The sequence below is a fragment of the Citrobacter sp. wls619 genome (assembly GCF_005281345.1).
Classification (GTDB): domain Bacteria; phylum Pseudomonadota; class Gammaproteobacteria; order Enterobacterales; family Enterobacteriaceae; genus Citrobacter.
This window is the reverse complement of sequence record NZ_SZXJ01000101.1, coordinates 158714-215244: the sequence shown is the minus strand read 5'-3', so window position 1 is coordinate 215244 and position 56531 is coordinate 158714. Positions and strand designations below refer to the sequence as shown.

Sequence of the window (56531 nt, the reverse complement as noted above, 5' to 3'; positions counted from 1 at the left end):
CGGGATGCGTCTGGCGCAGGCGTTAACGAAAGCGATGTCGGAAATCGGCCACTGTGCCGATTGCCGCACCTTCACGGAGCAAGACGTCTGCAACATCTGCTCGAACCCGCGTCGCCAGGAAAATGGTCAGATTTGCGTGGTGGAGAGTCCGGCGGACATCTACGCCATTGAGCAAACCGGGCAGTTTTCCGGACGTTACTTTGTGCTGATGGGACACCTGTCGCCGCTGGATGGCATCGGACCTGATGATATCGGACTCGATCGCCTGGAGCAGCGACTGGCGTCTGAACACATCAACGAACTGATCCTGGCGACCAATCCCACGGTCGAAGGAGAGGCAACCGCCAACTATATTGCTGAGCTTTGTATGCAATATGGCGTTGAAGCCAGCCGTATCGCTCATGGCGTACCGGTAGGCGGCGAGCTGGAAATGGTTGACGGTACGACACTGTCGCACTCTCTGGCAGGACGGCACAAGATTAAATTCTGAACAAACGGAGGCCGCGACGGCGGCTTCCGCTTGAAATCCTACCCGCTTGTCCCCATTTCACCCTCAACGTGTTTTTACCATTAAAAATGGCATTGTTGAGGTAGATCTACATGAAAGGACAAGAAACTCGTGGTTTTCAGTCAGAAGTAAAACAGCTTCTGCACCTGATGATCCATTCTCTGTATTCCAATAAAGAAATCTTCCTGCGTGAGCTTATCTCTAACGCCTCGGATGCGGCAGACAAGCTGCGTTTCCGCGCCCTGTCTAATCCGGACCTGTATGAAGGTGATGGTGAGCTGCGTGTACGTGTTTCCTTCGATAAAGATAAGCGTACGTTGACCATTGCTGATAACGGCGTGGGGATGAACCGTGATGACGTTATCGATCATCTGGGGACCATTGCGAAATCCGGTACCAAATCTTTCCTCGAATCCATGGGCTCCGATCAGGCGAAAGACAGCCAGTTGATCGGCCAGTTCGGGGTAGGCTTCTACTCCGCATTTATTGTGGCGGATAAAGTCACTGTGCGTACCCGTGCGGCGGGTGATAAGCCTGAAAACGGTGTGTTCTGGGAATCTGCGGGCGAAGGTGAATACACCGTTGCCGACATTACCAAAGAGGATCGTGGTACCGAAATTACTCTGCATCTGCGCGAAGGCGAAGACGAGTTCCTGGATGACTGGCGCGTGCGTTCCATCATCAGCAAATATTCCGACCATATTGCGCTGCCGGTAGAGATCGAAAAATCCGAAGAGAAAGACGGCGAGACCGTGGTTTCCTGGGAGAAAATCAACAAGGCACAGGCGCTGTGGACGCGTAACAAGTCAGAAATCAAAGACGACGAATACAACGAATTCTACAAGCATATCGCGCACGACTTCACCGATCCGCTGACCTGGAGCCACAACCGTGTGGAAGGTAAGCAGGAATACACCAGCCTGCTGTACATCCCGTCCCAGGCCCCGTGGGATATGTGGAACCGCGATCACAAGCATGGCCTGAAACTGTACGTCCAGCGTGTGTTCATCATGGACGACGCCGAGCAGTTCATGCCGAACTACCTGCGCTTTGTGCGCGGTCTGATAGATTCCAACGATCTGCCGCTGAACGTGTCTCGTGAGATCCTGCAGGACAGCACCGTCACCCGTAACCTGCGCAGCGCGCTGACCAAACGCGTATTGCAGATGCTGGAAAAACTGGCGAAAGATGACGCTGAAAAATACCAGACCTTCTGGAAACAGTTTGGCCTGGTGCTGAAAGAAGGGCCGGCGGAAGATCACGCTAACCAGGAAACCATCGCTAAGCTGATGCGCTTCGCGTCTACGCACACAGATTCTTCCGCACAGACCGTGTCGCTGGAAGACTATGTCTCACGGATGAAAGAAGGGCAGGAGAAGATCTACTACATTACTGCAGACAGCTATGCGGCGGCGAAGAGCAGCCCACACCTCGAACTGCTGCGTAAGAAAGGCATCGAAGTGCTGCTGCTTTCTGACCGCATCGATGAGTGGATGATGAACTACCTGACCGAGTTCGACGGTAAGGCATTCCAGTCTGTAGCCAAAGCTGACGAGTCTATCGACAAGCTGGCAGATGACGTTGATGACTCGGCAAAAGAAGCGGAAAAAGCGCTGACGCCGTTCGTTGAGCGCGTGAAAACCCTGCTGGGCGACCGCGTAAAAGAAGTGCGTCTGACGCACCGTCTGACCGATACGCCAGCGATTGTCACCACTGACGCAGACGAAATGAGCACCCAGATGGCGAAGCTGTTTGCCGCTGCGGGCCAGGCTGTGCCGGAAGTGAAATACATCTTTGAACTGAACCCGGACCACGTGTTGGTAAAACGCACGGCGGATACCCAGGACGAAGCGCAGTTTAAAGAGTGGGTTGAGCTGCTGCTGGATCAGGCGCTGTTTGCCGAGCGCGGCACGCTGGAAGATCCGAACCAGTTCATCCGTCGTATGAACCAGTTGCTGGTATCCTGATAGCGGTTGCGTTACGTGATGCCGGATGGCGCTAACGCTTATCCGGCCCACAAAATCTCGTATACCGTAGGCCGGATAAGGTGTTTACACCGCTATCCGGCATTTTCTCTTCTTATTTTCAATTTTCCCACCGTTAACCGTTTCAGCGTCAGGCGTCTTTCTTGAGCCAATTGCGTGATGGTGGTATCGTTTAGCGCTTTTTAAAAAATATCGACAACCTTTAAGGGGATTTTCGTAATGCGTATCATTCTGCTTGGCGCTCCGGGCGCGGGTAAAGGAACTCAGGCTCAGTTCATCATGGAGAAATATGGTATTCCGCAAATCTCCACCGGTGATATGCTGCGTGCCGCCGTGAAATCTGGCTCCGAGCTGGGCAAACAAGCGAAAGACATCATGGACGCCGGCAAGCTGGTGACTGATGAGCTGGTGATCGCGCTGGTAAAAGAGCGTATTGCTCAGGAAGACTGCCGCAATGGTTTCCTGCTGGACGGCTTCCCGCGTACTATCCCGCAGGCTGATGCCATGAAAGAAGCGGGCATCAATGTTGACTATGTTCTGGAGTTTGACGTTCCGGATGAGCTGATCGTTGATCGTATCGTTGGTCGTCGCGTACACGCTGCTTCTGGCCGCGTTTACCACATCAAATTCAATCCGCCTAAGGTGGAAGGTAAAGACGACGTGACCGGCGAAGAGCTGACCACCCGTAAAGACGATCAGGAAGAGACCGTACGTAAGCGCCTGGTGGAATACCATCAGATGACTGCTCCGCTGATCGGTTACTACTCTAAAGAAGCGCAGGCGGGTAACACCAAATATGCGAAAGTTGACGGCACTCAGGCCGTGGCTGACGTTCGCGCAGCGCTGGAAAAAATCCTCGGCTAATTTTTTCGCGTAATAAATCTCTTATCAGGCCTGTCATTATCTCGTAGGCCTGATAAGCGTAGCGCCATCAGGCATATTCTTACTTTACCTCTCACAGCAATTAGTTCTTCTTCCCCGCTTTTCCGCTACAATTATCAACAATTTGAATCGATAAGAGGCGGTAATGCGTCAGACGAAAACCGGTATCCTGCTGGCAAACCTCGGCACTCCCGATGCCCCAACCCCCGAAGCTGTTAAACGTTACCTGCGCCAGTTTTTAAGCGATACCCGCGTAGTTGATACGTCCCGTCTACTGTGGTGGCCGTTGCTGCGTGGTGTGATTTTACCGTTGCGTGCGCCGCGTGTGGCAAAGCTGTACCAGTCAATCTGGATGGAGGAGGGTTCTCCACTGATGGTTTACAGTCGTGCACAGCAGCAGGCACTGGCGGAGCGTTTACCCGATACGCCCGTCGCACTGGGAATGAGTTACGGTTCACCTTCGCTGGAAAGCGCGGTTGATGAATTGCTGGCAAGCGGTGTTGACCACATTGTGGTGTTAACGCTGTACCCGCAATACTCCTGTTCGACGGTAGCGGCAGTCTGGGACGAGCTGGCGCGTATCCTGGCGCGTAAGCGCGGTATTCCTGGGGTTTCCTTTATCCGTGATTACGCGGACGACAACAGCTATATTGATGCGCTGGCCAAAAGCGCCCGCGATTCATTTGCTCAACATGGTGAACCCGATTTACTGCTGCTCTCCTACCACGGCATTCCGCAGCGCTACGCCGATGAAGGCGATGACTACCCGCAGCGCTGTCGTGATACGACTCGTGAGCTGGTTTCAGCGCTTGGTCTGCCGCCGGAAAAAGTGATGATGACCTTTCAGTCACGCTTTGGTCGTGAGCCGTGGCTGACGCCATATACTGACGAAACGTTAAAAATGCTGGCGGAGAAAGGGACCGGACATATCCAGGTGATGTGCCCAGGCTTTGCGGCAGATTGCCTCGAAACGCTGGAAGAGATTGCGGTGCAAAACCGGGAGATTTTCCTCGAGGCTGGCGGTAAGCAATATGAGTATATTCCGGCGCTGAATGCCGCGCCGGAGCATATCGAAATGATGGTGAAACTGACCGAAGCCTACCGCTAAAGCTGTTGCTTAAAGAAACGAGCGCCATCCTGCAGAGCCTCATCGGCGGTTTTCATCATCCGCGAATAATGCAGGAAGGCGTGCAGCATGCCGGGGTACATTTGATACAGGCAGGTCTGCTGATGCGCCTGCAGCGTCTGGAAAAGTAACCGGCTGTCATCAATCAACGGATCGAACTCGGCGCTGGCGATAAAGCAGGGCGGCACATCGTGTGTAAGATCGTTATTAAACAGGCAATAATACGGCGACTCACGATCGTCGGCGCTAGGCAGATAGGCGTTTTCGTACATCTGCAGATCCTCTCGTCCTAAGCCATCCCACGCTCCGCCCATCAGTCGGCGGCTAAGCGAATCCTGCAGACCGTACAGCCCGTACCATAACAGTACGCCAATGACCTTGCCGCAGGGGAGCTGTTTATCACGCAACCACAACGCACTGGCGAGCGCCAGCATGGCGCCTGCAGAATCGCCGGCAAAACCAATATGTTTCACATTGAGAGAATAGTCGTCGGCGTGGTGATGAAAATACTGGCAGACGGCGACAGTCTCTTCGATGGCCTGCGGGAAGCGCGCTTCTGGCGACAGCGAGTAGTCGATGCCAATAACTGTGCACTGCGTGTAGTGCGCCAGTAGACGCATAATGCGATCGTGGGTATCCAGATTACCGAGAATAAAGCCGCCGCCGTGTAAATAATATAGCGTGGCCTGGCTGTGGGGCTGCGGTGAATAAATACGTGTGTTAACAGAGCCATAGCGGGTGGAAACCGCGCACGCATGAGTACTCATTTGCGGTGCATCAGCATTCCAGAATTGCCGTTCATGTATGTAGTACTTTCGTTGGGCCACGATATCATCGGCAGCGGGCCAGGGTGGTAGGTCATCGCGATGAAAATTCACCACGCTTTTCATTTCATCCGAAATTCTGTCGAGTACGGGGATCTTGTTATCCGGCTTCATAAAACGCTCCTTGTGGACGATGATTTATTGTAGAAACTGAGACCGGATAAACTGCGATCCCGCCGTCCGATATTGAAACTTAGCGCCGCATCGCATGCATATCAGGTAATGTGCTACCATGCATCGCTCAGTTAACCACCCATATAATCGACCATGAAATTTCCCGGTAAACGTAAATCCAAACACTATTTCCCCGTCAGCGCGCGCGATCCGTTGCTGCAACAAATTCAGCCTGAAAATGAGACCAGCGCGGCCTGGGTCGTCGGTATCGACCAGACGCTGGTGGATATTGAAGCCAAAGTGGATGATGATTTTGTAAAACGTTATGGATTAAGCGCCGGGCACTCACTGGTGATTGAAGATGATGTTGCGGAAGCGCTCTACCAGGAGCTGGTACGCGAAAACCTGATCACCCATCAGTTTGCAGGTGGCACTATCGGTAACACCATGCATAACTACTCCGTGCTGGCTGATGACCGCTCGGTACTGTTGGGTGTGATGTGCAGCAATATCGAAATTGGTAGCTACGCGTATCGCTATTTATGTAACACCTCCAGCCGCACCGATTTGAACTATCTACAGGGTGTAGATGGCCCGATTGGCCGCTGCTTTACGCTGATTGGTGAATCCGGCGAGCGCACATTTGCCATCAGCCCCGGTCACATGAACCAGTTGCGTGCAGAGAGCATCCCTGAATCGGTGATTGCCGGGGCTTCCGCGCTGGTGCTGACCTCCTATCTGGTACGCTGTAAGCCGGGCGAACCGATGCCGGAAGCGACCATGAAGGCGATTGAATTTGCCAAAAAGCACAACGTGCCGGTGGTACTGACTCTGGGGACCAAATTCGTTATTGCGGATAACCCTCAGTGGTGGCAGGAATTTCTGAAAGAGAATGTCTCTATTCTGGCGATGAACGAAGAAGAAGCTGAAGCGCTGACCGGTGAAAACGATCCGCTGCTGGCGTCAGACAAAGCGCTGGATTGGGTGGATTTAGTCTTGTGTACTGCCGGGCCGGTGGGGCTGTATATGGCCGGCTTTACTGAAGAAGAGGCGAAACGCAAAACTCAGCATCCGCTGCTGCCAGGCGCTATTGCTGAATTCAACCAGTACGAATTCAGCCGCGCAATGCGCCATAAAGACTGTACCAATCCGCTGCGTGTGTATTCACATATCGCGCCATATATGGGCGGGCCGGAAAAAATCATGAACACCAACGGTGCGGGTGACGGCGCATTGGCTGCATTGCTGCATGATATTACCGCCAACAGCTATCACCGCGGCAATGTGCCCAACTCCAGTAAGCACAAATATACCTGGCTGACTTATTCATCTTTAGCCCAGGTGTGTAAATATGCCAACCGCGTGAGTTATCAGGTGCTGAACCAGCATTCACCGCGCCTGACGCGCGGTTTGCCGGAGCGTGAAGACAGTCTCGAGGAGTCGTACTGGGACCGTTAAATCTTGCACATGCCGGATAAGCAGCGATAGCGCTATCCGGCTGTAACATTAGCTGGCAGTAGCAACGTCACCTGCAGGCGGCGTTTCAATCAGCTCCAGCATAGTCCGGGCAATTTCACGTTCACCCATCACCACCTGATTGGCACCACGTTCAGTGATGTACTCAACCTCATCGTCATAATGGGCGCGGGCGATAATCTCAATCGACGGGCACTTCTGACGCGCACAAGCGACAATCTCACCGGCTTCGTAACCATTTGGAATGGTCAGCAGCAGCCAGCGTGCGCAATCCAGATGCGCCAGATTCATAATTTCTTCGTTAGCCGCATTACCGAGTACGGCACGGATCCCGCGCTCACGCAGTTCATCCACGCGGGTACGCGATGTTTCAATAACGACCAGCGGGATACCCGCCGCCATCAGCTTTTCACCCAACAGGCTGCCGACACGACCAAAACCGACCAGCAGTGCATGATTACAAATATCAACCGGGATCTGCTTCTCTTCTTCGATGGCCTCTTCCAGCGTCTGCTCTTCCAGCGTTTCGGTTTTGGCGAGGTATTTCTCTAATACAGCAAACAGTACCGGGTTGAGCATAATGGAGAGAATCGCACCTGCCAGCACCAGGTTTTGCCCGGCTTGAGGTAACAGGTTCAGCGCCATTCCCAGACCCGCCAGGATAAAGGCAAATTCACCAATCTGCGCCAGGCTGGTAGCAATGGTGAGCGCCGTACGCTGAGAGTGCCCAAACAGGCGTACCAGGAAGTAGGCGGCGACGGATTTACCGAAGATAATAATCGCCAGCGTGCCCAGCACGGCCAGCGGCTGCTGGATCAGGACTAACGGATCAAACAGCATCCCGACGGAAACAAAGAACAGCACGGCGAAAGCATCGCGTAGCGGTAGGGTATCGTGCGCCGCACGGTGGCTCAATTCTGATTCATTCAGCACCATACCGGCAAAGAACGCGCCCAGTGCAAAGGAGACATCGAACAGCTCTACTGCGCCAAAAGCGATACCTAATGCGAGGGCGAGGACTGACAGGGTAAACAGCTCGCGGGAACCTGTTGCGGCGCTGCGGGCCATAATCCACGGCACCAGCCGGCGACCCACCAGCATCATAATAGCGATAAATGCTACGACCTTGCCGATGGTAATGCCCATATCGACGGCCAGCGAAGTAAAGCCGACGTTTTCTTTTTCCAGCATTCCGGCGACAGCAGGCAGGAGAACCAGCGTCAGCACCATCATCAAATCTTCGACAATCAGCCAGCCAATCGCGATTTGCCCGCGCTGGCTATCAATGAGCTGCCGTTCTTCAAGCGCACGTAACAGCACCACGGTACTGGCGGTTGAAAGACACAGCCCAAAGACGATACCGACCATCAGCGACCAGCCCATCACCGCTGAAAGCGCCATACCCAGGAGCGTCGCCACGGCGATTTGGGCGATAGCGCCGGGAATGGCGATGGACTTTACCGCCATTAAATCCTTCAAGGAGAAGTGCAGCCCCACGCCGAACATCAGCAGGATAACGCCAAGCTCCGCCAGTTCAGGGGCAAGCTTGGTATCAGCAACAAAACCAGGTGTAAATGGACCGGCCAGAACGCCCGCTAACAGATATCCCACCAGAGGAGAAATACGTAGTTTATTGGCAATCATGCCTAATATAAAAGCGAGCACAAGGCCGCCGACAATGGTGGTGATAAGCGGGGTGGCGTGATGCATTCCGTCTCCTTTGGTTGCTGTGTTGATCCTGAAAACCCAAATTCCGAGTAATAGTTTATGACAATTTTAATGTTTATGTTTATGAATAATTATTGAATTTTGATGAAAATAGGATTTTAAGCGTAAAAAAGCACGGATCGGAAAAGTACGGGGGGATGTATGAGGCAAAGGCTGATGGACACTGTAAGTGATGACGGCCAAAGTTTACTTTTGGCCGTCAGAAAATCAGGCTTTATGTCGGTTATCAGGTAAGAATATGGTCAGTATCCCCAGAAGAGGCAGGAAAGCACATATTTTATAGACCAAATCGATACTGGTATGGTCGGCAATCAGCCCTAATACCGCGGCACCCAAGCCGCCCATGCCGAAGGCAAAACCGAAAAATAGCCCAGAAACCATACCGATACGGCCCGGAAGCAGCTCCTGCGCGTAGACCAGAATGGCAGAAAAGGCCGATGCAAGGATAAAACCAATAATCACGGTTAAAATCCCAGTCCATTCAAGGGTTGCATAGGGCAAAATGAGGGTAAACGGCGCTACGCCGAGGATAGAGCCCCAAATAACGTATTTTCTGCCAATCTTATCACCTAATGGCCCACCAATTACCGTCCCGGCCGCAACGGCAAACAGGAAGGCAAACAGGTGGAACTGAGCATTTTGTACCGATAATCCGAATTTTTGCATCAGATAAAAGGTGTAATAGCTACTGATGCTCGCCATATAGAAGTATTTGGAGAAAATCAGCACCAGCAGAATCCCCACCGCCAGTACCACTTTATTTCGTGGTAGCGGATTGACGATGGCGACCTTTGGTTTCCCTTTACTCATCCGATGTTGTGCGGCGTACCAACGGCTAATCTGTGCCAGTACCACAATCGCCAGCAGGGCCGCCAGTACGAACCAGGCCACATTACCCTTACCGTATGGCGCGATGATGACAGCGGCCAGTAGTGGCCCCAGAGAACTACCGAAGTTACCACCGACCTGGAAAATAGATTGAGCCAGCCCATGACGGCCACCGGAGGCCATACGCGCCACGCGAGAGGATTCCGGATGGAATACTGAAGACCCGGTACCGACCAGCGCTGCGGCGAGCAAGACCATATGGAAACTGCCTGCCATCGCCAGTAGCACAAGCCCACTCAGCGTGAAGCACATTCCAATCGGTAGCGACCATGGCATTGGGTATTTGTCCGTCCAGTAGCCGACAACCGGTTGCAGCAGCGAAGAGGCGAGCTGGAAGGTTAGCGTAATCATCCCGATCTGCATAAACGTCAGTGAAAACTCTGACTGTAAAAGCGGATAAATCGCCAGAATCAGCGATTGGATCATATCGTTTAGCAGATGAGAGAGGCTGATCGCCCCTAAAATGCCAAATGAGGTGCGTGCTTTAGCAACCGACGCTGACGCGCCAGCCACTGGCTGGGTTGGTTCACTTATTGCCATAGAAAGTCACTTCTGTTTGGGTTGCGATTATGAGGGTAATCTAATTTGTTATTATTACTTGCCTAACATACCTGCGGAAGGTGTTTGAAGGAAGTCTCATTTCTGAAAACATTTTCGACTATTATTTTATATCATTGTAATTTCAGTCGTTGATTTTGGCTCAGGGAGAGAAATATGAAGTTTTTGAAACGGGGCGTGGCGCTGGCGCTATTAGCCGCATTTACGCTGGCAGGCCAGCCTGCACAAGCGTACGAAAAAGATAAAACCTACAAAATTACCATTCTGCATACCAACGATCATCACGGTCACTTCTGGCGCAGTGAATACGGGGAATATGGACTGGCGGCGCAAAAAACGCTGGTGGACGGTATTCGTAAAGAGGTGGCTGAGGAGGGCGGCAGTGTACTGCTGCTTTCCGGTGGCGACATTAATACCGGCGTACCAGAATCCGATCTCCAGGATGCGGAACCTGATTTTCGCGGGATGAACCTGATTGGCTACGACGCGATGGCGGTCGGAAACCACGAGTTTGATAATCCCATGACCGTCTTGCGCCAGCAGGAAAAATGGTCGAAATTCCCGTTTCTCTCAGCCAATATCTATCAGAAAAGCACTGGCGAACGCTTGTTTAAGCCGTGGGCTATCTTTAAGCGCCAGGATTTAAAAATCGCGGTTCTGGGTTTAACAACCGATGATACGGCGAAAATTGGCAACCCGGAGTTCTTCACCGATATTGAGTTTCGCCAACCTGCGGAAGAAGCAAAGCTGGTTATCCAGGAACTCAATATGAATGAAAAGCCAGACATCATTATCGCGACCACGCATATGGGGCATTATGACAACGGCAATCACGGCTCGAACGCCCCTGGCGATGTCGAAATGGCGCGTAGCCTGCCGGCGGGATCGCTGGCGATGATTGTCGGTGGTCACTCGCAGGATCCGGTGTGCATGGCATCGGAAAACAAAAAGCAGGTTGATTACGTACCGGGTACGCCATGTGCGCCAGATAAGCAAAACGGTATCTGGATTGTGCAGGCGCATGAGTGGGGTAAATACGTTGGCCGGGCGGACTTTGAATTCCGCAATGGCGAAATGAAAATGGTCAACTACCAACTCATTCCGGTAAACCTGAAGAAAAAAGTGACCTGGGATAACGGTAAAAGTGAGCGCGTACTCTACACCCCGGAAATCGCTGAAAATCAGCAAATGCTGTCGTTACTGACGCCATTCCAGAATAAAGGCAAAGCGCAGTTGGATGTCAAAATTGGCAGTGTCAATGCGCGTCTGGAAGGTGACCGTAGCAAGGTGCGCTTTGTGCAGACCAACATGGGGCATCTGCTGCTCGCTGCGCAAATGGCACGCACCGGCGCTGATTTTGGCGTGATGAGCGGCGGCGGTATCCGTGATTCCATCGAAGCCGGCGATATCACCTATAAGAGTGTGCTGAAGGTACAACCGTTCGGCAACATCGTAGTGTATGCCGATATGAGCGGGAAGGAAGTCATTGACTATCTGACCGCCGTGGCGCAGATGAAGCCAGACTCGGGGGCGTACCCACAGTTTGCCAACGTCAGCTTTGTGGCGAAAGACGGCAAACTCAACGATTTGAAAATCAAAGGCGAAGCTGTTGACCCGGCTAAAACGTATCGCATGGCAACGCTGAGCTTCAACGCGACCGGCGGCGATGGCTATCCGCGAATTGATAACAAGCCAGGCTATGTGAATACCGGGTTTATTGATGCGGAAGTGCTGAAAGAGTACGTGCAGAAAAACTCACCGCTGGATGCCAGTGTGTATGAGCCGAAGGGCGAGGTGAGCTGGCAGTAACAGGGCTATTTTGTTCGCCATTTTGAACGCGGGCAGTGCTCGGACAAAACTCACAGAGTTTTGAACGCCCATCAGGGCGGCCCGGAGGGGGAGCGTAGCGAATAATCCTCACGTACTACATGTACGCTCCGGTTCCTACGCGCTGGCCGCGTCCAAACTGCCTTCACCAATAACGCCCTGTTGAGTATTCGATTTGTAGGCCTTAAAGCTGCGCGCCATCAGGCAATCTTCCATACCTGCTTAATCGCGGCGTGCGATGTCGGCAAATTTCGCATCCAGAATTTTCGCCAGATCGTTCGCCGCCAGTTCAATATCCAGCCCGCGTTTGCCGCCGGAAACATAAATAGTGTCGAATGTCTGGGCGGGGGCATCAATCAGCGTTGGCAAGCGTTTTTTCTGCCCAAGCGGGCTAATACCACCGACCAGATATCCCGTTGTGCGTTGCGCAACCATCGGGTCGGCCATATCGACCTTTTTGGCGCCCAGCGCCTTCGCGACCTTTTTAAGATCCAGCTGTCCGGCTACCGGGGTGACGGCAACCGCCAGATGTTTCATATCGCCATTCACGGCAACCAGCAGTGTTTTGTAGACCTGATCCGCATTCAGCCCTAATTTACGGACCACTTCGTCGCCAAAGTTGGTCTCGGACGGATCGTGATCGTAGGTGTGGATCTGAAACGAAATTTTGTTTTTTTCGAGTAGTTTAACGGCGGGTGTCATAGCAATTTTTCCTGGCCCAGACAAAATACGCCATAAGCATACGCCTGATGGCGGTGGAAAAAATAGTACCATCTTGCGCAATAGTATTGGCAGGATGACGACTTTGAGCGACAATCGACCTACACCGATGCTTTAAGCGTCGGCATAATAATAATGATGAAATTCCTCTTTGACGGGCCAATAGAAATATTGGCCATTTTTTTATCGCATCATCTCCGGCAAGTTTCCCTCCCCATACAGATGCAGTGCGCCCACAGCGACCACATAGTGGCCCGCAGGCATTGCCTTGAGTTTGTCCCGCCAGGCGTCATTACGCTGGTGCATGAGTACGTCATATAACGACTGGCTGAATGTGTTGGGTAATGTGAGTTCGCCATTTTGTGGTGGTGATTCAAGCCACCAGCCCATCATTTGTTGCAGCAACCTGGCGTTGGTATGCCAGTGCGTCAGGGTATCGTCGAGCAAAGCCAAACCGTTATCAGGCAATTGGCATAACAGGTCGATTTGGCTGGAGGCACCTTCCAGTTCAATAATGGGTTTTTGCGCCTGTTTAGCCGCTTTGAGCAGTTGGTAGTCTATGCCATATTCCGCCCGTAATCCCAGCTGTTGCGCCTGCGTGGCTTGTAAGATCATGGCTATTTGCCACAGGGGTTGAGTCGAAAACAAGGAAGGGGAAATACCAAGATCGGCAGAAACTTTTTGCAAATTGCGCAACTGCTCTTCGCTGATGCGTTCTTCCAGCGCGGCAAAAACCGGAAGATTGGCAAACGGTGCGTCGTCACCGGAGACATCGGCTTCGACAATCAATGCGTCAGCGCGGCTGAGTTTTTTCAGTAACCTGGCAGGCAGAGGGGCCATACCCCGGCTACCCATATGAATACTGCCAATCAGATGAAAATGGCGGTTGCCAGGCAAAGAGATATCGATGGCCGGCCAGGTATAATGGTTACCGCGCAGTGCAGACCATAATGCTTTTACCCGGTATAACAAATCCATACGGCCTCCCTTGAGTAGACTTCCATGCTAGCGCGTGGTCCAGGAAGGTGCAATCCGTGAATCGCCGGATGGTGATGCGAAATCGTCTTATCCGGCCTACATTATCACCTACTTTTTGTAGGCCGGATAAACGAAAGTGCCGTTCGGTAAAGGGTTACTCTTTCGGTTTAAAGCGCAGCAGTCGGTTGGCGTTGCTCACCACGGTAATAGAAGAGAGCGCCATCGCCGCTCCGGCAACGACCGGGTTCAGCAGGGTTCCGGTGAACGGCCACAGAATCCCGGCGGCAACGGGGATACCGATGCTGTTGTAGATAAATGCGCCGAGCAGGTTCTGCTTCATATTACGCAGCGTTGCCCGCGAGATAGACAGCGCATCCGCAACGCCCATCAGGCTATGACGCATCAGCGTGATCGCAGCGGTCTCAATCGCCACATCGCTGCCTCCGCCCATTGCAATACCCACATCGGCCTGGGCCAGGGCAGGAGCATCGTTAATGCCGTCACCGACCATGGCGACCTGACGTCCCTGGCTCTGCAGACGTTTAATGGCTTCCGCTTTACCGTCTGGCAGTACGCCGGCTATCACCTCATCAATACCTGCTTCTTTGGCAATGGCATTGGCCGTCGTGGGGTTATCACCGGTGAGCATCACCAGACGATAGCCGGCGCGGTGCAGACGCTGAAGCGCTGCCACGCTGTCGCTGCGCAATGGATCACGTACCGCTAACAAGGCTGCCGCTTGCCCGTCAATGGCTAACAGCACCGGGGTTGTTCCCTGGGAAGCCTGAGCCGTGATCTCGGCTTCCATTTCGGTGGTAACAACGTGCTGTTCGTTGAGCAGCGCCTGGTTACCCAGTAATAACGTATGGCCTTCAGCTTCCCCGCTGACGCCTAAACCGCGCAGCGTACGGAAACCATTGACTTGCGGCAACGTAACATCGCCCGCTTTATCCAGAATCGCCCGGGCCAGCGGATGGCTGGAGCCCTGTTCAAGGGCGGCTGCCAGGCGAACAGCCAGCGCTTCGTCGGTATTGCCGAACGTTTTGATGGCGACAACCTGCGGTTTACCCTCAGTCAGCGTACCGGTCTTGTCAAAGACGACGGTATCAAGCGTGCTGGCGCGTTGCAGCGCATCAGCATCACGTACCAGCACACCAAACTCAGCGGCACGACCAACCCCGGAAATAATCGACATGGGGGTGGCCAGACCCAGCGCACAAGGACAGGCAATAATCAGTACGGTGGTGGCAATCACCAGCGTATAAACAATTTGTGGCGCCGGGCCGAAAAAGTACCAAATTGCGGCACTCACCAGCGCAATCACCACCACCACCGGAACGAATACCGAGGAAATACGGTCGGCCAGCTTACCAATCTCGGGCTTACTGCTTTGTGCCTGACGCACCATGCGAATAATACGCGATAACGTCGTGTGGCTGCCGACGGCACTGGCGCGGAACAGTACGCTACCATCCTGAACGACAGTACCGGCGTGGACGCTATCACCTTCGCCTTTTTGTTGCGGGATCGGTTCGCCGGTCAGCATCGCTTCATCCAGCCAGGCCTCGCCCTGTGTGATTTCGCCATCTACCGGAACGCGATCGCCGGTAGTCAGACGTAGCAACATACCTGCCTGTACATCGGCCAGCGGCACGTTTTTTTCACCGTCATCGGTCACGACACGTGCGGTTGGCGGTGTTAAATCGAGTAGTTTTTCCAGCGCTTTGGAAGAGCGTTGGCGGGCGCGTGCTTCCAGCATATGGCCAAGGTTAATCAGACCGATAATCATGGCACTGGCTTCATAATAGAGATGCCGCGCTTCCATTGGGAACCATTGCGGCCAGAGGTTTACGCTCATGGAATAGAGCCAGGCAACCCCCGTGCCCAGCGCGACCAGTGTATCCATGGTCGCGGTGCCGTTCATCAGGCTTTTCCATGCGCTGCGGTAAAAGTGACCGCCAGCGAAGACCATCACGGCGAGTGTTGCCAGACCAATGACCAGCCACAGGCTACGGTTGTCGGCACTCACCATCATGTTATCGCCAATCATGCCCCATACCATGACCGGGACACCCAGCAACAGCGCAACCGCCGCCTGCCAGCGAAAACGTTTCATGGTCGCCACGGCGGTTTCCTGCTGGCGTTCACGGCGCTTCGCGTCGTCTTCGATCGCTTCCGCGCCATAGCCGGCTTTTTCTACCGCCTGCACTAATTCTGCGGCGGATGCACTGCCCATTACCAGCGCAGTGCGCTCCGCCAGGTTTACCCGTGCCTGCGTGACGCCCGGTACGCTTTGCAGCGCATTTTGTACGCGGGAGACACAGCTGGCGCAGCTCATGCCGTTTAACAGCAACTGTTGGCTATCATCTTCTTCAGCCGTAGCTGCCGGAAGCTCAGGGGGGACCGCTGCCAGTGCTTCCGACGGGATTGATGACTCCGCCAGCGGTTTAGCCTTTGGGTGGCTTAACTCCGCGCCATAACCGGCTTGCTTGATGGTTTCGATCAGCGCCTCGGCACTGGCGCTACCGGTGACATGGGCTTCTGTCACAGTGACATCCGCGAGTTCCACGTCCGGGCGTTGTTCGAGACTTTCTTTAACGCGTTTTACGCAGTGACCACAGGACAGACCGTCCAGAGTCAGATCGATAGTTTGAGACATAACAAATTTCCTCTATGATTGGTCGGCAAACGTTGACCTTAGCAGTCGTTTTGACTAACTGTTATAAAGGTTAAACCTTCCATCAAGGGGAAGGTCAAGGGGGAAAATGTGAATATATCCGATGTTGCTAAAAAAACCGGTTTAACCAGTAAAGCGATACGCTTTTATGAAGAAAAAGGTTTAGTGACGCCGCCACTACGTAGCGAAAACGGTTATCGCACATACAACCAGCAGCATCTGAATGAACTGACGCTGCTGCGTCAGGCGCGGCAGGTTGGCTTTAACCTGGAAGAGTGCGGTGAGCTGGTCAATTTGTTTAACGATCCGGCGCGTCACAGCGCGGACGTCAAAAAGCGCACGTTAGAAAAAGTGGCGGACATCGAGCGGCATATCAGCGAGCTGCAGGCCATGCGCTTGCATTTGCTGGCGCTGGCGGACAGTTGCCCTGGTGATGATAGCGCCGAATGCCCGATCATGGATAACCTCTCCGGCTGTTGCCATCACAAAGCAAAGGCTTAACGGCGAGGGGGATTGAGCATAAATACCACTGTGCCACGGTACCACGGGGATTTTTCAAGCTGAGCCTCAGCCTGCAGATCCCGGCTACCGTTTTGCACCAGCCCCAGCTTAAACGGAATGCGCAGACGGGCGAGTGCAGGCAGATACGCCTGATAATTTGCCACCGTCTGACGCCCCTGATAGCTCTGCACCACCAGTTCATCGACCGCCAGTGCGTTTAGCGTGGCGACATCCCCGGTTTTTGCCCAGTCCAGCAGACCAGTCACGCCAAGCGCAAACTCGGCCGGTAGCTGTTGGCGTAGCTGCTGTAGAAAACGGGCGTAATCAGCAAGCTGGTGGGTCGCCGCGTCAAAATCGACCTGCAGGCCGACGATGTGGTTGCCGGCGCTCTGCCAGCGTTGCATCAGCCGTATGATACGGGCAGGAATCTCCTCCGGTACGTCGAGCGTGGTAAAGCGGACCGTCAGCCAGATTGAGGGAAAAGTCAGACGACTGACCGGCAGTCCCAGACGCTGGAAAACCACGTTACCCGATCGAACCAGCACCTCGCCCTGATGCAGATAGACCGTTTGCGCATTTTGCAGTTCAGCACTGGCTTTCACCCCGGACCACAGCCAGAAGGCCGAATGGTCACGGGCGGCGACGATATCTGCCGCCTGTGCCTGACCGGCCAGCAGCGCGATTACCAGTAGTATTTGAGTTTTTGCGCCCACGGACTTCCCGGATACTGTGTCTTTAACTGCGTGAACCAGTCTTTGCGCTGTGATTTATCCACGTCTTCGCCGCCGCATTCGTTATAACCTGACGGGGAGTAGCACATGATGGCCCGATACAGCGCAAAACTTTTATCCTCGACTTCCGCTGTTGGGGACGCGATAACCTGTTGGTAATAGCGCTGCCTGTCGAACTGGCCGAACGGCTCCTGTCGCGTAATGGCCACTTCCAGCACATCGTTCCCGCTACTGTTTTTCCACAGATCGACATGGGTTTGTGTGGTACGGAAGAACTCACCCAGACAGTTCAGCGCGTGGGCATCATCGGCTTTGCGGCTTAATACCGTGACCGTTTCATTGAGGCTGCGGCAGGTATAGCCGGCCTGAGCGGCATCACCGTTCCAGTCAAACACGCTCAGATTGACGTCATCAAATGCGGTGCCAACAACCGGTTGGTTAATGGCACGGGCCAGTTTTCGGTCATTCAGCCAGTCCGCAAAACGGTTCTCGGTAAGATCCCGAACCAGCAACGTATGCAGGGCTATTGTGCGCTCTTCATTGTTAGGCCCATGGATAGCCTGCTGGCGTAGCAGTTCAGGCGTTGCCTGTGTTTTCAGCACCTGAGAGCGGAAACGCAGATTGGTTACCGCACTGCCCGGGGCGAATATCGCCGCGCTGTCACCACTGTAAACCAGCGTAGCCGCCAGCTTGGCCTGTACATATTGCTGCTGCTCGTTATCTTTGCTCACGTTCAGCAACTGCTGCCAGAAATCACGTGCCGCGGTCCAATTCTTCTGGCCCATCAACGCTTCGCCGTAGAGCACCTGTTCGCTAAACGCGAGCGTATCGTGTACGGAAAGTTGTTGTGCCGGGGTTACGGCCTGAACAATGGCCGCGTAGTTGCCCGCCGCCATCCATAAATTCAGCTGCAGATTGCGCCACAGCGGCATGTGTTGGCTTTGTTCAAATACCGGCTTGCTCGCATCAAGCTGCGCCTGGGTCAGCGTGGGTTTTTTATCGCTATTCAGACGCAGTGCACGTAACAGTTCGATATAGCTGACTCGCGGCGCGTCGGGGAAGGCCTCAACGACAGACTGGTCGTAGAACGCCATGCCATAGACATTATCGTATTCGATGACATTGTCGCGCAGTTGCTGTGCGTCAGCCGACTGCTTCAGCGTCTGTTCATACAACCCGGCCAGCTGCGGCCAGGCTTGTAAATACCAGTTGATACGCCGCAGCATACCGCGTGTCGAATCGGCGTACTGGCCTTGCGGCCAGCGTTGCAGATAGGCTTGCGCCTGAGTCTGTGCCTGAGCGGCATCCTGGTGGTTAATCCTGGCGATATCAAAATCACCGTATTCACCGACGCTGTTCTGACTACTTTTATTCAGTGCTGTGCGCATTAGCATGTACTGCGCCGTTTCTGCCAGCCATGGGCGATCGCTTTTCGCTAGCTGAGCAAACGCTTGTTCGGCATTCACATAATCACCGGCATAGAAATTGGCGGCGGCAATCAGGTACGTTTTATAGCGTTGGGCACCGGAATCCTCAGGCAGAGTGGTCAATGAGGCATCAATCTGTTCGCGGGTTGCGCCGGACAACAGCCCCATCCTCGCTTGCGCCAGAGCCTGGCGTTGTCCAACCGTCAACGACGTATCGGCGAGCAGTGCGCCAAAGAATTGACTGGCACTGCCCATATTATTCGAAACATGGCGGTTTTCGAGATCATCATTGTTGCGGATTACCTCATCCGCGCTGATGTGCAGTTCAGCCATTTGCCGGGTTAGCGTGTCGTCAGCATTTTGCTCCGGGGCTGCGGCTGCGGGCGACGTGATGTCATCCCACTGCGGGTGATAAGCGAAATAGAAATCACGGGAGCGGGTGATATCCTCAGGCATCGCCTGTATCGGCAGGGCGAACGATTTCTCCTGACTCAGCAGTCGTAGCAGGTTATCACGGCTGTCGTTTCCGGGGCTGAAGGTAGGCGTGCCTTTCAGCAGACAGTGGTCATCGCTCCATTTGCAATCTTCTATATCTGATGAGGCAAACGCCTGAGGTGCAGTTGCCAGTAGGGTGAAAAGGGCAAAGGCGAGGGGTGTCTTCCTGACCATAGTCTTATTTCCTGTCTGTTTTATGGTGATACGGCTTTGATTACCAGAGTTATGCCTTCAACGGCAACCACTTCAACGTGTGTTCCGGCGCTTAAGTCATCATTGGCGCTGACGGGCCACGAGCTGTCGCCGACGCGCATATGCCCGCGACCATTGACCAGCCCGGTTTCCAGTGTAAACCGACGACCAACTAGCTGTTGTCCGCGCTGATTAAGATGACTGTCGGCCGGTTTCTGCTCTTGCACGCGCTTCGCCAGCCATTTCCACCACAACCAGGCTGCCAGCAGTGTTAATACGGCGAACATTGCTCCCTGCCACGCCCAGTCGAGCGGTACGAGCCAGATAACCAGCCCGGTTATCACCGCCGCTACACCGCTCCATAGCAGATAACCGTTACCGCCCAGCATCTCGGCGGCCAATAGCAGACCCCCGAGGCTAAGCCAGAAGATATGTGGGTGAACCAGAATCATCGCTATCATGATTTTTTCCGTTCGCTGGCGCTGTCCTTAATCAGCTCAGTGATCCCGGCGATGGAGCCCATCAGGCTGCTGGCATCCAGCGGCATCATCACCACTTTGCTGTTATTCGACGAACCGATATGTTGCAGCGCTTCGGTGTATTTCTGTGCCACAAAGTAGTTCACAGCCTGAATGTCCCCAGCGGCAATGGCTTCAGATACCATCTGCGTTGCACGAGCTTCCGCTTCCGCTGAACGTTCACGTGCCTCGGCCTGTAAGAAAGCGGACTGACGTTCACCTTCTGCTTTCAGGATCTTCGACTGTTTCTCACCTTCGGCCTTGACGATCTCCGCCTGACGGATCCCCTCGGCTTCAAGAATGTAGGCACGCTTGGTACGCTCTGCTTTCATCTGCGCGTTCATCGCATCGATAAGCTCTGCCGGAGGGCGCACGTCGCGGATCTCAATACGGGTGATTTTGATGCCCCAGGGATTGGTGGCTTCATCAACGATATGCAGCAGGCGCGTGTTGATGTTGTCGCGCTGGGAGAGCATTTCATCGAGCTCCATTGAGCCAAGAACGGTACGGATGTTGGTCATGGTCAGGTTGATGATCGCCAGTTCCAGGTTGCTGACTTCATACGCCGCCTTTGGCGCGTCGATGACCTGAATAAAGCACACGGCATCAATGGCAACGTTAGCGTTGTCTTTGGAGATGACTTCCTGAGAGGGGATATCAAGCACCTGTTCCATCATATTGATCTTACGACCAATACGGTCCATGAACGGTACAACAAGACTTAAACCCGGTTGTAGGGTTTTGGTGTAACGGCCAAAACGCTCTACCGTCCACTGATATCCCTGCGGGACGATTTTGACGCCCGCGCCGACGATGACCAGCGCGACAAAAATAAGAATAGGAATAAAAATGAGCATTGATGAAACCTCCTGTTGTGCTGTCCTTTACTGCCTCATTAATCAAATTATACCCGATTTATCAAGGTGGGCTCCCCTATAATAAATTACAGGGATAGACTGTCTGCACGAAAGAGGTAAAAAAGGGATTGGTAATGGAAGAAAGCAGAATGCTGCTTCAGTTAAAGAATGTCGCCTGGCAGGCGGGAACAACGAAAATTCTTAATAACATCAGTTTTAATCTTAATGCCGGAGAATTTAAGCTGATTACCGGCCAGTCCGGTTGCGGTAAAAGCACGTTGTTGAAAATTGTTGCATCGTTAATTAGCCCGAGTGCGGGTGAGATTATCTTTGAGGGGAAGGAGATAACGACCCTCAAGCCGGAAGCGTATCGTCAGCAGGTCTCCTATTGCGCACAAACGCCCGCTTTGTTTGGTGATACCGTCTACGACAACCTCATTTTCCCCTGGCAAATCCGCGACAAACGTCCGGATCCGGATGTGTTTTTGGCCGATCTGGCCCGATTTGAGTTACCCGAGGCAATCCTCAAAAAAAACATCAATGAGCTGTCTGGCGGCGAAAAGCAGCGCGTCTCGTTAATGCGTAATTTGCAGTTTTTGCCGAAAATCCTGCTGCTCGATGAAATCACCAGCGCGCTGGATGAAGCCAACAAACGGAATGTGAATGAGCTAATTCACCGCTATGTGCGCGATAAGAATATTGCTGTGCTGTGGGTGACGCACGACAAAGATGAAATTAATCATGCGGATAATGTCATTATCCTTCAGCCGCATGCCGGAGAAATGCAGGAAGTAAGCAATGAATGAGCATAATATTACCAATGAATCACTGGCGTTAGCGATGATGCTGGTGGTGGTGGCGATGCTGATCAGCCACAAAGAAAAACTGGCACTGGAAAAAGATATTCTCTGGAGCGTTTGCCGGGCGGTTGTCCAGCTTATTATCGTAGGCTATGTGCTGAAATATATTTTCGGCGTCAACCACAGCATTCTGACCTTAGTGATGGTGCTGTTTATCTGCTTTAACGCCGCATATAACGCGCAAAAACGCAGTAAATATATTGATAAGGCTTTTATCTCCTCATTTATCGCCATTACCTCGGGGGCGGGAGTCACGCTGGCCGTTTTGGTACTGTCAGGCTCCATCGAGTTTGCACCGATGCAGGTGATCCCGATTTCCGGCATGATCGCCGGGAATGCGATGGTGGCCGTCGGGTTATGTTACAACAACCTGGGGCAGCGTTTTAGCAGCGAGCAGCAGCAAATTCAGGAGAAATTAAGCCTCGGCGCGACGCCGAAAGTCGCGTCCGCACCGCTTATTCGGGACAGTATTCGCGCATCGCTGATCCCAACGATCGACTCCGCGAAAACCGTCGGACTGGTGAGTTTGCCGGGGATGATGTCAGGATTGATCTTTGCCGGTATCGATCCGGTAAAAGCGATTAAGTACCAGATTATGGTGACGTTTATGCTGCTTTCTACCGCCAGCCTGTCGACCATTATCGCCTGCTATTTAACCTATCGGAAGTTCTATAATTCACGCCACCAGTTGGTGGTGACGCCATTAAAGAAACCGTGATGTGATGCCGGATAGCGGCTACCGGCTACCGCTTATCCGGCCGACGAGAGTGGTATTTGTCGGCCCGATAAGCACAGCGCCTGCGGGCAAAAGAAACCGATTAGTACAACAGTGCGTACAGCTGACGACGATATTTTGACGCCAGCGCATCACCGGTACCCAGCGCCGCGAGGATCTCCTGGAAGGTCTTACGTGCCTGACCATCAGCCGCCGCGAGATCTTTCTTCAAATGGCTGAACAGGAGTTCCAGCGCTTCTTCGTTACGTCCAACCTGGTGCAATTGAATAGCCAGCTGCGTTGCCAGTGTTGCATCCTGCGGGTTATTCGTAACTTGTTGCTGTAACTGCTGAATTTCTGGCGTATCTGCGGCCTGCTTCAGCAGTTCAATTTGCGCGACCAGCCCCTGATAACGGGTATCCTGATCCTGCAATGGAATGGTTTTGAGTACAGCTTCGGCATCTTCAGTACGATTCAGCGCGATTTGCGTTTCCGCCAGCAGCAGACCAATTTCACTGCTCTGATTGGAGATTTGCCACGCTTCTTTCAACAGCGGCAGGGCGTCGGCGTGGTTACCCGCTTCAATAAACTCAATTGCCTGACGTGCCTTCAGCTCTTCTTCACTCGGCAATACTTTTTCCAGCAGCGCACGGATAACCTCTTCCGGCTGCGGTCCCTGGAAGCCATCGACCGGCTGACCGTTCTGGAACAGATAAACCGTTGGGATCGCGCGCAGACCAAACTGGGAGGCGATCATCTGCTCGGCGTCGCAGTCCAGCTTAGCGAGAATAAACTGGCCGTTGTACTGTGCAGCAAGGCTCTCCAGTACCGGCGTTAATTGCAGACAATGCTGGCTGCGCTCAGACCAAAAATAGAACAGGACCGGCGTGGTCATCGACAATTCAAGGGTCTGCTGCAGATTTGATTCGTTAATATTGACAATATTTTGTGCGGACATGGAGTCACTCTCTATTCGTCTATTTGTTTCTACATGGGGGCTGACGAGCAGGCTTCAACTCAGCCGTGTAAAATTTTGTCCATTGCGCGGCCCGGCAGCAGACGTTTAAGCAACGTCACAGCCCAGGTCACCAGCGTAACGGGATAACGCAATTTGGGTTTGTCGCTCTCAAAAGCATGGCGCACTTTGGCGACAACGGCCTCCGGACCCAATGTAAACCGTGCAGCAATACCGGGATTCTCGACGGGCTTATCACTCTGGGTCTGGTTGACGTTTTCAGTAAAGCGGGTGCGAATGGGGCCGGGTTCAATCAGGCTGACCTTAATTCCGCTATGGCGAAGTTCCATCCGTAGCGCATCGGACCAGGCTTCCAGCGCATATTTGCTGGCGGCATACGCGCCGCGCCCTGGCGTGGAAATTAATCCCATGACTGAAGAGGTCATCACAATACGCCCTTCGCCATGAGGTAACATAGCAGGTAGCAGGCGCATGGTGAGCTGATGTGCGCCAAAAAAGTTGGCGGAAAACTGCTGTTCCATTTGCTCGCGGCTGATGGTGGACAGTGGGCCGTAAACGCCGAATCCGGCGTTGTTAAAGATCCCATACAAACGGTTATCGGTCAGGGCGATCGCCTCATCGGCGGCGCGATCCACGCTTTCTGGTGAGTCGAGATCCAGCAATATGCCGGTGAATCCCATGCCGTTCATGCGCGCGACATCCTCAGGTTTGCGGCAGCCAGCCAGAATTCGAAAACCCTGGCGTTTAAGCTCAAGCGCACTTTCCAGGCCAATACCACTGGAACATCCTGTTATTAAGACCGATTTTTGCATAACTTTACCTGTCAGGATCTCCGTTGATTTACGAGTCGTGATTTACTATATCCGTCATACTTCAAGTTGTCTGTGCGTTGGCTACGCTCGCTCACTCCAGTCACATAGTTATCTATGCTCCTGGAGACTCTCTCACTTGCCGCCTTCATGCAACTCGAACTATTTAGGATAGAAAAGGGGTCAATTGTTTCGCCATCCAGTCGGCAATAAACGGCTGGGCGTCACGATTAGGATGGATACCATCATCCTGCATCCACTGGGGTTTCAGATAGACCTCTTCCATAAAAAAGGGCAGCAGAGGAATATCAAACTCTTTGGCAAGCTTGGGATACATCGCGCTAAAGGTTTCATTATAACGGCGACCGTAGTTAGCTGGCAGACGAATTTGCATCAGCAGCGGTTCGGCATTCGCCGCTTTTACGTCCTGCAAAATGGTACGCAGGGTTTGTTCAGTTTGGGCAGGCGCAAACCCGCGCAGGCCATCATTGCCACCCAGTTCGACCAGCACCCAGCGCGGCTGATGTTGTTTCAGTAATGCGGGCAGACGGGCCAGACCCTGCTGCGAGGTATCGCCGCTAATACTGGCATTTACCACCGGTGTTTTGCTGTGCCATTTATCATTAAGCAGTGCAGGCCACGCCGCACTGGCTGACATACGGTATCCGGCGCTCAGGCTGTCACCCAGAATTAATAACGTGTCCGCCGCGGCGGCGCGGAAAGTTAACAGAACCAGGAACAGGAAAGGCAAATGCCAGCGGAAAACATTGTTGAAGTTCATCATCTTAAGAAATCCGTCGGTCAGGGTGATCACGAGCTATCCATCCTTACCGGAGTTGAACTGGTTGTCAAACGCGCCGAGACCATTGCGCTGATCGGCGAATCAGGATCGGGGAAATCCACGCTACTGGCGATCCTTGCCGGGCTGGACGATGGCTCCAGCGGTGAAGTGAGTCTGGTGGGGCAGGCGCTGCACACCATGGACGAAGAGGCCCGGGCGCAGTTACGGGCGCGACATGTTGGCTTTGTCTTCCAGTCATTCATGTTAATTCCCACGCTGAACGCACTGGAGAACGTTGAGCTTCCTGCACTGTTGCGGGGAGAACACAGTGGGAAAAGCCGCGATGGTGCGAAAACGCTGCTTGAACAATTGGGGTTGGGGAAACGGCTCGACCATCTTCCGGCCCAGCTTTCCGGCGGGGAGCAGCAGCGCGTGGCGTTGGCGCGGGCCTTTAACGGTCGCCCTGACGTGCTGTTTGCCGATGAACCAACGGGCAATCTGGACCGCCAGACCGGAGACAAAATCGCCGACCTGCTGTTTTCTCTGAACCGGGAACACGGTACCACCCTGATTCTGGTAACCCATGACCCGCAGTTGGCGGCGCGTTGCGATCGGCGTTTACGCCTGGTGAACGGACAGTTGCAGGAGGAGGCATGATTGCACGCTGGTTCTGGCGCGAATGGCGCTCGCCTTCATTACTGATTGTCTGGCTGGCGCTGAGCCTGGCGGTAGCTTGTGTGCTGGCGCTGGGTAACATCAGCGACCGAATGGAAAAAGGGCTGAGCCAGCAAAGCCGTGAGTTTATGGCGGGTGACCGGTCGCTGCAAAGTTCACGAGCAGTACCGAAAGCATGGATTGACGAGGCGCGACAGCGTGGCCTGAAGGTGGGAGAACAGCTCACCTTTGCCACCATGACTTTTGCCCAGGATACGCTGCAACTGGCGAACGTCAAAGCGGTGGATGATGTGTATCCGATGTACGGCTCGTTGCAGACCCATCCGCCGGGGCTGAAACCGCAGCCTGGCTCGGTGCTGCTGGCGCCGCGTTTGATGGCGCTGCTCAACTTAAAAATCGGCGACGCCATCGACGTTGGCGATGCCACGTTGCGCATTGCGGGTGAAGTGGTGCAGGAACCTGACTCTGGCTTTAATCCGTTCCAGATAGCGCCGCGTCTGATGATGAACATGGCGGATGTTGAAAAAACGGGAGCGGTCCAGCCGGGAAGCCGGGTGACCTGGCGCTATAAATTTGGCGGGACACCGCAGCAATTAGAAGGCTATGAAAAGTGGCTGCTGCCACAGCTGAAGCCAGAACAGCGCTGGTATGGGCTGGAACAGGATGAGGGGGCTCTGGGGAAATCGCTTGAGCGTTCGCAACAATTCCTGCTGCTTTCTGCATTGTTAACGCTGCTGCTGGCGGTGGCTGCAGTTGCTGTAGCGATGAGCCACTATTGCCGTAGTCGTTACGACCTGGTGGCGATTCTGAAAACCCTCGGCGCGGGCAGGGCGCAGCTGCGTAAGCTGATTATTGGACAGTGGCTGATGGTGCTGGTGCTGTCTGGTGCAACCGGGGGGCTGTTTGGCCTGTTATTTGAGCGCGTGCTGGTGGTGTTGCTCAAACCGGTTCTGCCCGGCGAGTTGCCGCCTGCCAGCCCCTGGCCGTGGCTATGGGCATTAGGCACCATGACGGTCATTTCCCTGTTGGTGGGGCTACGTCCTTATCGGCTGCTGCTGGCGACACAACCATTGCGGGTACTGCGTCGTGATGTCGTTGCCAACGTCTGGCCGCTGAAGTTCTATTTGCCTGTGGTATTGATCGTTGTGGTCGCGCTGCTTGCCGGACTGATGGGGGGGAGCATGCTGCTGTGGGCGGTGCTGGCCGGCGCGGTTGTACTGGCGCTCTTGTGCGGCGTGCTGGGCTGGATGCTGCTCAACGTACTGCGTGGCCTGACGTTAACGTCGCTACCGCTACGTTTAGCGGTCAGTCGACTGTTGCGCCAGCCGTGGTCGACGCTGAGCCAGCTATCGGCCTTTTCGCTTTCCTTTATGCTGCTGGCGCTGCTGCTGGTACTGCGTGGCGATCTGCTCGATCGCTGGCAGCAGCAAATGCCGCCAGAAAGCCCCAACTACTTCCTGATTAACATCGCCAGCGAGCAGGTGGTGCCGCTGAAAGCGTTCCTGTCTGAACATCAGGTGATCCCGGAGTCGTTCTATCCGATCGTACGGGCGCGTCTGACGGCGATCAATGACAAAGCCACCGAAGGTAATCAGGACGAGGCGCTTAATCGTGAACTGAATCTGACCTGGCAGGATACCCGGCCGGATCATAACCCGATTACCGCCGGAAGCTGGCCGCCAAAAGCGGGTGAAGTGTCGATGGAAGAGGGGCTGGCGAAGCGCTTAAACGTGAAGCTTGGCGATCGTGTGACCTTTATGGGCGATACCCAGGATTTCAGTGCCACGGTAAGCAGCCTGCGAAAAGTGGATTGGGAAAGCCTGCGACCGAATTTCTTCTTTATCTTCCCTTCCGGTGCGCTTGACGGGCAGCCGCAAAGTTGGCTGACCAGCTTTCGCTGGGAGAACGGCAACGGCATGTTGACGCAGCTTAACCGCGAATTCCCGACCATCAGCCTGCTGGATATTGGCGCGATCCTCAAACAGGTCAGCCAGGTACTGGAGCAGGTGAGCCGGGCGCTGGAAGTGATGGTGGTTCTGGTCACCGCTTGCGGCATGTTATTGCTGCTGGCGCAGGTTCAGGTGGGGATGCGTCAGCGTCATCAGGAGCTGGTGGTCTGGCGTACGCTGGGAGCGGGTAAGAAATTGCTGCGTACTACGCTGTGGTGCGAGTTCGCCATGTTGGGGATGGTCTCCGGCCTAGTGGCGGCCATCGGTGCGGAAACGGCGCTGGCGGTTCTGCAAACCAAAGTGTTTGATTTCCCGTGGGAGCCAGACTGGCGACTGTGGGTCGTATTACCCTTCTGCGGGGCGTTGCTACTCTCCCTATGCGGTGGATGGCTTGGCTCGCGTCTGTTAAAAGGCAAAGCGCTGTTCCGTCAGTTCAGCAATTAATTCATTTCCTTGATGAATACGCACCGATTTTGCCATCGGTGCGTATTTTTTTGTCTATAGAGCACAAATTGATAACCCCTTGATATTTAACAGCACAAATCAATAAAAACCCGACAACACGAGAGTATTAATAAAAGTTAATATTTGTATGCTGAATAATTGGCAGGCTATCTATCAAGGTAAAAATAATGACTATAAAAAAAACAGCGCTGGCAGTATCGATCGGCGCAGCAGTGGCATTAACGACTTTCGCTTCTCAGGCGGAAATCACGGTCCTGAAACAAGATCCGCAGGCGGGCAATCCGCTGAGCCGTCTTAACTTCACCGTCGGCGGGAGTATTCGTCCGCAGTTCCAGAATATGGCTGGCGATGATGGTAAGAATGGTTACAAACGTAATGGTTTCGACGGCGGTACTCGTTTCCGTTTCGCTGCTGATTACTATCTGTTTGATGACATCAGTTGGGTGAGTTACTACGAGCTGGGCGTTAACTTCCCGGCGATGTTCAACTGGGATAATCACTATGCTGACGGCGCCAACGATACCACGCGCCGTATGCTGTACACCGGTCTGAAGAGCGCGACCTGGGGTACGCTGACCTTCGGTCAACAGAACAGCATTTACTATGATGTGGTTGGCGCGAAAACGGATATCTGGGACTACGACATGATCGGTCAGGCACCAGGTAACGGGATCAACGGCGACTATGACGGTTCATATCGTACACGTAAGTCACTGAAGTATAAAAACACCGTGGGAGATGTTGATCTCTACGCTTCTTATCTGTTCAGCGATGACTATAACCCGAATAACGGCCTGCGTTACAAACGTAAAGGCGGCGGTTCACTGGGTGTGGATTATCATATTACGGATGACCTGACCTGGGGTACGGCGTGGAACTACACCCGCGCGGAGATGCGTGGTAACACCAGCAAAACCTACGATCAAAACATCGTCGGTACTGCGCTGAGCTGGAAACCGGACAACTGGACCTTCTCACTGGGCGGCGGCTGGTATCAGAACTTCATGACCACCAAAAAAGTATCTGTTAACGACTACTTTGCCGGTGATGCCTGGGGTCTGGAATACTTCGCGGGTTATACCTTCCCGGTGGGTCAGTATGCGCTGAAATCCGTCCAGCCTTACTTCATGGGCGATCGTATTGAATACGTGAATGGTCGTAACTACCTGCGTACCGACAACGGTCTGGGTATCAGCTTCCAGCTGGATTACGGTTTCCGTGTTGATTATGAACACGTCTTTACCTCCAGCACCGACAACCTGGGTGATATGAACCTGGTTCGTCTGCGTTACGACTTCTAATCGAACCCCTGCCGCCCGATACGCTTGCGTTTATCGGGCCCGGGAGCGCTGTTGTAGGCCGGATTAGGCACGTGTGCCGACATCCGGCTTTTTTATGCCTTCTTTCATTTAAAAACATACTCCGCAACATCATGAAATAATTTCAAGGACAGCAGGTTGTGATCTGTGTCATGTTAACAATCAGCCTGTTAACGGGCCAACAAGAACAACGCCGCAAGAACGGCGTGAGACATGACACCACAACGTTAAAATGGAGAGAATATGGGATTGCGTCAGAGTTTACGCGTCGCGACCGGGGCGCTGTTACTGGCCTGTGGATTACAGTTTGCTCATGCAAACAGTGATCCGCACACCATCGTATTTGGCGTCGCACCGGGTCCGTATGGCGATATGGTGAAACAAGCCATTGCCCCTACGCTGAAAGAGAAAGGCTATAAGGTAGTGGTGCGCGAATTTAGTGACTACGTGCAGCCAAACATGGCGCTCTCCAACGGCAGCATTGACGCAAACCTGTTTCAGCACTCGCTTTATTTTGACAAATTCACCGCCGACAAAGGGTTGAAATTGAGTAAGCTCATCGTTGTTCCAACGGCGGGAATGGGTTTTTACTCGCATAAAATCAAGAGCCTGGATGAACTGAAGAAAGGTGATGTCATCACGCTTTCTAACGATCCGACGAACCTGGCCCGTGGTCTGCGCTTCCTGCAATCTATCGACCTTATCACCATCAAAGACAATATTGATCCCACTAAAGCTTCTGAACGTGATATCGCCAGTAACGCGAAAGGACTGGTGTTTAAACCGCTGGAAGCTGCGCAGTTGCCGCGTACGCTGGATGGTGTGACCGGGGCACTGGTTAACGGTAACTTTGCGGTTGCGGCAAAACTGGATCTCGCCAGTGCGATCAAGCAAGAGCACCTGGATGAAAACCTGAAAAATATCATTGCGGTACGCAGTGAAGATGCAGATAAACCGTTCGCCAAAGACATTGTTGAAGCGGTGAAATCTCCGGCTTATCGTGCGGTGATAGACGATCCGAACAATATCTATAGCGCCTTCCAGAAGCCGGAATGGATGACGGCAGCCCAATAATCGCTGCGCTTAAGGTTTAACAGGGCAGCAACGACTGCCCTTTTCGCATTTCTGAGGTCGGTATGATTGAGATAGATAAGGTTTGCGTGGATTTCAGCGCAGGCCGCGGACCGTCAACCCGGGCGGTTGATGAGGTCAGCCTGCGCATCGGCGCAGGTGAGATATTTGGCATTGTGGGAACCAGTGGGGCGGGGAAAAGTACGCTGCTGCGTACCCTGAACGCCTTAACGCGCCCAAGCCAGGGAAGCGTGAAGGTGAACGGTGTTGAAATTTCAGCGCTGGAAGGAACGCACTTACGTAAGGCCCGTCAGCGTATTGGGATGATTTTTCAGCATTTTAATTTGATGCATACCCGCACGGTGGCGCAAAACGTCGCTTTCAGCCTGAAGGCTGCCGGATGGGAGCGCAGCAAAATCGCGCCACGCGTGGCGGAGATTCTGGCGCTGGTCGGGTTAGCGGATAAAGCAAACCGTTTTCCGGTACAGCTCAGCGGCGGACAAAAACAGCGCGTGGGTATTGCCCGCGCCATTGCCAACCACCCGGATGTACTGCTTTGCGATGAACCCACTTCCGCGTTAGATCTGGAAACATCGGCCACCATTCTGGCTCTGCTCAAACAGATCAACCAACAACTGGGGATCACGATCGTGCTGATCACTCACGAGATGAATGTGATCAAATCAATTTGCGATCGTGTGGCGGTGATGTCCGGTGGCAAGGTGGTGGAGTCCGGTGAGGTGTTTGATGTCTTTGCTCACCCGCAGCACGCGTTCACGCAGCAACTGGTGTCGCATACCCTCAATTTGACGCTGCCCGAGCGACTGCGCCAGCATCTGCCAGGACAACTGCTGAAAATTTTATTTATCGGCGACTCAGCGGAACAGCCGGTGCTGTCTGAAGTGGCGGTAAAGTTTGGCGTGGCGGTAAATATTCTGCACGGCAAAATTGAGTATATCGGTGAGCGTGCGCTGGGTATTTTGGTGGTGCAACTGACCGCGCCGCATAACCCTTCGGCGGTCGATGCCGCTGTGGAACATATTCGTCAACGTACCGCACAGGTGGAGGTGATTCGTGGATGATTTATTGCCGGATTTGACGCTGGCGTTTAATGAAACCTTCCAGATGCTGAGTATCTCAACCGTGCTGGCGATCGTTGGCGGCCTGCCGCTCGGCTTTCTTATTTTCGTCACCGACCGGCATTTATTCTGGCAGAACCGTTTTGTGTATCTGCTCAGTTCCGTGCTGGTGAACATTATCCGTTCGGTACCGTTTGTGATCCTGCTGGTGCTGTTGCTACCGTTAACCCAGTTTCTGCTCGGGAACACCATCGGACCGATTGCGGCGTCTGTTCCGCTTTCGGTTGCGGCGATTGCGTTTTATGCCCGACTGGTGGACAGCGCGTTACGTGAGGTTGATAAAGGCATTATCGAAGCCGCAGAAGCGTTTGGCGCCAGCCCGATGCGTATTATCTGCACCGTGCTGTTACCGGAAGCCAGCGCAGGTCTGCTGCGTGGGTTGACGATAACGCTGGTGAGTTTAATCGGTTACTCGGCGATGGCCGGGATCGTTGGCGGTGGCGGGGTAGGCGACCTGGCCATTCGCTTTGGTTATTACCGCTACGAAACCCAGGTCATGATCGTCACCGTGGTGGCGCTGATTATTTTGGTGCAGGTCGTTCAGGTGTTGGGTGACTGGCTGGCAAAACGCGCGGATAAGCGCGACAGACACTGATCACTGTGCGTTAAGCCAGTCGGCAACATCCTGCCATGTGCCGCGAAAAACGATTTTCGCGGCTTTCTTTTCCAGCTGATAGCGATACATCGGATCGTAATATTCGTTGAGTAACGGCACCAGCCAGCCCATATGAGCGTCGGTACTGCCCGTCGTCTGCTGTTCGCGCAGGGCCACGTCGAGCAGGGCGGTCAGCTCGGCAAAGCGTTGTAAACCCAGACGACGGCGGATAGCAAACAGGCCATGGTGCAGATACTCGCTGTACTCCTGCCAGCCCTGGCTCTCGCCATAAGCGTGGGTAAAATCGTGGTGCATCTTCACGAAATACTCTTCGCGCAGTCGCTCCAGGCGTAACTCAAAGGGATCTTCCACCACCGCAATGTTTGCCTGAGTCATGCGATCACGCAAACATTCGGGCAGATGATTGGCACCAATCATGCGGCCTTCATCTTCCAGTACCCACAAACGCAGATCCTGGCGGCTGTCGGTTTTCAGCATTTCGACCGCCAGCAGGTTTTCGAAGCTCGCCTGGCTCAGTTGCGGTTCGACGGTGCGGCCAAAAGAGGAACCGCGATGATGTGCCAGACCTTCGAGATCCACGCCGTTTGGCTGCTGTTGTACCAACAGCGTTTTACCGCTTCCAGTACAGCCGCCAATCAGGACGATAGGTTTTTGCACCAGCGTTTCCGTCAGCTGTATCGTCGCCTGGCGCAGCGCCTTATAACCGCCTTTTATCAGCGGATAGTTGATACCAGCCTCCTGCAACCAGTGTTGCACGATGTGCGAGCGCTGGCCGCCGCGGGCACAGCATAAGTATCCCTCTGGATGCTGGCGACAGGCGTCCAGCCAGGCGTTCATTCGCTGCTGGCGGGTTTCACCCGAGACCAGTTGGTGGCCCAATGCGAGCGCCGCCTCCGGTCCCTGACGTTTATAGCAGGTCCCGACCGCGGCGCGTTCGTCATCGTTCATTAGGGGGAGGTTGATCGCACCCGGCATCGCACCCTGTTGAAATTCGACGGGGGCGCGTACATCGATTAAAGGCGTACCGGCGAGCAGAATCGCGCGATAGTCCGTTCCATCGTTCATGTTCAGTCCTGAAAATACAAAACAGCAATGGAGGGGATTTTACGCGCCTGAAGAGGGGCCGGGGAAGGATAAAATCAACTCCCCGGCATTAATGGCTTATTTCAGCTGTGATTGCGCCCAGATAATTCCGCTGGCATATTCCGGCGGTAGTAGGGGAATTAACGCTTCCAGCGTGGCATTTAGACGTGCAGTATCGCTGTCGCTCAGGTTCAGGTGGCCGACTTTACGCCCTTCGCGCACTTCTTTGTCGTACCAGTGCAGATGGACCAGCGGCAGTTTCAGCCAGTCGTAGTTCAGGTCGCTACCAATCAGGTTTACCATCACCGAAGGAGTGTTCACCACCGGCGTCGGTAACGGCAGGTTGGTAATGGCGCGCAGGTGCAACTCGAACTGGCTGATGCTGGCGCCGTTTTGTGTCCAGTGCCCGCTGTTGTGCACGCGAGGCGCCAGTTCGTTAATCAGCAGACCTTCCGGGGTAATGAAACATTCCATCGCCATCACGCCGACATAACCCAGCGCCTGCATGATGGCGGAAAGCATCGCTTCGGCCTGTTCCTGCTGTCTGGCGTTAGCCTGCGGGAAGACCACGCTGGTACGCAGAATGCCGTCCTGATGCAGGTTGTGGGTTAGCGGATAGAAAACCGTGCTGCCGTCGTGTGCGCGAGCGCCTACCAGCGACACTTCGCCCGAGAAGTTAATGCCCCGCTCAACGATGCATTCGCCATAGCAATCATCCGGCAATTGTTCCGTTTCATTCGCGCGCAAACGCCACTGACCGCGACCGTCATAGCCGCCAACGCGACGTTTCACAATCGCCAGCTCGCCGAGTTTGTCGAATACTGCAGACCATTCGCTTTTCTCTGCCAGCAGTTGCCACGGCGCGGTTGCGAGGCCGAGTTTGTCAAAAAGCTGCTTTTGCGTCAGGCGGTCGGCAATAATCGGGAAGACATCACGATTCACGAACGCCGGATGGCGCGCCAGCTCGCGGGTTAACGCGGTTTCCGGCCAGCGCTCGATCTCAGCGGTAATGACGCTTTGCTGAAAGGGAACGGCGGCGGGTTCGGCATCCAGCCCGACTGGCCAGACCGCAATGCCCAGCGGCTCGCCGGCCTGACGCAGCATGCGCCCTAACTGACCGTTACCGAGTACGCAGACCTGCTTCATGCCGCACCTCGCGGGTCCGGGTTCTCCAGTACCTCATCGGTTTGTGCTTTGCGCCAGTCGTTCAGACGCTGGTGTAATGCTTTGTCGTGTGTTGCCAGAATTTGTGCTGCCAGCAGGGCTGCATTGGCCGCACCCGCTTTGCCAATCGCCAGCGTACCCACAGGGATGCCGCGTGGCATCTGCACGATCGAATAGAGGCTATCTACACCGCTCAATGCTGCGCTTTGTACCGGAACGCCTAACACGGGGACCAGCGTTTTCGCTGCAATCATGCCCGGCAGATGCGCTGCACCGCCAGCACCCGCAATAATGACCTGATAACCGTTTTCTTCAGCACTTTCGGCGAAGCTGAACAGTTTGTCAGGGGTACGGTGGGCTGAGACGACTTCAACATGGTGTGGAACGTCCAGCATTTCGAAGATTTCGGCGGCGAACTGCATAGTAGCCCAGTCGCTTTTGGACCCCATCACGATGGCGACACGCGCCGGATTATTGCAGGAAGACATGCGTCTAAAAACTCCTGTGGTGCACTACACTCGACTTTTGAGGCCACAGAGAATAGCATAATTCACCGCCAAGGAAAACGATTGCGTAGCCTGTATAACAAGCATTTTGACAGGGAGTTAAAACGGAAATGCGATCAGTTCAACGTCGTCAGGTGTGACTTTAATCATCGAACCTTCGGTGTGCCAGGCACCTAACACCACGCGGAAAGCGGGTTGCGCATTGGCCGTGACTTCGTGGACTGCCGGGCGATGGGTATGACCGTGAATTAACCACTGGACCTGATGTTTCTCCATTTCGGCAATGACGGCCTGTGGATTCACATCCATGATCTCCAGCGACTTGCTGCTATTGGCCGCTTTGCTGTTGGCGCGCATTTTCGCGGCAATACGTTGGCGAATGAATAACGGCAGGGAGAGAAACAGTTTTTGTAGCCAGGGCTGATGAACCTTCGCGCGAAACGCCTGATAGCCTGCGTCATCGGTACATAAGGTGTCGCCATGCATGATCAGTACGTTGCGGCCATACAGGTTGAGCACTTTTTCCTGAGGTAACAGGGTCATGCCGCTCTCACGGGCAAAACGCTTGCCGATCAGAAAATCACGGTTGCCATGAATGAAAAAGCAGGGAACACCGGAATCCGTCAGCGCTTTTATCGCTGCGGCCATTTCACGATGTAGGGGATTGGGATCGTCATCGCCTATCCAGGCTTCAAACAGATCGCCAAGAATGTACAGCGCATCGGCCTTGCGTGCATCGCCGGCTAAAAAACGCAGAAAACCGGCGGTGATCGCCGGTTCTTCCGTGCAGAGATGGAGATCTGCAATAAACAGTGTCGTCACGATTACTCGCTGACGGTGACGTTTTCGATGATAACGTCTTCTTTTGGTACGTCCTGATGCATACCGCTGCGACCGGTGGAAACGCCTTTGATTTTATCAACGACATCCATACCTTCGACAACTTCAGCGAATACACAGTAACCCCAGCCCTGCATGCTTTCGCCGGAGAAGTTCAGGAAGTCGTTGTCAGCAACGTTGATGAAGAACTGTGCGGTTGCTGAGTGCGGAGCCTGAGTACGCGCCATTGCCAGCGTTCCACGGGTGTTTTTCAGACCGTTGTTGGCTTCGTTTTTGATCGCCTCTTTCGTGGCTTTTTGCTTCATGCCCGGCTCAAAACCGCCGCCCTGGATCATGAAACCGTTAATAACACGGTGGAAAATGGTGTTGTTGTAAAAACCTTCGCGGCAGTAGTCCAGGAAGTTTTTAACTGTTTCAGGCGCTTTATCATCAAACGTTTTGATTACGATATCGCCGTGATTAGTGTGGAAAGTAACCATTTTTGCATCCTGTTCCGATAGAGTGGTGCTTCGACCCTGGTCAGGGTCACATGATAGGGGCTTGTTATAGCATAACCGCAAGGTTCGATCACCTTGCAAAGTGTGCTGCTTCGGGGCCAATTTATAGGTATTATAGGGCTTTGTTATCCACACACGTCTACACGGAATCTTCGATGTTAAAAATCTTTAATACACTGACGCGCCAAAAAGAGGAATTCAAACCCATTCATGCCGGGGAAGTCGGCATGTACGTGTGTGGCATCACCGTTTACGATCTCTGTCATATTGGACACGGGCGTACCTTTGTTTCTTTCGACGTTGTTGCCCGTTATCTGCGCTTCCTCGGCTACAAGCTGAAGTACGTGCGCAACATTACCGATATCGACGACAAAATCATTAAGCGCGCTAATGAAAATGGCGAGAGCTTTGTGGCGCTGGTTGATCGCATGATTGCGGAAATGCATAACGATTTCGATGCGCTGAATATTCTGCGTCCGGATCTTGAACCGCGTGCTACACATCATATCCCTGAGATTATTGAAATCACCGAACAGCTGATTGCCAAAGGCCACGCTTACGTTGCCGATAACGGCGATGTCATGTTCGACGTACCGACCGACCCGAATTACGGTCAGTTGTCACGTCAGGACCTGGATCAGCTGCAGGCGGGTGCGCGTGTTGATGTGGTTGATGTGAAGCGTAACCCGATGGACTTCGTGCTGTGGAAGATGTCCAAAGAGGGTGAACCGAGCTGGCCATCTCCGTGGGGCGCAGGCCGTCCGGGCTGGCACATTGAATGTTCTGCGATGAACTGCAAGCAACTGGGTAACCATTTCGATATTCACGGCGGCGGCTCTGACCTGATGTTCCCGCACCATGAAAACGAAATCGCGCAGTCCACCTGTGCGCATGACGGTGAATACGTCAATTACTGGATGCACTCCGGGATGGTGATGGTTGACCGTGAGAAAATGTCCAAATCACTGGGCAACTTCTTCACCGTTCGCGACGTGCTGAAATATTATGACGCCGAAACCATTCGCTACTTCCTGATGTCTGGCCATTATCGTAGCCAACTGAACTACAGCGAAGAGAACCTGAAGCAGGCTCGCTCAGCGCTGGAGCGCTTGTATACCGCGCTGCGCGGCACTGACAAGTTCGTTGCCCCTGCGGGTGGCGAAGCCTTTGAAGCGCGTTTCATTGAAGCGATGAACGATGACTTTAATACGCCAGAAGCCTACTCCGTGCTGTTTGACATGGCGCGTGAGGTTAACCGTCTGAAGGGTGAAGATATGGCTGCGGCGAACGGCATGGCTGCGCATCTGCGTAAGCTGTCCAGCGTACTGGGACTGCTGGAACAGGAACCAGAAGCGTTCCTGCAAAGCGGTGCGCAGGCGGATGACGGTGAAGTTGCGGAGATTGAAGCGCTGATTCAACAGCGTCTGGATGCACGTAAGGCGAAAGACTGGGCAGCGGCGGATGCGGCACGCGATCGTCTGAACGAGATGGGCATCGTGCTGGAAGATGGTCCGCAGGGCACCACCTGGCGCCGTAAGTAACTCTCTCGATTGCCGGATAGTCCGGCCTACAAGCATGATTTTGTAGGCCGGATCAGACACCTGGCGTCGCATCCGGCACATTAGTGTTTCCGATACCACCACAGCACACCCATCATCATAACTCCCGGTAGCCATACCCACATCAATTCCGAAAGTATCACCTGGTGCCCGTACGGCGTGGCATAGCGCGACAGCGCAAACGGCGCGACCTTAATCACCTGCCACGGTGCAAAGAAGCGTTCATCTGACCACGGCCACAGCCAGCCAACGCCTTTCCCTCCGGTGGTTACCGAATCCAGCAGGCTGTGCGACAGCAACGACACCGTCAAAAATAACCAGCAGCGTATTAGTCCAGCCTTAAACCATCGTCGGCCAATCAATACGCAAAGTAGCGGCACGACAAAGGCGAACAGCAACGAGTGGGTAAATCCGCGATGGCCGAAGACGTTACCGTAAGCAACGCCGAGCTTAAATGATAAGACGTCAGCGTCTGGCAGCATCGCCAGAGCGATGCCGGTAAACAGTAATCGCGCAGGGATGACTTTAAGTCCGAGACCTAACCCTAAACAGAGTGGAACGGCAGCGTGGGTAACAATAGTTGGCATGATGATCGCTTCGTGTGCAAAAACAGCATGCTAACAGGCCACGGTGAAGTGGGGATGAAGTCATTATCTGAAAATGGGGGACGTGGCCGGATAAGGTGCAAACCGTCATCCGGCATCTGGGATCACGCGATGACGTTAATGCTGTGTCCTTCAAAGCTGACGGTCTGTCCGGCAACGATTTTGCAGCGCTTGCGCGTTTCAACAACACCGTCGACCTTCACTAACCCTTCGCCAATAGCAATTTTTGCCTGGGCGCCGCTTTCGCTCCAGCCTTCCAGCTTCAGCAAATCGCAGAGTTCAACGTGAGGGTGTTTACCCAGTGAAAATGTGGCCATCTTAAACGTCCTTTACATCATGATATTCAACACACGCCTGCAGCGTGTTTTCGATAAGTGTGGCGACCGTCATCGGGCCTACGCCACCCGGCACCGGCGTAATATACGACGCACGTGCGGCAGCATCTTCAAAGACCACATCACCAACAACCTTACCATTCTCCAGACGGTTGATGCCGACATCAATCACAATTGCACCTTCTTTGATCCACTCACCCGGAATAAAACCCGGTTTGCCAACGGCAACAATCAGCAAGTCGGCGTGCTCGACGTGGCGACGCAGGTCCTTTGTGAATCGGTGGGTGACCGTGGTGGTGCAACCCGCCAGCAGCAACTCCATGCTCATCGGGCGACCGACAATATTGGAAGCGCCAATCACCACGGCGTTCAGGCCATAAGTGTCGATGTTGTAGCGTTCAAGCAGGGTCACGATACCGCGTGGAGTACATGGACGCAGGCGCGGTGCGCGTTGGCACAGACGGCCGACGTTATACGGATGGAAACCGTCGACGTCTTTGTCCGGCGCAATACGCTCCAGAACTTTGACGTTGTCGATGCCCGCCGGCAACGGCAGTTGTACCAGGATACCATCGATGGTGGCATCTGCATTGAGCGTATCGATCAGCTCAAGAAGCTCCGCCTCGCTGGTGGTTTCAGGCAGGTCATAGGAGCGGGAGACAAACCCCACTTCGTCGCAGGCTTTGCGTTTACTTGCCACGTAAATCTGCGAAGCCGGGTTGCTACCTACCAGCACAACAGCCAGTCCTGGGGCGCGTAATCCAGCCGCTAAACGCGCCTGAACTTTTTGAGCAACCTCAGAGCGCACCTGCTGCGCAATCGTTTTACCGTCAATAATCTTTGCTGCCATCAGAGAGAGGATTCCGTCTGTTACGTTAAGTCGAAGGGGATGTGACTATTTTGTCAGAAGCGGGGCGCGCTGTCAGTTTTCGTTTGCGTTTTTACGTGCGGTGGTGTGTTCCGCGTAGCCCGTGAGGGCGGCAACAGGTGTTGGACGTTGGCGCGTGATTCATAAGCATGCTAATGAAACTTAACCTAAATGAAACAACTCATCACCCTGGTATTTTCATGGGTAATATCTCAAAAACCAGACTGTTAGGTCTTGTTATGGTCGTTTTTGCCTCATTTTCACCCGGAATTTTCTTAGAGTCCAATAAGAATAAGCCAGGGTCATTAAAAGGAATTACAGGTATTTTTCATTAATTGAAATGTTTAATTTATCCCTGTGACGAATTGTCATATTCGTGAAGATTAATTAGTGAATCAAATTCTCAGGAGAGTGGGGGTACACGTTTCGCTAATTCTCTCTCGATATATATCTTTACAGGATGCAGAGATAATTTGCCTGACATTTAATGTCGATAATGATTCAAACGGATCCCGCAGGACGCTGGAGCCGGATGTGTGTAATTCAAGGGAAATCCATGAAACGTAAATTAATGACCTCTTCTGTTTTTGCCAGCATGATGTTAATGGCGGGCGCAGCGGTGGCGGCAGATCCGGTAAGCGTGAGCGGCGGTACGGTTCACTTTGAAGGTGAACTGGTCAATGCAGCCTGTGCAGTGAGTACCCAGTCAGCCGACCAGGTTGTTACATTAGGCCAATATCGTACCGCCAGTTTCACCGCCGTCGGTGACACCACGGCGCAAATTCCGTTCTCCATCGTGCTGAACGACTGTGACCCGAAAGTTGCTGCGACTGCTGCTGTTGCTTTCTCGGGCCAGACGGACCTCACCAACAACAGCCTGTTGGCTCTCTCCTCCTCAGATAACAGCACCACAGCGGGCGGCGTAGGGATCGAGATCCTGGACAACACCTCCACCGCACTGAAGCCAGATGGCGCGACCTTCTCAACCGCTCAGGCGCTGGTGGAAGGTACCAACACCCTGCGTTTCTCCGCGCGTTATAAAGCCACAGCAACCAGCGCTACGCCGGGTCAGGCAAACGCGGATGCGACCTTCATCATGAAGTACGAATAAGCCGTTTGATTCTCGCAGGGATGACTACCGCCTCATGGGATGAGGCACTATCCGGGGATGATGAAGGATGTGGCAGATGATAGGGAAAGGCGTAGCGCTGGCGGGAATGGTCTGCGTAATGCCGGCGTTTGCACACACCGTGATACTGGAAAGTGGCCGTCTTCATTTACGTGGGCAGTTGGTTAATGGAGCCTGTACGGTTGCCACGGACAGCCAGAGTTTAAGGGTGCAAATGGGGCAGTACCGCACTAACGCGTTCTCCGGGACGGGAAGCTTTGCCTCTACCAGCGTACCGTTTTCGCTGCGCCTGACGTCGTGCAGTGCTGATGTTTATGACCACGTGGGGATTGCCTTCGCGGGTGTTACGCCTGCCGAAGATCCACAGGTCTTTCTTGCCAGCGGTGATGCGTCTGCGGCTTCAGGTATTGGTTTGGCGTTATTTGATGAGCGACAACGACAAATAATTCCGAATGCGCTGCCGCTTCATTATGCCCCGATTTTAACGCAAGAGATGACGTTTCATTTCACTGCGCGCTATCGGGCTGTCTCGGAATATATAACGCCGGGAACGCTTCGTTCAGATGTGTGGTTTACGTTGGTGTATCCCTGATTTATTTCCTGACGATAATCACGCCAAAGGTATTTGTAGCTATGTTTAATTATCTAAAATCAGGCTTTATCATTTTACTGGCCTTATTTTCTGCCACCAGTGCGCAGGCCTCTGGAGGAATTGCATTAGGTGCAACTCGCGTTATTTATCCTGCCGAGGCCAAGCAAACGTCCCTCGCCATTAGTAATAGTGATACCAAAGAACGTTTCCTGATTAATTCATGGATAGAGAACAGCGCAGGCGTCAAAGATAAATCGTTTGTGGTCACACCGCCGCTGTTTGTCAGTGAACCTAAAAGCGAAAACACGCTGCGTATCATCTACGCGGGCGAGCCGTTGCCCAAAGACCGTGAATCGCTGTTCTGGATGAATGTGAAGGCTATTCCGTCGGTCAATAAAAACAGCCTTGAGGGGAAAAACGTTCTGCAACTGGCGATTTTGTCGCGCATCAAACTCTTTGTCCGCCCGAATAATCTGCCACAAATCGCGGAAGATGCGCCAGGCATGCTGCAGTTTTCCCGGACCGGCAACCACCTGAAAATCACCAACCCGTCGGCGTATTACGTCACGCTGGTCAATCTCAATGTCGGAAATACGAAGATTGATAACGTCATGGTTGCGCCGAAAAATGACACGCAGGTCCTGTTGCCGACGGGCGTTCAGGGAAACGTTACGTTTCAGACGGTGAACGATTATGGCGCAGTCACCACCGCTAAAACGGTTAGCGTGCGTTGAGAAAACGATGAAGAAGACAACGTATTTTCCTGGCCTGTTACCGGGGGTTACGCCACCGCTGGCGGGGGTGGCGTTGTCCACGCTGGCCGCGCTCTTTCCCTCTTTTAGCCACGGTGAAAGCTATTTCAATCCGGCATTTTTATCTGCGGATACCGCTACCGTGGCGGATTTGTCTCGTTTTGAAAAAGGCAATCACCAGCCTGCAGGCGTTTATCGTGTGGATATTTGGCGCAATGATGAGTTTGTGGCCACCCAGGATATTCGTTTCGCCACCAGCGCGGGGACAGCCGGAGAAAAATCCGGCGGGCTGATGCCGTGCTTTGATCTCGACTGGGTTAAACGCCTTGGCGTCAATATCACTGCGTTTCCGGCACTCAGTCAGGATACGAACAATAGCTGTATTAATTTGCCAGAGGCGATTCCTGGTAGCGAAATTGCCTTCGATTTTTCTACGCTGCGCTTAAATGTCAGCCTGCCGCAAGCCTCAATGTTGAACAGCGCGCGTGGTTATATTCCACCAGAGGAGTGGGATGAGGGTATTCCGGCGGCGCTGATTAACTACAGCTTTACCGGCAGTCGCGGCAGCGATACCGACAGCTATTTCTTAAGCATGTTAAGCGGTCTGAACTATGGCCCATGGCGGCTGAGAAATAACGGCGCATGGAACTACTCGAAAGGTGAAGGCTACCATTCGCAAAGCTGGAAAAATATTGGCACATGGCTTCAGCGCGCGATTATTCCGCTGAAGGGTGAGCTGGTGATGGGCGACAGTAATACTGGCAACGACGTTTTTGACAGCATCGGTTTTCGTGGTGCGCGTCTCTATTCGTCCGACAGCATGTATCCCGACAGCTTACAGGGCTACGCGCCAACCGTCCGTGGGATTGCGCGTACCGCAGCGAAACTGACGATTCGCCAGAATGGCTACGTGATTTATCAAAGCTATGTTTCGCCAGGCGCTTTTTCAATAACCGATCTCAACCCCACCTCGTCGAGTGGTGACCTGGACGTAACGGTTGATGAGAAGGACGGCAGCCAACAGCGCTATACGGTGCCGTATTCCACGGTACCTCTGCTGCAGCGTGAAGGGCGTTTCAAATATGACGTTGTCGCCGGGGATTTTCGTAGCGGGAATAGCCAACAGTCTTCGCCATTCTTTTTCCAGGGAACGTTAATCGCCGGGCTACCAGAAGGTTACACCGCGTATGGCGGTACGCAGTTAGCGTCACGCTACACCGCGCTGGTGTTAGGCACCGGCCGTAATCTGGGGGACTGGGGAGCCGTCTCTGTCGATTTAACGCATGCCCGTAGCCAACTGGCGGATGACAGTACGCATCAGGGACAATCGCTGCGTTTCCTGTATGCAAAATCACTGAACAACGTCGGTACCAACTTCCAGCTGTTGGGGTACCGCTATTCGACGCGCGGGTTTTATACCCTCGATGATGTGGCGTATCGCAGTATGGAAGGTTACGAGTACGAATATGACAGCGAAGGGAATCGCCACGATGTTCCACAGGTGAAGAGCTACCACAATCTGAGTTACAGCAAAAAGGGCCGTTTTCAGATCAACATTTCGCAGAACCTTGGCGATTACGGTTCATTGTATGTCTCGGGTAGCCAACAAACGTACTGGAACACCTCAGATACCAATACCTGGTATCAGTTGGGGTATGCCAGCGGCTGGCAGGGGATTAGCTATTCACTCTCCTGGTCATGGAATGAATCGGTCGGGATCTCCGATACCGACCGTATCCTGGCCTTCAATGTGTCCGTACCGTTCAGTCTGCTGACCGGGCGGCGCTACTCGCGTGATAACGCACTCGATCGCACCTACGCCACGTTTAATGCGAACCGTAACAGCAATGGACAAAACAGCTGGCAAAGCGGTATTGGCGGCACGCTGTTAGATGGGCGCAATCTGAGCTACAGCGTTAATCAGGGGCACAGCAGCGCCAACGGGTACAGCGGGAGCGCCAACGCGAACTGGCAGGCGGCCTATGGCACGCTGGGCGTGGGTTACAACTATGACCGTGACCAGCATGACTATAACTGGCAACTCTCCGGTGGCGTCATCGGACATGCGGACGGCATTACGCTCAGCCAACCACTGGGTGATACCAACGTACTGATAAAAGCACCAGGGGCCCAGGGAGTGCGGATAGAAAACCAGACCGGCGTGCAGACCGACTGGCGTGGCTACGCGGTCATGCCGTATGCCACCGTTTATCGCTACAACCGCGTCGCGCTGGATACCAATTCAATGAATAACAACACCGATGTGGAAAATAACGTTAGCAGCGTTGTGCCAACGCAGGGGGCACTGGTACGTGCGGCGTTTGATACACGCATTGGCGTGCGGGCGCTTATCACGGTTAACCGGGATGGAAAACCGGTGCCATTTGGGTCGGTGGTACGCGAAACCACGAGCGGCGTCACCAGCGTGGTCGGTGAAGATGGACAAATTTATCTGAGTGGTCTGCCGCTCAAAGGCAACTTGCTGATCCAATGGGGTGAAGGCGCAAACGCACGCTGCGAAGCGCACTACACCTTGCCTGAGGAGAGCCTGAAACAGGCCGTAACGCTCACCAACGTGACGTGCCAACGACCGTCGGCACGACAGGGATAATATGATGAAACGACAAACCGGTTTGCTACTGGGAAGCGCTTTACTGCTTATAGCTAATACATCATGGGCGAAGGTCTGCCATAACTCGAACGGAACGCCAACGGATGTTTATTACGATCTGTCGAATGTTTTTAACAGCAGCAATAACCAACCGGGCCAGGTAGTGACATTGCCTGAAAAGTCAGGCTGGGTTGGGGTGAATGCAACCTGCCCGGCAGGGACGACGGTGAATTACACCTACCGAAGTTATGTGACAGAACTCCCCGTGCAAAGTACGGAAAATAACTTTCAGTATCTGAAACTCAATGATTACCTGTTGGGGGCCATGAGTATCACCGACAGCTACGCCGGGTTGTTTTATCCTCCACGTAATTACATCCGCATGGGGAATCACCCAAACGTTTCCAAGCAGCAGCCTTTTGGCGTGATGGATTCGAAGCTGGTGTTTAAATTAAAAGTGATTCGCTCATTTATCAACATGGTGCCGATCCCGCGACAGACGATGTTCAGTGTCTATGTCACTACCAGCACGGGAGATGCGCTGAGTACGCCGGTTTACACCATAAGCTACAGCGGCAAGGTGGAAGTTCCACAAAACTGCGAAGTGAATGCCGGGCAAATCGTGGAGTTTGATTTTGGCGATATTGGTGCCTCGTTGTTCAGTAAGGCGGGGGCCGGTAACCGGCCCGAAGGTATCAATACGCAAACGAAAACGGTCGCCATAAAGTGCACTAACGTTGCGGCACAAGCTTATCTGACCATGCGGGTCGAGGCCGAAAAAGCGTCCGGGCAAATGATGATATCGGACAACCCCGATTTAGGTTTTATCGTGGCTGACAGCAGCGGTAAACCGCTGACCCCCAACAATCTGTCCAGCACCATTCCCTTTCAGTTAGATGATAACGCTGCCGCACGGGTTGGCATTAGAGCATGGCCAGTTAGCGTGACGGGCAATAAACCAGCGGAAGGGCCTTTCACCGCCCGTGGCTATCTGCGAGTTGATTATGAATAAGCAGAGAACAATGAGACGTCGTGCACTTTTCGTATTGATATCCGCAGTGTCAGCCAGTTCGCTATGTCAGGCGGATACCTCGCTGGGTGAGATTAATATCGAACTGCACGGTAATATCGTGGACTTCACCTGTGCGGTTATTGCCAGTGACAACAATAAGTTAGTTGAATTAGGCACCTGGCCGACAAAACAGCTAAAGACTACCGGGGATACGACCCAACCGGTTCCCTTCACGTTGAAACTTGAAGGCTGCCCGCCGGGGTCGGCCTCGATAACCTTTTCCGGCACGCCGGCAGCGGGTACCACGTTATTGGCGCTGGACGATGCCGTGATGGCACAAAAGGTCGCGATTGAATTGCACGATAGCGACCGTACGCGATTACCGCTTGAACAAGCCAGTCAGACAGTAAACATTGATGAAAATGGCAATGCGATGCTGACTTTTTTTGCCAACTATATTGCGCTGGCAGAGGGCGTTCAACCGGGGATCGCGAAAGCAGATGCTACCTTTATGATTAACTACAATTGATATCATGCGCTGATAATTCACTCCCGAACGACGCCTCGCCGGGAGTGTGATTACATTAATTCATGCATCTTTGCATAATCGATTAGCTCAACAATGGTATGTAGTCCGAGCTTGGAATAGATGTTAGCTTTGTGAGCACTGATTGTTTTATTACTCAATAAAAGCTGCTCAGCAATTTCTTTATTAGATAACCCATTCGCCAGATAGCGTAAAACTGTAACCTCGCGATTCGATAACGGCATGTCATTCAGTACACCTTTGCGTATATTAATATTATTAATAAAATTAAGCGTATCTGAAGGAAAAAATGAATATCCTGATAAAATCATTTTTACCGCGTTATAGATATCATTGAGATCCTTTCGTTTGCTGACGAAACCATTGGCACCGGCACGGATAGCCCGTCCGGCATAAAATGATTCAGACTTTGAGGATAGAAACAGCACCCGGGTTTTTTCCTGCAGAGATTTTATTCTCTTGAGTAATGTAAACCCATCGGAGCCAGGTAGTTCAATATCCAGAATGACCAGATCGACTGGATAGGTCCGCAGATGATCTATTGCTGCACGGCTGTCATCGGTCTCCAGAACAACCTGAATATTACTATTCTTTTCGAGCAGTACTTCTATCGACATTCTGACAATAGGGTGTTCGTCCATAATGATAACGGATGCTGGTTTCATTGTTGTATGCCTCAAACTGTTTGTGTATCTTGCGATTTTGATAAAACATCAGGCGTTATAATATTGTCAAATAGCCAAGGATTGCTCTGGAAGAAGAACCGAATAAATATTATGTCATCCTTGTTTATTCGGCTGTTCTACGTCAGAACAATGAGTTTGTGGAATATCCATTTCACACCAGGGAAAACTTACAATTAATCAGAAAACAGTGAGGATTATACCTGCTCTGCACTTTCGGAAAAGGCTTACAGCACGTAAGTTCATAATGTCTGTTAGGATATCCTGAAAGATCAGGGCATGGTAATGACTATTGATATTAATCTCCTGCTGTTTGAATTATGGCAGATTGAAAAAATTTTTTAAATAGTAAAAACGACACAATGGGCTAATTGTTTAGGTTTTGTTAAGGCGGCGAGGCAATTCTTTTTTGTTGAAATGTACTGATTCTGTCAGCTAAAGCAGGATACCTGCGAGACATATAATACCAGGAATAGTTGTAAATATTAAATGTTTGTAAAAATCACATTCGTTTTCTCAGTTGAAAATAAGTAATTTCCTATAAATTCTTATATCACAGAGGGTTAGGGTGTTAAATTAAATGGGGAGAGGTAACGCTCAGGCGATGTATCAGATGCAAAAAACGTTGGCGATGTGGCAACCCCAGTTGCGTGATCAGTTGGTTCAAGCGATAGATAACGCGGTGATAGGGTTGAGCCTGCAGCAGAGCAATCTGCTTTAATGATTTACCTTGTGACAGTAATGAGATCATCTCCCAGTCAGCCTGATTTATGTGTCCGGAATGAATATGATCCGGCTTCATCGATAATAAAGCATGGCGCATCTCCGGGAGGCCCTGACGGCGCGGCAGGATATAGAATGGCCCAGCCATCGAAATAAAGTGACTGAGCGCTTCGTGGTGACCAGGAAGTAATATGAAAATTTGAATGTTATCCTGTTCTTTAATGAGTCGGCGAAGATATTCCAGAACATCGAAATATGAGCGTGATGCACCATCCATATCAACCACTAACTGACTAGCTTCAGACTCTTTCAACAGTGGCAGGGCCGATTCAATCGTCTGGAAGATGGCCGTGTGTGTACCCGAAAATAAATAGCGATTTAGCGTGTAGCCGAGATAGTTGTCGGTTGTGATAATTGCTTGAGATATCGTGTCGCCCGGTAATGTGTAATCAAGTTTTTGAGCCAGATACTCAATTCTGTCAAATTCCTGCGGTGCACAGTGATCATATTGCCAGGTACAGTGGGCGTTTCGTAAACGGCGATGCCGTTCCCGGCGTTTTACACTGCGCATCCTTCCTTTTTCCCTGTCCGTATCTATTGCGCCTGCTCTGGATAAATGGCTGGCCACAAATATCCCTGACCCAAATTTGCGCCAGCGCGCAGGGCAATTTCCTGCTGTTGTTGCGTTTCAATTCCTTCAACTACTACCAGGCTGGCGATTGCGCGCCCCATTTGAATAACCTGGCGGAGTTTTTCTGGCACATGGCTGAGTGTCCAGAACGTATTTTTATCTAACTTCACCCCTGACAAATGCCAGTTGGCTGCGGTGAATGTGCCAAGCAGTTCCTCATTGACGTCATCCAGCCATATTGGGATACCATGGTCTTCAAGATGTTGAATTACGTCGTAGACGGTCGCCCGCTGGGGTGTACTTAAAGAATAAAACGTATTTGGATCTTGTATTTCGATAATCAAGCTGGACGGAGAGGGCGTAATCAGGGAATGGAATAGCGGCCAACTCAGAAAGGCTTGCATCGGTAAATTCAATGAGTAGCGTAGCCCCGGTTGGTAGCACTTAATTTTGTCAATTTGCTGATAAAACAGATGCTGTCGATGCTGAACCGACAGTTGGTGAAAATATTTTTCACTGTTTATATTTGCGGGAAGATGTGTGAGGACCTCACAACCGTATCTCAACGCGGTAGACAAATCGACAATGGGCTCGAATTTAAGTGCGAATTGCAGGGGTTCTGCATCGCTGTTTTTGGCGGTAAAGACAGAGTACTCAGATTTATCATTCCATAATAACAGGCTCGGTGCCACGATATCCCCCCTGGCGTCAGAGCAAATATTACCGAGTATGTCTATTTGTTTCCCCGGAAATAATATACATAGGGTATTCTGGCAGCATGCGGTTAGGTACAGTAGGTGCCGATACTTAATTGATGATGAGACATTTCTCAATAAAATGTCCGACAGCAAGACTCACTCTACTGTTGCAGAAAACTCAGGTGTGCCCTGATATACCTTAAAAATTGCTGATCATTTTTCACATCCAGCTTTTTCATAATACGGCGGCGAGTTGCTCTGGCCTGGATATCGCTGATGGAGAGAAGATGTGCTGTTTCAGCGAGCGTGTTACCGCTGGCAAGTAGCATTAAGAACTGGCGTTCCTCCACCGAAAAGTTGCGGGTGGTACAGTAATGGCAGATGGTTGCAGGCACACTGTGGCGGAGCGCACGTTTTTGCAGAATCAGGATCAATTTTTGGGTTATCGCTTCCACATTATCTTCCCGATAGATCAGCGGCAGCATATACAGGCAGGGGCGAAACATCAGCTTATCTTTATCGCCTCCGTTGCAGATGATAACCCGATGCTGGCGTCTGGTGTGGACGGGAACCTGATAACATCCTGCACTGAGCCAATCGTCATCCAGCGAAATAAAGGCGATGTCTGCGCGATCGATATCTTCGGTAGGTAAAAAGCAGATGTCCTGATGCCACTGATTTGCCAGGCGGGAGATGATGATTTTCAGCCCATGTTCGAAATGACTATTTTCTTCCTTGATAGCGATACTTAACATTGACGAGGTCCTGAACAGCAGGGAAGTGGTTGGGGAATGTTAAGCAAAATCATTAATTTTCTAAATACTTGTAACCTTAAATCCTGCATTATGCTGGCTGAGTTGTTACCAGGTGATTTCCTGGAACCTCATGAACGACCAGAAAAAACAACATTCGTACACTTCGTCAGCAACCGGAACAAAAGGCATTGACTCAGCAAGCGCTGACCGTATAATTCACGCGTTTCATCTGCATGAAGTCATCACTTCTCTATGCGCCCTTAGCTCAGTTGGATAGAGCAACGGCCTTCTAAGCCGTAGGTCGTAGGTTCGAATCCTACAGGGCGTACCATTTTATTTCAGTAGCTTACCCATTTTCTGCAGGTTCCTTATTTCCCAGATGGGACATATTGGGGACATCATCACTAAAAATCGAGTCAATTTGCTTCGCGTGTTCTGATGCACACTGGACACGTCAGAGAACGATATCGCTTTCCCCCGACAGACGCATGCCGGGAAACCGGCGCTCTACCCGCAGGTCAAAATGGTCTGTCAGATGGAACTGACCAGCCATCTGCTGACGGCGATGGCCTTCGGTATGATGAGCAACAGTGAAAATGAGCTTGCTGAGCGGCATATAGAGCAAACCGGCGATAACACCCTGACGTTAATTCCTGTGCCAATGCCCCGCTTACTGGAAAAACAGGTTTTGCCGTGTGTCGTCAGACAAACAATGATGAGTGGGAATATATTGCAGACCACCGAAGAGAAATCGTTTATGACACAGAAACCGGGTGTCCTACCGGAATTACCGAACTGAGCGAGCATGCCGATAATATAACTACTGTCCCACCGTCAACGCCCTTTGATGCGTGGAACGGCAGCGAGTGGGTCACTGATGTTGCTGCTCAGCGTAATGCGGACGTTGCCGCTGCTGATGCTATAAAACAATCGCTGATCGATGTGGCGATTCAGTTAGTCAGCCTGCTACAGCTAAAATTGCAGGTCAGCACACGCTGACTGATGCAGAGAAATTGCGGCTGAATGCTGTGCTGGATTACATCGACGCAGTGACAGCGATTGATACTAGCACTGCGCCAGATATTAACTGGCCGGTTCCTCCGTTGGCGTAAGTTAGACTATATTTTTCTTGGTATCCAGGGTATTAGCAATGTTTTCCCCAATCGATTCCCTGGTAGCTCAATAAGCCGATAAGTCACAGCAGCTATCAGGGATACACTCAGTGTCACGACCATCAACAAGAAATATTGGTTATCGATAAAATGCCGTAATCGTGACAATAAAAAAAAGCCAATAGGGACATGTAGCAGATATAGCGAATAGGTCACGTTAGATAGTTTGCATATAGCATGCGTAAGGGCGTTTTCACCGGAAAAACATTTATTGGTAAGCAGACACAACCCAAAAAACAGACCCGCAATGATTTGTGTGGCAACGTTAATGTCCTGATGAAGTTGTATCCCAAGCTGATTGATACAGAGGTAGCGGTAAATATTATAAGCAGACAGTATCAAAAACAATGTCCCAACTGTTTTGAAATTAGGTTTTGTATTATTAACTATCAAAAAGAGAGCGGAACCGCATAACATGAAAATCATAAAGCAAAAATCATGAGCGAATGCGTTGGTGATACTTAACATTTGAGGTGAGGTGGAATAAACACCGTGCCTGACAAGGTTTATTTGAAAGATCAGCAGTAGCAACATCAGAGAAGCGGCAGACAGAATCTTCTTGCAGTTAAGATGCCCAAGTAGTGTGATCAGTAAATAGAATTTGAACTCAATAAGCAGCGTCCAGACAACCGCGAGAGTTAACGGATAACCGAAAAACTGACTGGTCAGAGTCATGGTTGATAGAACATTAACCGTACTCAGTGAGTGGCGATCGCCAAACAGGTACTGAATAGTTGCAGCCATTATCACGGCAAAAATCAGCATTGGGAAGATACGGAACAAGCGATTAATCAGAAACTGCTGGCGCGAATACCTGGATAGCATAGGCGGCACAACCCAGCCACTAATCAGAAAGAATAATGCAACTCCCCAGATGGCCACTGCCGTTTGCCATTTCCCCAGCATAAAGGTATCAAGCATCCATAATGATTGTGATGATTTACTTAGCAGGGGGAGGCTTTCTGTACTTCCGGTCCAGGTTCGCGATGTCTCATCAAATGTACCACTCAGAACAAAATGGCTAAACAACACACAATAAGCGGCCACCAGACGGGCCAGATCTAAACTGTATTCTCTTTTCATTGCTGTAGAAATGGTCTGTTGCGTCAGGTTGCTAAATACTATCACCCTGATATTGGCGGGAGTAAAAAGTTTAAGAGATTTTCTTCTCGTATGCCAGAAAAGCACCGAACTACAACTGATTGCATTACGTATTGCAGGATGTGAACACATCTATGACGAGCGGGCCAGCGGCAGGAATGCAGACCGGCCTGTTCTGAAACAATTGATCAGCGAGTTACAGCGGGGCGGCGAACTTGTAGTCTGGAGACTGGATCGCCTCGGTCGCAGCATGCGACATCGTGTTGTGTTAGTGGAGGAACTGCGGGCATTGCGTTCACATTTCAGGGAGGGGGCACTGCTTGTTGTGGATGCGTCGCTTCAGCCTGTGATGGCTCGCTGCTGATATGTGCAATAGACGGGGAATTCAGAATCAAGCGATACCGAACACATTCTCAGCCACACCTGGTTAATCAGGAAAACGGGAGCCTGCTCGCTCCCGTTTTCCTGTTTTTCTAACCAATATCACCGCACAACAAGCACGGGGCATTTAGCATGACGTACTACAGCTGCGGCGGTTGACCCCAACAGATAGGTGCTGAAACCCGGTTTATGGGATGCAATGACGATCAATTCGGCGTCCACCGCATCTGCCAGTTTAAGGATCTGATCTTTCGGTGGACCATAAACCACATGGGTCTGAGTTCTTCCGGCGGGGATATTGAATTGCTTAACAATGTCGTCGAGCTTTTCGGCGGCTTTCGCCTGTATACCACTTCTGTCCGGGAACTCGTTGGAGTAGGCGAGCCCGAGTGATGCGTAGAACGGAACGGTAGGAATGACCGCTAAAAAATGGACCTTAGCGGTTTTTGCATGCGCTTCAACCTGCGGAATAACATGGCGAGTTAAATCGGCTTCAGAGATATCAATGGGCACCAGAATAGAGCGATACATATTCACTACCTCCTGTTTGTTTACCTCTGTCCTGAGTGTAGCGAACTTTATTTCTGTATAATAAGTGACCAGATCAAGGTTGTGCGCGCATTTTAATATTCATGAATGTTATGTGATGAAGATACAACAACCACAGTGGTGATTATTATTCGGCCAGCACAATAACATCTCCTGTCGCGGGAGCTTCTTGTCCTGGCAACCACAAACGTCCCCATGCGCCGGTGCAGTGGCAGCCGAGAAGTTTTTCTGGCTGCTGTTGTTTAATAAACCGTCGGGTTTGCCATAACGTATAGGGTGATGCGCAGCGTAAATGGAAGCCACCGACCAGAGCATGAATTTTGCTGACGCCCGTTATTTTCTGGCAGTGAGCGACGATATTGGCAATACCCCGATGCCCGCAGCCGGTAATGATGACTAATCCGCGGTCTGACTTGTAGATCAATACCCCTTCGTCAGTGACGTAGTCCTGTTGGGGAGGATGCTCATTGATGACACCGTAGGCCTGCGGTGCGGATACGGATATTTCTCCTGACCACAGAAAGCGTTCGCTAAGGGGCAAAGGCTCACGGGAGTACGCCATCTGCAGACGAGAGTAATCATTCTCGCGTGATAATTTCTTGATTTTGCGGGTATATCCTGCAAGCGTGAATGCTGCGTAACGTTCGCAGGCAATGTGTGGATGACAGATGACGCGGCTGTTATCGGGAAGCCACGGCACGCCGCCACAGTGATCATAGTGACCATGTGAGAGCACGACAGCAGTTAACTGAGACAGGTCTACGCCCATCAGTGCGGCATTGTGCCTAAAGCTGTCATCAGGCCCGGTATCGAATAATATTGTGGTGGTTTCATCCTGAACTAACAGACTTAATCCAGGTTTTGCCCGTAGGGCTTTTTCAGCACCGCGGGCGCGCCTGTTTTCAAGCAATACCGTAAGGGTTAAAGCCATACCTGACTCCAGCGTTAAAGCGGCATACTGTAACGCACGGAATGTCAGAGCGCTGTGATCTCAGCGCTCTTTGGGACGGCTCAACGATGAGAGTCGTGGCCGTCATCATCATGGTGATGGTGATTATGCCGCCATGCATGCTGATTCTCCCTTTGCTCGCGCTCCTGGCGTTCATGCTCTTTATCGCGGTTAGATTCACGGTTTTTGTGGTTGGCGATTGCCGTGGCAACCGCCGCAGCACCTACACCTACGGCTGCAGCCGAAAGATAAGGATGTTCCGCACACCCCGACAGGCTGACCATAATAATCCCTGCGGATATCAGCTTCCTCATTGTGGCGTTACCCATTATTCACGCACAATTTTGCCAGCATTCCCGGCGTCAGGATTGTTCCAGCTACCGCGACCATTCGTTTTAAGGGTATAAGTGGCATATCCCACACGGAAGGTCATCGTATCTTTATAGGTATTCACGTCACGCACTTCATGACCATTTACGTAGACGCCAGAGTCTTCTACGTGAATATCAACGCTACGTTGGCCATTCTCAAATTCAGCAACGTAATTACCGGTGAATTTGCCATCAATACCGGCATTATCATGATTATCTTGATTACGGGTATTTTGCTGATCTTCTGTATGACGGTGATGGCGATTTTGCTGGCTTTGATCGTTTTCGATAAAACCATGATCGCGGTTCCACTGATAAGATTTATTGACATCGCAACCGTTGAGTTCACTTATCTGCGTACAACCTGAACGTTCATATTTTTTCTGCATTGCAGGGGTGATTGCACATGCTGTTGTGGCAGTTGTCAGGCCGAGGACGAAAATGGCCAGCAGACGTTTATTCATTTTGTTACTCGCTATCATCATTAATTTTATATATAGGAATGCAAATCTATTCTGTCATGTAGACGACGACAGCAGTCTCCCATTTAATAGTAGTAACGAATACCAGGGAGATTCCTAAATTTTAATCGGGAAGGAATGTTGATATTAATATTTGAGATATTATGCGAGCATTGTTTACGGGGCTAAAACAATTTTATTGCACTGTTTATATTATTTAACGTCTCGTCTGGGGATTTAATAGAATTCTAATATTGACATTAACCTGGGGGAAACGCGCAGGCAGGCCCGCGCGCGTGGCTTGGTGGGGACGATGGACTACCCTTGGGTTGCTGCCTGTTCGCGATGTTTTTTCGCCTGCAGCTCATGTGAATAGGAATGACTGTTATTCATTGACTGATGAACAACCATCGCTTTTTCATGTTCATTCATTTGCGAAAAAGACGGTGCACTAGCCCGCGTGGATTGGCTATTTTGCACCTGTGCTTCATGTGTTTGTGCCATTTGCTGATGAGCAGGTGCATCGCTATTATTCATCATATCGTGAGCCATAGCTGCCTGCTGATGCATTGTGGATGTTTCTGCCGCATTAACGCCAGCTGAGATAAAAAAAGCTATAGCTAAAAAGGAAGATATCTTATTCATCATATTTCTCCAGTGTCGATTTACAGGAGAATTATAATCAGCAGGGGCTGTCAGTGGGGTGACAGGATTATGACGATTATGTCAGAGAATAATAATATTAATATGAGGTTTAATCGATGGCGCATTAGCGCCACCAATAATAATTAAGCGGCATATTTGGGCAATGTCAGAATAAAGCGGGTAGCGCGAGCGTCGGACGTTACGGAGACCTTGCCCTGGTGGGCAATCACAATCGATTTCACTATCGCCAGGCCAATACCGCTACCTTCGCCTTTACGCTGTCGTGAGGGATCGACGCGATAAAACCGGTCAAAGAGCCGTGGCAGATGTTCCGCGGCTATTGGCGTACCGGGATTTTCCACAATAATACGCACGAGATCATCAGCCTCTTTCACTTGCACGGTGACAGACTCGCCTTTTGGCGTATAGCGCATCGCGTTAGAGAGCAGGTTGCTCATTGCCCGGCGTAACATTAACGGGTCGCCAGAAACCCAGCATGCCCGACCTTCAAAGCGCAGGCGGACTTCGCGTTCTTCCGCCCAGGCTTCGAAAAAGTCGAACACTTTACTGACCTCATCCGCAAGATTCAGTGCTGTTTTTTCCGGGATCAACTGGTTATTGTCTGCCTGTGCCAGAAACAACATATCACTCACCATCTTCGACATGCGGCCAAACTCTTCGAGATTTGAGTAGAGCACATCTTCCAGCTCTTTCGTGCTGCGGGGATGGCTGAGGGCAATTTCTGTTTGCGTGACCAGGTTGGTGATTGGCGTGCGGATCTCGTGAGCAATATCTGCAGAAAAATTGGACTGACGTTTAAACACATCTTCGATTCGTTCGATCATGTGATTAAACGACTCGACCAGTTGCTCAAGCTCAATCGGCACGGCCTGCGGGTCCAGGCGAACATCGAGATCTTTAGAGG

At 52.2% G+C, this 56531-nt stretch carries 56 protein-coding genes, 1 tRNA gene and 3 pseudogenes (2 of these 60 running past the window's edge); 28 read left to right on the top strand and 32 right to left on the bottom strand.

Translation table 11 applies throughout. The features are described from left to right. From recR to hemH, 4 genes are all read left to right on the top strand, one after another. Nucleotides 1–490, top strand: partial view of a recombination mediator RecR gene (gene recR, locus FDX19_RS23515; protein WP_079938353.1) — the 3' portion only. It extends 116 nt beyond the left edge of the window; only the last 490 of its 606 coding nucleotides appear in the window; its start codon lies off the left edge, out of view; the stop codon is at nucleotides 488–490. 110 nt (nucleotides 491–600) lie between these two features. Then, complete coding sequence (gene htpG / locus FDX19_RS23510) at nucleotides 601–2475, top strand: molecular chaperone HtpG (protein WP_137384604.1); 1875 nt, start codon at nucleotides 601–603, stop codon at nucleotides 2473–2475. Nucleotides 2476–2712: 237 nt separating this feature from the next. Next, a complete protein-coding gene (gene adk / locus FDX19_RS23505; RefSeq protein WP_003021773.1) occupies nucleotides 2713–3357 on the top strand; it encodes an adenylate kinase in 645 nt (214 codons plus the stop codon). Between the two features lie 163 nt (nucleotides 3358–3520). After that, nucleotides 3521–4483, top strand: coding sequence for a ferrochelatase (hemH, locus tag FDX19_RS23500; RefSeq protein WP_137384603.1), 963 nt, complete (start codon nucleotides 3521–3523; stop codon nucleotides 4481–4483). On the opposite strand, the gene aes is transcribed toward hemH, so the two are convergent. Further along, nucleotides 4480–5439, bottom strand: coding sequence for an acetyl esterase (aes, locus tag FDX19_RS23495; RefSeq protein WP_137384602.1), 960 nt, complete (start codon nucleotides 5437–5439; stop codon nucleotides 4480–4482). The two genes, hemH and aes, sit on opposite strands and share 4 nt — an antisense overlap. Nucleotides 5440–5592: 153 nt before the next feature. Between aes and gsk the strand changes: the two genes are divergently transcribed. Beyond that, nucleotides 5593–6897 (top strand): inosine/guanosine kinase, encoded by a 1305-nt coding sequence (gene gsk / locus FDX19_RS23490; RefSeq protein ID WP_137384601.1) that lies wholly within the window; start codon nucleotides 5593–5595, stop codon nucleotides 6895–6897. A 48-nt stretch (nucleotides 6898–6945) separates the two neighbouring features. On the opposite strand, the gene ybaL is transcribed toward gsk, so the two are convergent. Beyond that, nucleotides 6946–8625, bottom strand: a complete 1680-nt coding sequence (gene ybaL / locus FDX19_RS23485; RefSeq protein ID WP_137384600.1) for a YbaL family putative K(+) efflux transporter — start codon at nucleotides 8623–8625, stop codon at nucleotides 6946–6948. A gap of 225 nt (nucleotides 8626–8850) precedes the next feature. Continuing rightward, nucleotides 8851–10071: a fosmidomycin MFS transporter gene (gene fsr / locus FDX19_RS23480; RefSeq protein ID WP_121584311.1), complete on the bottom strand. Its 1221-nt coding sequence runs from the start codon at nucleotides 10069–10071 to the stop codon at nucleotides 8851–8853. 174 nt (nucleotides 10072–10245) lie between these two features. On the opposite strand from fsr, the gene ushA reads away from it, so the two are divergent. Continuing rightward, complete coding sequence (gene ushA / locus FDX19_RS23475; RefSeq protein ID WP_137384599.1) at nucleotides 10246–11898, top strand: bifunctional UDP-sugar hydrolase/5'-nucleotidase UshA; 1653 nt, start codon at nucleotides 10246–10248, stop codon at nucleotides 11896–11898. 240 nt (nucleotides 11899–12138) lie between these two features. On the opposite strand, the gene ybaK is transcribed toward ushA, so the two are convergent. The 3 genes from ybaK to copA form a co-directional block, all read right to left on the bottom strand. After that, nucleotides 12139–12618, bottom strand: coding sequence for a Cys-tRNA(Pro)/Cys-tRNA(Cys) deacylase YbaK (ybaK, locus tag FDX19_RS23470; RefSeq protein ID WP_137384598.1), 480 nt, complete (start codon nucleotides 12616–12618; stop codon nucleotides 12139–12141). 201 nt (nucleotides 12619–12819) lie between these two features. Further along, nucleotides 12820–13614: a TraB/GumN family protein gene (locus FDX19_RS23465; RefSeq protein WP_137384597.1), complete on the bottom strand. Its 795-nt coding sequence runs from the start codon at nucleotides 13612–13614 to the stop codon at nucleotides 12820–12822. A gap of 154 nt (nucleotides 13615–13768) precedes the next feature. Beyond that, nucleotides 13769–16273, bottom strand: coding sequence for a copper-exporting P-type ATPase CopA (copA, locus tag FDX19_RS23460; protein ID WP_137384596.1), 2505 nt, complete (start codon nucleotides 16271–16273; stop codon nucleotides 13769–13771). A 108-nt stretch (nucleotides 16274–16381) separates the two neighbouring features. Here copA and cueR point away from each other — a divergent pair, with 108 nt between their 5' ends. Further along, complete coding sequence (gene cueR / locus FDX19_RS23455) at nucleotides 16382–16792, top strand: Cu(I)-responsive transcriptional regulator (protein WP_126318972.1); 411 nt, start codon at nucleotides 16382–16384, stop codon at nucleotides 16790–16792. Here the strand turns inward: cueR and FDX19_RS23450 are convergent. From FDX19_RS23450 to FDX19_RS23435, 4 genes are read right to left on the bottom strand one after another with little or no spacing between them, the layout of a single operon-like run. Beyond that, entirely contained in the window at nucleotides 16789–17505 is a 717-nt protein-coding gene (locus tag FDX19_RS23450) for a DUF3142 domain-containing protein (RefSeq protein WP_137384595.1), read from the bottom strand. The two genes, cueR and FDX19_RS23450, sit on opposite strands and share 4 nt — an antisense overlap. After that, nucleotides 17475–19619, bottom strand: a complete 2145-nt coding sequence (locus tag FDX19_RS23445) for a hypothetical protein (protein WP_137384594.1) — start codon at nucleotides 19617–19619, stop codon at nucleotides 17475–17477. Before FDX19_RS23445 ends, FDX19_RS23450 begins: the two co-directional genes overlap by 31 nt. Before the next feature lie 20 nt (nucleotides 19620–19639). Next, nucleotides 19640–20098: an NfeD family protein gene (locus FDX19_RS23440; RefSeq protein WP_137384593.1), complete on the bottom strand. Its 459-nt coding sequence runs from the start codon at nucleotides 20096–20098 to the stop codon at nucleotides 19640–19642. Further along, the gene (locus FDX19_RS23435; protein WP_005125227.1) at nucleotides 20095–21012 is read right to left on the bottom strand and encodes an SPFH domain-containing protein; all 918 of its coding nucleotides are present in this window, start codon (nucleotides 21010–21012) and stop codon (nucleotides 20095–20097) included. The genes FDX19_RS23440 and FDX19_RS23435 overlap by 4 nt, the downstream gene beginning before the upstream one ends. A 134-nt stretch (nucleotides 21013–21146) precedes the next feature. Between FDX19_RS23435 and fetA the strand changes: the two genes are divergently transcribed. Continuing rightward, nucleotides 21147–21818, top strand: coding sequence for an iron ABC transporter ATP-binding protein FetA (gene fetA, locus FDX19_RS23430; protein ID WP_137384592.1), 672 nt, complete (start codon nucleotides 21147–21149; stop codon nucleotides 21816–21818). After that, on the top strand, nucleotides 21811–22590 hold the full coding sequence (gene fetB, locus FDX19_RS23425; RefSeq protein WP_137384591.1) for an iron export ABC transporter permease subunit FetB: 780 nt from the start codon (nucleotides 21811–21813) through the stop codon (nucleotides 22588–22590). Before fetA ends, fetB begins: the two co-directional genes overlap by 8 nt. Before the next feature lie 100 nt (nucleotides 22591–22690). Here fetB and FDX19_RS23420 read toward each other — a convergent pair whose 3' ends face one another. The 3 genes from FDX19_RS23420 to tesA all read right to left on the bottom strand — a co-directional run bounded on the left by FDX19_RS23420 (nucleotide 22691) and on the right by tesA (nucleotide 25156). After that, complete coding sequence (locus FDX19_RS23420; RefSeq protein WP_137384590.1) at nucleotides 22691–23545, bottom strand: co-chaperone YbbN; 855 nt, start codon at nucleotides 23543–23545, stop codon at nucleotides 22691–22693. Between the two features lie 59 nt (nucleotides 23546–23604). After that, entirely contained in the window at nucleotides 23605–24375 is a 771-nt protein-coding gene (locus tag FDX19_RS23415) for an SDR family oxidoreductase (protein WP_137384589.1), read from the bottom strand. A 163-nt stretch (nucleotides 24376–24538) separates the two neighbouring features. Then, complete coding sequence (tesA, locus tag FDX19_RS23410) at nucleotides 24539–25156, bottom strand: multifunctional acyl-CoA thioesterase I/protease I/lysophospholipase L1 (protein WP_212734728.1); 618 nt, start codon at nucleotides 25154–25156, stop codon at nucleotides 24539–24541. Here tesA and ybbA point away from each other — a divergent pair. The 6 genes from ybbA (at nucleotide 25124) to FDX19_RS23380 (ending at nucleotide 32366) form a co-directional block, all read left to right on the top strand. Continuing rightward, on the top strand, nucleotides 25124–25810 hold the full coding sequence (ybbA, locus tag FDX19_RS23405; protein ID WP_137384588.1) for a putative ABC transporter ATP-binding protein YbbA: 687 nt from the start codon (nucleotides 25124–25126) through the stop codon (nucleotides 25808–25810). The genes tesA and ybbA overlap by 33 nt on opposite strands. Next, on the top strand, nucleotides 25807–28221 hold the full coding sequence (ybbP, locus tag FDX19_RS23400) for a putative ABC transporter permease subunit YbbP (protein WP_137384587.1): 2415 nt from the start codon (nucleotides 25807–25809) through the stop codon (nucleotides 28219–28221). Before ybbA ends, ybbP begins: the two co-directional genes overlap by 4 nt. A gap of 188 nt (nucleotides 28222–28409) precedes the next feature. Further along, on the top strand, nucleotides 28410–29543 hold the full coding sequence (locus FDX19_RS23395) for a porin (RefSeq protein ID WP_137384586.1): 1134 nt from the start codon (nucleotides 28410–28412) through the stop codon (nucleotides 29541–29543). 261 nt (nucleotides 29544–29804) lie between these two features. Continuing rightward, the gene (locus FDX19_RS23390) at nucleotides 29805–30635 is read left to right on the top strand and encodes a MetQ/NlpA family ABC transporter substrate-binding protein (protein ID WP_137384585.1); all 831 of its coding nucleotides are present in this window, start codon (nucleotides 29805–29807) and stop codon (nucleotides 30633–30635) included. 62 nt (nucleotides 30636–30697) lie between these two features. Further along, entirely contained in the window at nucleotides 30698–31714 is a 1017-nt protein-coding gene (gene sfbB, locus FDX19_RS23385; protein WP_137384584.1) for a virulence-associated ABC transporter ATP-binding protein SfbB, read from the top strand. Continuing rightward, nucleotides 31707–32366 (top strand): methionine ABC transporter permease, encoded by a 660-nt coding sequence (locus FDX19_RS23380; RefSeq protein ID WP_005125237.1) that lies wholly within the window; start codon nucleotides 31707–31709, stop codon nucleotides 32364–32366. The genes sfbB and FDX19_RS23380 overlap by 8 nt, the downstream gene beginning before the upstream one ends. On the opposite strand, the gene mnmH is transcribed toward FDX19_RS23380, so the two are convergent. The 5 genes from mnmH to ppiB all read right to left on the bottom strand — a co-directional run bounded on the left by mnmH (nucleotide 32367) and on the right by ppiB (nucleotide 36459). Continuing rightward, nucleotides 32367–33452, bottom strand: coding sequence for a tRNA 2-selenouridine(34) synthase MnmH (mnmH, locus tag FDX19_RS23375; protein ID WP_137384583.1), 1086 nt, complete (start codon nucleotides 33450–33452; stop codon nucleotides 32367–32369). A 96-nt stretch (nucleotides 33453–33548) separates the two neighbouring features. Then, a complete protein-coding gene (gene purK / locus FDX19_RS23370; protein WP_137384582.1) occupies nucleotides 33549–34616 on the bottom strand; it encodes a 5-(carboxyamino)imidazole ribonucleotide synthase in 1068 nt (355 codons plus the stop codon). Further along, nucleotides 34613–35122 carry a 5-(carboxyamino)imidazole ribonucleotide mutase gene (gene purE / locus FDX19_RS23365; protein WP_121584332.1) on the bottom strand — a complete coding sequence of 170 codons (510 nt, stop codon included), beginning with the start codon at nucleotides 35120–35122 and terminating at the stop codon, nucleotides 34613–34615. The genes purK and purE overlap by 4 nt, the downstream gene beginning before the upstream one ends. Nucleotides 35123–35239: 117 nt before the next feature. Then, nucleotides 35240–35962, bottom strand: coding sequence for a UDP-2,3-diacylglucosamine diphosphatase (lpxH, locus tag FDX19_RS23360; protein WP_137384581.1), 723 nt, complete (start codon nucleotides 35960–35962; stop codon nucleotides 35240–35242). A 2-nt stretch (nucleotides 35963–35964) separates the two neighbouring features. Continuing rightward, nucleotides 35965–36459, bottom strand: a complete 495-nt coding sequence (gene ppiB / locus FDX19_RS23355) for a peptidylprolyl isomerase B (protein WP_003021875.1) — start codon at nucleotides 36457–36459, stop codon at nucleotides 35965–35967. 173 nt (nucleotides 36460–36632) lie between these two features. Here ppiB and cysS point away from each other — a divergent pair, with 173 nt between their 5' ends. Further along, nucleotides 36633–38018 (top strand): cysteine--tRNA ligase, encoded by a 1386-nt coding sequence (gene cysS / locus FDX19_RS23350; RefSeq protein WP_137384580.1) that lies wholly within the window; start codon nucleotides 36633–36635, stop codon nucleotides 38016–38018. Nucleotides 38019–38098: 80 nt separating this feature from the next. Here the strand turns inward: cysS and FDX19_RS23345 are convergent, their stop codons facing one another. The 3 genes from FDX19_RS23345 to folD form a co-directional block, all read right to left on the bottom strand. After that, complete coding sequence (locus tag FDX19_RS23345; protein WP_137384579.1) at nucleotides 38099–38623, bottom strand: metal-dependent hydrolase; 525 nt, start codon at nucleotides 38621–38623, stop codon at nucleotides 38099–38101. Nucleotides 38624–38745: 122 nt separating this feature from the next. Continuing rightward, entirely contained in the window at nucleotides 38746–38958 is a 213-nt protein-coding gene (ybcJ, locus tag FDX19_RS23340) for a ribosome-associated protein YbcJ (protein WP_137384578.1), read from the bottom strand. A gap of 1 nt (nucleotide 38959) precedes the next feature. Continuing rightward, nucleotides 38960–39826, bottom strand: coding sequence for a bifunctional methylenetetrahydrofolate dehydrogenase/methenyltetrahydrofolate cyclohydrolase FolD (gene folD / locus FDX19_RS23335; protein ID WP_137384577.1), 867 nt, complete (start codon nucleotides 39824–39826; stop codon nucleotides 38960–38962). A 574-nt stretch (nucleotides 39827–40400) separates the two neighbouring features. On the opposite strand from folD, the gene fimA reads away from it, so the two are divergent. The 6 genes from fimA to sfmF all read left to right on the top strand — a co-directional run bounded on the left by fimA (nucleotide 40401) and on the right by sfmF (nucleotide 46469). Next, complete coding sequence (gene fimA, locus FDX19_RS23330) at nucleotides 40401–40955, top strand: type 1 fimbrial major subunit FimA (protein ID WP_005122056.1); 555 nt, start codon at nucleotides 40401–40403, stop codon at nucleotides 40953–40955. Between the two features lie 76 nt (nucleotides 40956–41031). Beyond that, nucleotides 41032–41565 carry a type 1 fimbrial protein subunit FimI gene (gene fimI / locus FDX19_RS23325; RefSeq protein WP_137384702.1) on the top strand — a complete coding sequence of 178 codons (534 nt, stop codon included), beginning with the start codon at nucleotides 41032–41034 and terminating at the stop codon, nucleotides 41563–41565. Between the two features lie 41 nt (nucleotides 41566–41606). Next, the gene (gene fimC, locus FDX19_RS23320) at nucleotides 41607–42299 is read left to right on the top strand and encodes a type 1 fimbria chaperone FimC (protein WP_137384576.1); all 693 of its coding nucleotides are present in this window, start codon (nucleotides 41607–41609) and stop codon (nucleotides 42297–42299) included. Nucleotides 42300–42306: 7 nt separating this feature from the next. Next, complete coding sequence (locus FDX19_RS23315; protein ID WP_137384575.1) at nucleotides 42307–44928, top strand: fimbrial biogenesis usher protein; 2622 nt, start codon at nucleotides 42307–42309, stop codon at nucleotides 44926–44928. Nucleotides 44929–44932: 4 nt separating this feature from the next. Beyond that, on the top strand, nucleotides 44933–45940 hold the full coding sequence (gene fimH, locus FDX19_RS23310; RefSeq protein ID WP_137384701.1) for a type 1 fimbria D-mannose specific adhesin FimH: 1008 nt from the start codon (nucleotides 44933–44935) through the stop codon (nucleotides 45938–45940). A gap of 10 nt (nucleotides 45941–45950) precedes the next feature. After that, entirely contained in the window at nucleotides 45951–46469 is a 519-nt protein-coding gene (gene sfmF, locus FDX19_RS23305) for a fimbria assembly protein (RefSeq protein WP_137384574.1), read from the top strand. 50 nt (nucleotides 46470–46519) lie between these two features. Here sfmF and fimZ read toward each other — a convergent pair whose 3' ends face one another. The 4 genes from fimZ to fimW all read right to left on the bottom strand — a co-directional run bounded on the left by fimZ (nucleotide 46520) and on the right by fimW (nucleotide 49977). After that, nucleotides 46520–47152, bottom strand: a complete 633-nt coding sequence (fimZ, locus tag FDX19_RS23300; protein WP_005122050.1) for a fimbria biosynthesis transcriptional regulator FimZ — start codon at nucleotides 47150–47152, stop codon at nucleotides 46520–46522. A gap of 589 nt (nucleotides 47153–47741) precedes the next feature. Then, nucleotides 47742–48464 (bottom strand): fimbriae Y protein, encoded by a 723-nt coding sequence (locus tag FDX19_RS23295; RefSeq protein ID WP_137384700.1) that lies wholly within the window; start codon nucleotides 48462–48464, stop codon nucleotides 47742–47744. Nucleotides 48465–48487: 23 nt separating this feature from the next. Continuing rightward, nucleotides 48488–49216 carry an EAL domain-containing protein gene (locus FDX19_RS23290; protein ID WP_137384573.1) on the bottom strand — a complete coding sequence of 243 codons (729 nt, stop codon included), beginning with the start codon at nucleotides 49214–49216 and terminating at the stop codon, nucleotides 48488–48490. A 167-nt stretch (nucleotides 49217–49383) separates the two neighbouring features. After that, nucleotides 49384–49977 (bottom strand): fimbria biosynthesis transcriptional regulator FimW, encoded by a 594-nt coding sequence (gene fimW, locus FDX19_RS23285; protein ID WP_137384572.1) that lies wholly within the window; start codon nucleotides 49975–49977, stop codon nucleotides 49384–49386. A 254-nt stretch (nucleotides 49978–50231) separates the two neighbouring features. Between fimW and FDX19_RS23280 the strand changes: the two genes are divergently transcribed. From FDX19_RS23280 to FDX19_RS25725, 4 genes and pseudogenes are all read left to right on the top strand, one after another. Further along, nucleotides 50232–50308: transfer RNA gene (locus FDX19_RS23280), tRNA-Arg, on the top strand. Between the two features lie 99 nt (nucleotides 50309–50407). Beyond that, nucleotides 50408–50629: pseudogene (locus FDX19_RS23275) on the top strand (IS4 family transposase); the annotation flags it as partial. A gap of 41 nt (nucleotides 50630–50670) precedes the next feature. Further along, nucleotides 50671–50976, top strand: a complete 306-nt coding sequence (locus tag FDX19_RS23270; protein ID WP_256376110.1) for a tail fiber assembly protein — start codon at nucleotides 50671–50673, stop codon at nucleotides 50974–50976. A gap of 29 nt (nucleotides 50977–51005) precedes the next feature. Beyond that, on the top strand, nucleotides 51006–51089 hold the full coding sequence (locus tag FDX19_RS25725; RefSeq protein ID WP_269156194.1) for a tail fiber assembly protein: 84 nt from the start codon (nucleotides 51006–51008) through the stop codon (nucleotides 51087–51089). 6 nt (nucleotides 51090–51095) lie between these two features. Here FDX19_RS25725 and FDX19_RS23265 read toward each other — a convergent pair whose 3' ends face one another. Next, nucleotides 51096–52337: an acyltransferase gene (locus FDX19_RS23265; RefSeq protein ID WP_249357595.1), complete on the bottom strand. Its 1242-nt coding sequence runs from the start codon at nucleotides 52335–52337 to the stop codon at nucleotides 51096–51098. Between FDX19_RS23265 and FDX19_RS23260 the strand changes: the two are divergent. Both FDX19_RS23260 and FDX19_RS25570 read left to right on the top strand, forming a co-directional pair. Then, nucleotides 52285–52536, top strand: a pseudogene (locus FDX19_RS23260) (recombinase family protein); the annotation flags it as partial. The gene FDX19_RS23265 and the pseudogene FDX19_RS23260 sit on opposite strands and share 53 nt — an antisense overlap. Then, nucleotides 52531–52694, top strand: a pseudogene (locus tag FDX19_RS25570) (LexA family transcriptional regulator); the annotation flags it as partial. The pseudogenes FDX19_RS23260 and FDX19_RS25570, both read left to right, overlap by 6 nt. A gap of 39 nt (nucleotides 52695–52733) precedes the next feature. Here the strand turns inward: FDX19_RS25570 and uspF are convergent. From uspF to FDX19_RS23230, 6 genes are all read right to left on the bottom strand, one after another. Further along, nucleotides 52734–53162 (bottom strand): universal stress protein UspF, encoded by a 429-nt coding sequence (gene uspF, locus FDX19_RS23255; protein ID WP_048212371.1) that lies wholly within the window; start codon nucleotides 53160–53162, stop codon nucleotides 52734–52736. Nucleotides 53163–53307: 145 nt separating this feature from the next. Continuing rightward, the gene (locus FDX19_RS23250; protein WP_121584337.1) at nucleotides 53308–54111 is read right to left on the bottom strand and encodes an MBL fold metallo-hydrolase; all 804 of its coding nucleotides are present in this window, start codon (nucleotides 54109–54111) and stop codon (nucleotides 53308–53310) included. 80 nt (nucleotides 54112–54191) lie between these two features. Then, nucleotides 54192–54443, bottom strand: a complete 252-nt coding sequence (locus tag FDX19_RS23245; protein WP_121585468.1) for a hypothetical protein — start codon at nucleotides 54441–54443, stop codon at nucleotides 54192–54194. Between the two features lie 14 nt (nucleotides 54444–54457). Continuing rightward, nucleotides 54458–54964, bottom strand: coding sequence for a hypothetical protein (locus tag FDX19_RS23240; protein ID WP_121585469.1), 507 nt, complete (start codon nucleotides 54962–54964; stop codon nucleotides 54458–54460). 315 nt (nucleotides 54965–55279) lie between these two features. After that, on the bottom strand, nucleotides 55280–55606 hold the full coding sequence (locus FDX19_RS23235) for a copper-binding protein (RefSeq protein ID WP_137384699.1): 327 nt from the start codon (nucleotides 55604–55606) through the stop codon (nucleotides 55280–55282). A gap of 143 nt (nucleotides 55607–55749) precedes the next feature. Beyond that, a protein-coding gene (locus FDX19_RS23230) for a Cu(+)/Ag(+) sensor histidine kinase (protein WP_137384570.1) crosses the window boundary here: on the bottom strand, nucleotides 55750–56531 show its 3' portion. 670 nt of this gene lie beyond the right edge of the window; the window shows 782 of its 1452 coding nt (coding positions 671–1452); its start codon lies beyond the right edge, outside the window; its stop codon occupies nucleotides 55750–55752.

Bases quoted from the DNA above. Each gene is read 5' to 3' on its own strand.
- sfmF (WP_137384574.1), top strand. From the start codon at position 45,951: ATGAGACGTCGTGCACTTTTCGTATTGATATCCGCAGTGTCAGCCAGT.
- fimZ (WP_005122050.1), bottom strand. From the start codon at position 47,152: ATGAAACCAGCATCCGTTATCATTATGGACGAACACCCTATTGTCAGA.
- fsr (WP_121584311.1), bottom strand. From the start codon at position 10,071: ATGGCAATAAGTGAACCAACCCAGCCAGTGGCTGGCGCGTCAGCGTCG.
- ybaK (WP_137384598.1), bottom strand. From the start codon at position 12,618: ATGACACCCGCCGTTAAACTACTCGAAAAAAACAAAATTTCGTTTCAG.
- fetA (WP_137384592.1), top strand. From the start codon at position 21,147: ATGGAAGAAAGCAGAATGCTGCTTCAGTTAAAGAATGTCGCCTGGCAG.
- copA (WP_137384596.1), bottom strand. From the start codon at position 16,273: ATGTCTCAAACTATCGATCTGACTCTGGACGGTCTGTCCTGTGGTCAC.
- FDX19_RS23415 (WP_137384589.1), bottom strand. From the start codon at position 24,375: ATGCAAAAATCGGTCTTAATAACAGGATGTTCCAGTGGTATTGGCCTG.
- fimH (WP_137384701.1), top strand. From the start codon at position 44,933: ATGAAACGACAAACCGGTTTGCTACTGGGAAGCGCTTTACTGCTTATA.
- sfbB (WP_137384584.1), top strand. From the start codon at position 30,698: ATGATTGAGATAGATAAGGTTTGCGTGGATTTCAGCGCAGGCCGCGGA.
- ybbA (WP_137384588.1), top strand. From the start codon at position 25,124: ATGCCAGCGGAAAACATTGTTGAAGTTCATCATCTTAAGAAATCCGTC.
- hemH (WP_137384603.1), top strand. From the start codon at position 3,521: ATGCGTCAGACGAAAACCGGTATCCTGCTGGCAAACCTCGGCACTCCC.
- FDX19_RS23245 (WP_121585468.1), bottom strand. From the start codon at position 54,443: ATGAGGAAGCTGATATCCGCAGGGATTATTATGGTCAGCCTGTCGGGG.
- ybbP (WP_137384587.1), top strand. From the start codon at position 25,807: ATGATTGCACGCTGGTTCTGGCGCGAATGGCGCTCGCCTTCATTACTG.
- tesA (WP_212734728.1), bottom strand. From the start codon at position 25,156: ATGATGAACTTCAACAATGTTTTCCGCTGGCATTTGCCTTTCCTGTTC.
- ppiB (WP_003021875.1), bottom strand. From the start codon at position 36,459: ATGGTTACTTTCCACACTAATCACGGCGATATCGTAATCAAAACGTTT.
- FDX19_RS23345 (WP_137384579.1), bottom strand. From the start codon at position 38,623: ATGCCAACTATTGTTACCCACGCTGCCGTTCCACTCTGTTTAGGGTTA.
- gsk (WP_137384601.1), top strand. From the start codon at position 5,593: ATGAAATTTCCCGGTAAACGTAAATCCAAACACTATTTCCCCGTCAGC.
- mnmH (WP_137384583.1), bottom strand. From the start codon at position 33,452: ATGAACGATGGAACGGACTATCGCGCGATTCTGCTCGCCGGTACGCCT.
- FDX19_RS23235 (WP_137384699.1), bottom strand. From the start codon at position 55,606: ATGAATAAGATATCTTCCTTTTTAGCTATAGCTTTTTTTATCTCAGCT.
- FDX19_RS23440 (WP_137384593.1), bottom strand. From the start codon at position 20,098: ATGATAGCGATGATTCTGGTTCACCCACATATCTTCTGGCTTAGCCTC.
- ushA (WP_137384599.1), top strand. From the start codon at position 10,246: ATGAAGTTTTTGAAACGGGGCGTGGCGCTGGCGCTATTAGCCGCATTT.
- purE (WP_121584332.1), bottom strand. From the start codon at position 35,122: ATGTCTTCCTGCAATAATCCGGCGCGTGTCGCCATCGTGATGGGGTCC.
- uspF (WP_048212371.1), bottom strand. From the start codon at position 53,162: ATGTATCGCTCTATTCTGGTGCCCATTGATATCTCTGAAGCCGATTTA.
- htpG (WP_137384604.1), top strand. From the start codon at position 601: ATGAAAGGACAAGAAACTCGTGGTTTTCAGTCAGAAGTAAAACAGCTT.
- fimC (WP_137384576.1), top strand. From the start codon at position 41,607: ATGTTTAATTATCTAAAATCAGGCTTTATCATTTTACTGGCCTTATTT.
- aes (WP_137384602.1), bottom strand. From the start codon at position 5,439: ATGAAGCCGGATAACAAGATCCCCGTACTCGACAGAATTTCGGATGAA.
- adk (WP_003021773.1), top strand. From the start codon at position 2,713: ATGCGTATCATTCTGCTTGGCGCTCCGGGCGCGGGTAAAGGAACTCAG.
- fimA (WP_005122056.1), top strand. From the start codon at position 40,401: ATGAAACGTAAATTAATGACCTCTTCTGTTTTTGCCAGCATGATGTTA.
- fetB (WP_137384591.1), top strand. From the start codon at position 21,811: ATGAATGAGCATAATATTACCAATGAATCACTGGCGTTAGCGATGATG.
- cysS (WP_137384580.1), top strand. From the start codon at position 36,633: ATGTTAAAAATCTTTAATACACTGACGCGCCAAAAAGAGGAATTCAAA.
- ybcJ (WP_137384578.1), bottom strand. From the start codon at position 38,958: ATGGCCACATTTTCACTGGGTAAACACCCTCACGTTGAACTCTGCGAT.
- FDX19_RS23240 (WP_121585469.1), bottom strand. From the start codon at position 54,964: ATGAATAAACGTCTGCTGGCCATTTTCGTCCTCGGCCTGACAACTGCC.
- ybaL (WP_137384600.1), bottom strand. From the start codon at position 8,625: ATGCATCACGCCACCCCGCTTATCACCACCATTGTCGGCGGCCTTGTG.
- fimW (WP_137384572.1), bottom strand. From the start codon at position 49,977: ATGTTAAGTATCGCTATCAAGGAAGAAAATAGTCATTTCGAACATGGG.
- FDX19_RS23465 (WP_137384597.1), bottom strand. From the start codon at position 13,614: ATGGATTTGTTATACCGGGTAAAAGCATTATGGTCTGCACTGCGCGGT.
- folD (WP_137384577.1), bottom strand. From the start codon at position 39,826: ATGGCAGCAAAGATTATTGACGGTAAAACGATTGCGCAGCAGGTGCGC.
- FDX19_RS23295 (WP_137384700.1), bottom strand. From the start codon at position 48,464: ATGCGCAGTGTAAAACGCCGGGAACGGCATCGCCGTTTACGAAACGCC.
- FDX19_RS23395 (WP_137384586.1), top strand. From the start codon at position 28,410: ATGACTATAAAAAAAACAGCGCTGGCAGTATCGATCGGCGCAGCAGTG.
- FDX19_RS23315 (WP_137384575.1), top strand. From the start codon at position 42,307: ATGAAGAAGACAACGTATTTTCCTGGCCTGTTACCGGGGGTTACGCCA.
- FDX19_RS23250 (WP_121584337.1), bottom strand. From the start codon at position 54,111: ATGGCTTTAACCCTTACGGTATTGCTTGAAAACAGGCGCGCCCGCGGT.
- FDX19_RS23420 (WP_137384590.1), bottom strand. From the start codon at position 23,545: ATGTCCGCACAAAATATTGTCAATATTAACGAATCAAATCTGCAGCAG.
- FDX19_RS23445 (WP_137384594.1), bottom strand. From the start codon at position 19,619: ATGGTCAGGAAGACACCCCTCGCCTTTGCCCTTTTCACCCTACTGGCA.
- FDX19_RS23435 (WP_005125227.1), bottom strand. From the start codon at position 21,012: ATGCTCATTTTTATTCCTATTCTTATTTTTGTCGCGCTGGTCATCGTC.
- purK (WP_137384582.1), bottom strand. From the start codon at position 34,616: ATGAAGCAGGTCTGCGTACTCGGTAACGGTCAGTTAGGGCGCATGCTG.
- FDX19_RS23390 (WP_137384585.1), top strand. From the start codon at position 29,805: ATGGGATTGCGTCAGAGTTTACGCGTCGCGACCGGGGCGCTGTTACTG.
- fimI (WP_137384702.1), top strand. From the start codon at position 41,032: ATGATAGGGAAAGGCGTAGCGCTGGCGGGAATGGTCTGCGTAATGCCG.